47 protein-coding genes (1 of these 47 running past the window's edge) are annotated in these 57,671 nt (G+C 48.8%); 2 read left to right on the top strand and 45 right to left on the bottom strand.

From position 1 onward, the window contains the following. The 14 genes from DW931_RS07750 to DW931_RS07685 all read right to left on the bottom strand — a co-directional run. Positions 1-386, bottom strand: partial view of a DUF5058 family protein gene (locus DW931_RS07750; RefSeq protein ID WP_107000620.1) — the 5' portion only. The gene continues 394 nt to the left of window position 1, outside the view; 386 of the gene's 780 nt are visible here — the first part of the coding sequence; its start codon is at positions 384-386; the stop codon falls past the left edge of the window. Between the two features lie 204 nt (positions 387-590). Beyond that, on the bottom strand, positions 591-794 hold the full coding sequence (locus DW931_RS07745) for a hypothetical protein (protein WP_333563223.1): 204 nt from the start codon (positions 792-794) through the stop codon (positions 591-593). 67 nt (positions 795-861) lie between these two features. Beyond that, positions 862-1,344 carry a hypothetical protein gene (locus DW931_RS07740; protein ID WP_333493403.1) on the bottom strand — a complete coding sequence of 161 codons (483 nt, stop codon included), beginning with the start codon at positions 1,342-1,344 and terminating at the stop codon, positions 862-864. A gap of 55 nt (positions 1,345-1,399) precedes the next feature. Continuing rightward, on the bottom strand, positions 1,400-2,167 hold the full coding sequence (locus DW931_RS07735; RefSeq protein ID WP_242995763.1) for a TraX family protein: 768 nt from the start codon (positions 2,165-2,167) through the stop codon (positions 1,400-1,402). 27 nt (positions 2,168-2,194) lie between these two features. Continuing rightward, positions 2,195-2,695 carry a flavodoxin family protein BilS gene (gene bilS / locus DW931_RS07730; RefSeq protein WP_107000621.1) on the bottom strand — a complete coding sequence of 167 codons (501 nt, stop codon included), beginning with the start codon at positions 2,693-2,695 and terminating at the stop codon, positions 2,195-2,197. 67 nt (positions 2,696-2,762) lie between these two features. Further along, the gene (locus DW931_RS07725; protein WP_243015219.1) at positions 2,763-3,677 is read right to left on the bottom strand and encodes a hypothetical protein; all 915 of its coding nucleotides are present in this window, start codon (positions 3,675-3,677) and stop codon (positions 2,763-2,765) included. Positions 3,678-3,814: 137 nt separating this feature from the next. Next, positions 3,815-4,246 carry an N-acetyltransferase gene (locus tag DW931_RS07720; protein ID WP_117796246.1) on the bottom strand — a complete coding sequence of 144 codons (432 nt, stop codon included), beginning with the start codon at positions 4,244-4,246 and terminating at the stop codon, positions 3,815-3,817. 55 nt (positions 4,247-4,301) lie between these two features. After that, positions 4,302-4,892 (bottom strand): nitroreductase family protein, encoded by a 591-nt coding sequence (locus DW931_RS07715; RefSeq protein WP_117796247.1) that lies wholly within the window; start codon positions 4,890-4,892, stop codon positions 4,302-4,304. A 29-nt stretch (positions 4,893-4,921) separates the two neighbouring features. Continuing rightward, positions 4,922-5,596 carry a DNA/RNA nuclease SfsA gene (sfsA, locus tag DW931_RS07710; protein ID WP_118293955.1) on the bottom strand — a complete coding sequence of 225 codons (675 nt, stop codon included), beginning with the start codon at positions 5,594-5,596 and terminating at the stop codon, positions 4,922-4,924. Between the two features lie 87 nt (positions 5,597-5,683). Then, a complete protein-coding gene (locus tag DW931_RS07705) occupies positions 5,684-6,637 on the bottom strand; it encodes an L-lactate dehydrogenase (RefSeq protein WP_022359991.1) in 954 nt (317 codons plus the stop codon). A gap of 478 nt (positions 6,638-7,115) precedes the next feature. Continuing rightward, positions 7,116-7,760 (bottom strand): cysteine hydrolase, encoded by a 645-nt coding sequence (locus DW931_RS07700; RefSeq protein WP_022359990.1) that lies wholly within the window; start codon positions 7,758-7,760, stop codon positions 7,116-7,118. 17 nt (positions 7,761-7,777) lie between these two features. Beyond that, a complete protein-coding gene (locus tag DW931_RS07695) occupies positions 7,778-9,106 on the bottom strand; it encodes a TRAP transporter large permease (protein WP_022359989.1) in 1,329 nt (442 codons plus the stop codon). Further along, entirely contained in the window at positions 9,103-9,636 is a 534-nt protein-coding gene (locus tag DW931_RS07690; RefSeq protein WP_107000625.1) for a TRAP transporter small permease, read from the bottom strand. Before DW931_RS07690 ends, DW931_RS07695 begins: the two co-directional genes overlap by 4 nt. A gap of 140 nt (positions 9,637-9,776) precedes the next feature. Next, on the bottom strand, positions 9,777-10,892 hold the full coding sequence (locus tag DW931_RS07685; RefSeq protein WP_243015218.1) for a C4-dicarboxylate TRAP transporter substrate-binding protein: 1,116 nt from the start codon (positions 10,890-10,892) through the stop codon (positions 9,777-9,779). Between the two features lie 288 nt (positions 10,893-11,180). On the opposite strand from DW931_RS07685, the gene DW931_RS07680 reads away from it, so the two are divergent. Next, positions 11,181-11,840 (top strand): GntR family transcriptional regulator, encoded by a 660-nt coding sequence (locus DW931_RS07680; RefSeq protein WP_107000626.1) that lies wholly within the window; start codon positions 11,181-11,183, stop codon positions 11,838-11,840. Between the two features lie 104 nt (positions 11,841-11,944). Here the strand turns inward: DW931_RS07680 and DW931_RS07675 are convergent, their stop codons facing one another. From DW931_RS07675 to DW931_RS07665, 3 genes are read right to left on the bottom strand one after another with little or no spacing between them, the layout of a single operon-like run. Then, positions 11,945-12,535: a class II aldolase/adducin family protein gene (locus DW931_RS07675; RefSeq protein WP_107000627.1), complete on the bottom strand. Its 591-nt coding sequence runs from the start codon at positions 12,533-12,535 to the stop codon at positions 11,945-11,947. Next, entirely contained in the window at positions 12,532-13,776 is a 1,245-nt protein-coding gene (locus DW931_RS07670) for a Tm-1-like ATP-binding domain-containing protein (protein ID WP_107000628.1), read from the bottom strand. The genes DW931_RS07675 and DW931_RS07670 overlap by 4 nt, the downstream gene beginning before the upstream one ends. A gap of 44 nt (positions 13,777-13,820) precedes the next feature. Beyond that, entirely contained in the window at positions 13,821-14,624 is an 804-nt protein-coding gene (locus tag DW931_RS07665) for an N-acyl homoserine lactonase family protein (RefSeq protein ID WP_107000629.1), read from the bottom strand. A gap of 202 nt (positions 14,625-14,826) precedes the next feature. Between DW931_RS07665 and DW931_RS07660 the strand changes: the two genes are divergently transcribed. Continuing rightward, a complete protein-coding gene (locus tag DW931_RS07660; protein WP_118293957.1) occupies positions 14,827-15,978 on the top strand; it encodes a glycerate kinase in 1,152 nt (383 codons plus the stop codon). 160 nt (positions 15,979-16,138) lie between these two features. On the opposite strand, the gene DW931_RS07655 is transcribed toward DW931_RS07660, so the two are convergent. The 28 genes from DW931_RS07655 to DW931_RS07520 form a co-directional block, all read right to left on the bottom strand. Next, on the bottom strand, positions 16,139-16,753 hold the full coding sequence (locus tag DW931_RS07655) for a DUF4125 family protein (RefSeq protein ID WP_107000630.1): 615 nt from the start codon (positions 16,751-16,753) through the stop codon (positions 16,139-16,141). 108 nt (positions 16,754-16,861) lie between these two features. Then, on the bottom strand, positions 16,862-17,842 hold the full coding sequence (locus DW931_RS07650) for a DUF4037 domain-containing protein (RefSeq protein WP_107000631.1): 981 nt from the start codon (positions 17,840-17,842) through the stop codon (positions 16,862-16,864). A 218-nt stretch (positions 17,843-18,060) separates the two neighbouring features. Then, positions 18,061-18,951: a tetratricopeptide repeat protein gene (locus DW931_RS07645; protein WP_107000632.1), complete on the bottom strand. Its 891-nt coding sequence runs from the start codon at positions 18,949-18,951 to the stop codon at positions 18,061-18,063. A gap of 329 nt (positions 18,952-19,280) precedes the next feature. Beyond that, the gene (locus tag DW931_RS07640) at positions 19,281-19,922 is read right to left on the bottom strand and encodes a hypothetical protein (protein ID WP_022359975.1); all 642 of its coding nucleotides are present in this window, start codon (positions 19,920-19,922) and stop codon (positions 19,281-19,283) included. Positions 19,923-20,252: 330 nt separating this feature from the next. After that, positions 20,253-21,557, bottom strand: coding sequence for a transposase (locus tag DW931_RS07635; protein ID WP_243015216.1), 1,305 nt, complete (start codon positions 21,555-21,557; stop codon positions 20,253-20,255). A 6-nt stretch (positions 21,558-21,563) separates the two neighbouring features. Further along, a complete protein-coding gene (tnpA, locus tag DW931_RS07630; protein ID WP_107000633.1) occupies positions 21,564-21,980 on the bottom strand; it encodes an IS200/IS605 family transposase in 417 nt (138 codons plus the stop codon). Positions 21,981-22,155: 175 nt separating this feature from the next. Next, positions 22,156-24,024 (bottom strand): DNA helicase RecQ, encoded by a 1,869-nt coding sequence (gene recQ / locus DW931_RS07625; RefSeq protein ID WP_107000634.1) that lies wholly within the window; start codon positions 24,022-24,024, stop codon positions 22,156-22,158. A gap of 192 nt (positions 24,025-24,216) precedes the next feature. Then, the gene (locus DW931_RS07620) at positions 24,217-25,011 is read right to left on the bottom strand and encodes an HAD family hydrolase (protein WP_233430207.1); all 795 of its coding nucleotides are present in this window, start codon (positions 25,009-25,011) and stop codon (positions 24,217-24,219) included. Beyond that, positions 24,998-25,585 (bottom strand): xanthine phosphoribosyltransferase, encoded by a 588-nt coding sequence (locus DW931_RS07615; protein ID WP_022359972.1) that lies wholly within the window; start codon positions 25,583-25,585, stop codon positions 24,998-25,000. The genes DW931_RS07620 and DW931_RS07615 overlap by 14 nt, the downstream gene beginning before the upstream one ends. Positions 25,586-25,623: 38 nt before the next feature. Then, positions 25,624-26,760: a trigger factor gene (gene tig / locus DW931_RS07610; RefSeq protein ID WP_107000635.1), complete on the bottom strand. Its 1,137-nt coding sequence runs from the start codon at positions 26,758-26,760 to the stop codon at positions 25,624-25,626. 276 nt (positions 26,761-27,036) lie between these two features. After that, positions 27,037-28,431, bottom strand: coding sequence for an aminopeptidase (locus DW931_RS07605; protein WP_022359970.1), 1,395 nt, complete (start codon positions 28,429-28,431; stop codon positions 27,037-27,039). 20 nt (positions 28,432-28,451) lie between these two features. Beyond that, the gene (dtd, locus tag DW931_RS07600) at positions 28,452-28,910 is read right to left on the bottom strand and encodes a D-aminoacyl-tRNA deacylase (protein ID WP_022359969.1); all 459 of its coding nucleotides are present in this window, start codon (positions 28,908-28,910) and stop codon (positions 28,452-28,454) included. A 38-nt stretch (positions 28,911-28,948) separates the two neighbouring features. Further along, positions 28,949-30,766: a glycerophosphodiester phosphodiesterase family protein gene (locus tag DW931_RS07595; protein ID WP_107000637.1), complete on the bottom strand. Its 1,818-nt coding sequence runs from the start codon at positions 30,764-30,766 to the stop codon at positions 28,949-28,951. Positions 30,767-30,778: 12 nt separating this feature from the next. Then, entirely contained in the window at positions 30,779-31,510 is a 732-nt protein-coding gene (locus DW931_RS07590; RefSeq protein WP_333489802.1) for a GTP pyrophosphokinase family protein, read from the bottom strand. 71 nt (positions 31,511-31,581) lie between these two features. Continuing rightward, the gene (locus DW931_RS07585; RefSeq protein WP_107000639.1) at positions 31,582-32,496 is read right to left on the bottom strand and encodes a S1 RNA-binding domain-containing protein; all 915 of its coding nucleotides are present in this window, start codon (positions 32,494-32,496) and stop codon (positions 31,582-31,584) included. A gap of 310 nt (positions 32,497-32,806) precedes the next feature. Further along, positions 32,807-34,804, bottom strand: coding sequence for a TRAP transporter permease (locus DW931_RS07580; RefSeq protein ID WP_182429125.1), 1,998 nt, complete (start codon positions 34,802-34,804; stop codon positions 32,807-32,809). Between the two features lie 41 nt (positions 34,805-34,845). Beyond that, positions 34,846-35,994 carry a TAXI family TRAP transporter solute-binding subunit gene (locus DW931_RS07575; protein ID WP_243015215.1) on the bottom strand — a complete coding sequence of 383 codons (1,149 nt, stop codon included), beginning with the start codon at positions 35,992-35,994 and terminating at the stop codon, positions 34,846-34,848. Positions 35,995-36,270: 276 nt separating this feature from the next. Beyond that, a complete protein-coding gene (gene gdhA / locus DW931_RS07570; protein WP_107000640.1) occupies positions 36,271-37,623 on the bottom strand; it encodes an NADP-specific glutamate dehydrogenase in 1,353 nt (450 codons plus the stop codon). Between the two features lie 434 nt (positions 37,624-38,057). Next, complete coding sequence (gltS, locus tag DW931_RS07565) at positions 38,058-39,245, bottom strand: sodium/glutamate symporter (RefSeq protein ID WP_118626942.1); 1,188 nt, start codon at positions 39,243-39,245, stop codon at positions 38,058-38,060. Positions 39,246-39,399: 154 nt separating this feature from the next. Beyond that, a complete protein-coding gene (locus tag DW931_RS07560; protein WP_022359963.1) occupies positions 39,400-40,245 on the bottom strand; it encodes a DNA-binding domain-containing protein in 846 nt (281 codons plus the stop codon). Beyond that, on the bottom strand, positions 40,246-41,526 hold the full coding sequence (locus DW931_RS07555; RefSeq protein WP_118293841.1) for an ATP-binding protein: 1,281 nt from the start codon (positions 41,524-41,526) through the stop codon (positions 40,246-40,248). Positions 41,527-41,833: 307 nt separating this feature from the next. After that, positions 41,834-42,982 (bottom strand): NAD(P)H-dependent oxidoreductase, encoded by a 1,149-nt coding sequence (locus DW931_RS07550; RefSeq protein WP_233430209.1) that lies wholly within the window; start codon positions 42,980-42,982, stop codon positions 41,834-41,836. 36 nt (positions 42,983-43,018) lie between these two features. Then, positions 43,019-44,275 carry a lactate dehydrogenase gene (locus DW931_RS07545; RefSeq protein ID WP_107000643.1) on the bottom strand — a complete coding sequence of 419 codons (1,257 nt, stop codon included), beginning with the start codon at positions 44,273-44,275 and terminating at the stop codon, positions 43,019-43,021. A gap of 85 nt (positions 44,276-44,360) precedes the next feature. Further along, positions 44,361-49,190, bottom strand: coding sequence for a cytidyltransferase-related domain protein (locus DW931_RS07540; RefSeq protein ID WP_107000999.1), 4,830 nt, complete (start codon positions 49,188-49,190; stop codon positions 44,361-44,363). A 259-nt stretch (positions 49,191-49,449) separates the two neighbouring features. Next, the gene (locus DW931_RS07535) at positions 49,450-49,959 is read right to left on the bottom strand and encodes a heme-binding protein (RefSeq protein ID WP_107000644.1); all 510 of its coding nucleotides are present in this window, start codon (positions 49,957-49,959) and stop codon (positions 49,450-49,452) included. 322 nt (positions 49,960-50,281) lie between these two features. Continuing rightward, a complete protein-coding gene (locus DW931_RS07530; RefSeq protein ID WP_118626941.1) occupies positions 50,282-56,563 on the bottom strand; it encodes a YDG domain-containing protein in 6,282 nt (2,093 codons plus the stop codon). Further along, the gene (locus DW931_RS07525; RefSeq protein ID WP_118481891.1) at positions 56,488-56,967 is read right to left on the bottom strand and encodes a hypothetical protein; all 480 of its coding nucleotides are present in this window, start codon (positions 56,965-56,967) and stop codon (positions 56,488-56,490) included. The genes DW931_RS07530 and DW931_RS07525 overlap by 76 nt, the downstream gene beginning before the upstream one ends. 34 nt (positions 56,968-57,001) lie before the next feature. Beyond that, complete coding sequence (locus tag DW931_RS07520) at positions 57,002-57,418, bottom strand: hypothetical protein (protein ID WP_117796264.1); 417 nt, start codon at positions 57,416-57,418, stop codon at positions 57,002-57,004. Positions 57,419-57,671: the final 253 nt, after the last annotated feature.

Genomic DNA, 57,671 nt, shown 5'->3' with positions numbered 1-57,671 from the left:
ATTGCTTCTGCTGCCATTGTTGCTGAAATTAATTCATTATTTGCTGAGCCTATAACAGAAGTCCTAAGCCATGGCAATGCTACACCAAGAACTGGAACCATTACGATTACGCTAAGCACAATCGGGATAGATGGAACCAAACTGATTCCAATGCAATTAATAACAATTTTTTTTAGCTCTTCCTTGCTTACTCCCAACCTTTCTGCTTCTTTCCAACCATTTTTCAAAAAAATGATACAGACAATGGTAACTAAAACCAAAACAACGGCAACAAAGATTGTAAAACTAGCATTGTTTACAAATTTCTGATAATCCATTCCCATTCCTCCTTGCTGTAAATATTTTCTTGTTGCAATTATTTTATAAAACCTTGTCTTATTTTTCATTGTGCTCAGTGTACAAATCTATAATCGCATTTTTGTCTGTATGTTTAATGTATTTGTCGTTTTTAACAAGATTTTCAGTCTTTTCCGGCATCATATGACTAAAATAAGGCGAGAAGTGCTTCTCGTCACTGCACTTCTCGCCTCATTTACAATTGTATATTCAAAAACACCTTAAGCATTTTTCCATTCATTCACCGTTGATTTTTACAGCACCTTCCGTCCATTTACTGTCAGCTTAAAGGTCGTTCCCAGTATCTCCGCCGACTTCCGGCAAAGCATCATTCTTCCCAGGAAAATCTCAAAATAATCATACATGGAACATATCTTTTCATCTACCTGAAGATTCAGGGCAATAACTGAACGATCCTTTTCAATCTTAAGTTTGGACTCTGTTACCGCATAATTCACACGGTCGTGGATATCAAAAGTGGCTCTCTCTTTTTCACGAACACGGCTTCTTCGTACATCCGTCTTATCAGCGATAATCAGAGCTGCGGATATTACATCCTCCGGACTTCCGGTGTGCGGCAGTCTCACCGTAGACACCGGCTCCGTGGAAACAGAAGACCGAGCCGCTTGGGTTTGCCAAATCCGCATCCGGATCATAACCGGCTGCTTCGATGACCTCTTCCTCATTATGGCAGGGTCCATATCCATCCAGGGTACAGACAAGCTGTCCTAAGCCGCTGGTATAAACCGTTACTTCTGTCTGATATCCATCCAAGGATGAAGCCGGTGCACGGCCGGTAAGTATCGCCTGTCCATCCTCCAGAACCGGTCCTTCAAAAACCGCAAACCGGCGTTCCAGATCCGTCATTGCACGTCCTACCATCTTGTCCGGTATCGTCAGATGAAATGCATAAAATGGCTCCAAAAGCATCGAATGTGCCTGCATCAGGCCATGACGGATAGCCCGGTAAACCGACTGACGTAAATCACCGCCATTCAAGGTATTCACAGGCAATTTTACTACCTGTTATGATACCATGAATGGCGGGGATTGTAAAATTTTATCATCGGTTGATGAAATTCAGTACCACCACAAGCAGCAGCATATGAACTGGATAAAATGCATAACAGAGATACTGGAATGGTTTACTGTGGTAGCCCTGTCTGCCGCGGTACAGCCAGATGGGGATCAATGCCAGAAGCGCAAGCCCCTGCTGGCACAGTTCAAATTCCATGCCAAAGAGCTGAACCGGATACATCAGACCGCCCAGCAGTTCCACATTCAGCCAGTATAGGGCAGCCAGCTGTCCCAAGAAGCACCACCATTTCCGCCCATGGAGGAAATAGAACACAAATACCGTCAGAACACCGACTCCGTAGTAATCCACCATGCAAAGAGTTCCCAGTACCAGACCTGCCAGCACAACCAAAACGCACACCAGCAGATACATCCAGGTTTTTCCTTTTTTCCGTACCTGTTCCATAAGCCAGACACCTAAAAGGCCCAACAGGAATGTCCAGAGGACATTCTGGTGAACCGGATAAAACCAGGTACCGCCGTACATCAAATCAAAGGGAATTTCTGAAAGCACTGCAAACAGCAGCATCCGAAGGATGTACTTTTTAAAGCTTCTGGTGTGGAAGTACCCCTCCACCGCCATAAAAGCGAAGATAGGAAATGCCACTCTTCCGGCACAGGTAAGCCACTCCCTAGCAGGAAGAAGCGTCGCCCAAAGGTGATCCATCAGCATAAGCGTCATGGCGATGATATGCAGTGCCGCCGCACTGATATCAAAACGTTTCAAGGTGGATTCATTGATTCTGTTTGTCAACACAAATTTACTCCTTTGGGTCTATTTTTATGATAAAACGATATTTCTAAGCTTATCTAAGTCATCCTTATCCGGATGTGAAAGCGCCCGTTCAAAATTTTCAATCAGAACATCCAGATTCGCCGGATACTCCGGCTGTTCCTTCAGCTTTACATAGTGATCTCTCACTGCCATCGGCATTTTACCCTGGCACATATATTCACCAATTACCGTGTTACTGGAATCTATCGACTGTTTCACATTTGTAAGGATCCTCCGGTAATAGGCCTCATCGACACCAAAACCAGCAGTTCCAAACAGGAAAATCTTTTTATTTCTCAAGGACGCAAGGAGTTTAAGGGAATCTCCGTCTGCATTTCCCTTATCGGTCCAGAAGCCAACATAAAGAACCTCCGAAGATGGTTCCTCCCCCTTCGCTTCTCCAAAATAATCACATGTTTCCGCTGGCAGCACCTCGTGAATCTGATCGGCCAGCTTTCTTGTATTTCCAGTTAAACTGCTGAATATAATTGAATATCTTTTTTCCATATCTTGTCTCCTGCCGTATGTATTTCTATTTCACCACGTTAAGGAGTTACCTTACCCTATCTTTATATCAAAACATGCCCGGCAGTTTCGCCGCCAGGAATAATCCAGCACCAAATGAGATCAGATTGGCCACAAAGGAATACAGGATATAATATGCATCCTCCTTTTTCTTTTCTGATATCCTCTTAAGAATTGTGCAATACAACACTGCCTCCAGAGCAAATACAATCAGCTCAAAAAGTACATAGAAAAATGTAAATGCAAGAGGGCCGGAATTATAATTAATCACATTGAGCAGCACATTTAAGATAATCTGCGTAATAATGTTGACAACAGCCAGAATCAACAGCTGTTTTTTCTGTCTGAAACCAAACAGCAGCGCCACCAGCATTTCGATTAAAATAGTAAGGACGATCCTTGCTCCAAGAGCCAGCATCTCCTGCCGGTAATTATACGAACGGTAGGCCTCAATCCGCTCATTGGTACTCAAATCATCATTGTATTCCACCGAACCGATATCCACACCATCCATATCCACTGTATAATACGTATCAAATGCATAACGAGCATAAATTCCACTGGATACAAAGGTTTCCGTTTCCGGATAATACAGAAGAATCTTAAAATCACCCGGCGGATAATAGGTCCATGCAAGCTCTTTGCTTTCACTTACCTTCCAGCTCCGCTGCAGAAAATAGTATCCATCCGGATCCTTGTAATTCACAAAGATCTTCCAGATACCAGGATCCATGTACTCTTTCTGGGCACTCTCCGTTCTTCCATCCCAGGCACTTGCCGGACCAGTAGATTTCTCCTTCGACAGCAAAGTTCCATAACAGAGCTCATCCCCCATATGCTCAAACTGAATCCGAACAGAGGCCTTTGGTCCCATATCGGCATTGACTGTCATCGGAAATGCTGAAACTGCCATTATCATACACAAAAGCATTATAAAAACAAGACTGTATTTTCTATTTTTCATACCAAAAGTCTCCCTTCAGATATTTTTTTCTGGTGAAGAATCTCATCGGCATTCTTGCTGCAAAATACTACATCCAATGGGAATCATCTTCCATCTTGTAAACAAACAGGCGGTTCATCCCCTCCTGCCATGGGTATTCAAATTCCAGACGATTCCCAATTCATCACATATTCTTTTTCTCTTGTGAATTCGTCCATCTCTTCACTCTGAATAGTAAATCCTTCTCGTTGATAAAAAGACATTGCCCTGACATTCTTCTGGTATACCTTTAACTGTAATCTGTCTTTTTTATCCTTGATGTAATCCAACAACATTTTACCTATGCCACATGACTGCATTTCGTCAGAAACAAAAATACCTTCTATGTATTCATCACTTACTCCTATAAAGCCTTGAATCATTTTATCATCTTCATACACATAAACTTCCGCCTGTGGCAGCATTTCCTTCACGAATTCATAATTACTTATCCAGTATTGTTCAGGAATAAAAAAATGTGCTTTCAGATTAGTTTTCAACCATATATCAGCGACTCTATTTATATCTACCTTCTGCAACTTTCTAATCATAACGATTATTCTCCATCCAACCTGATTATAACACGATTAACTCATTACGATTTACCTATCTGTACTCAACAATTTCTTCGAAAGGTTTCCTTGGTCTTTTAGCCGGAGCTTCATTGGCAAATCCAATCGCAACAATTCCTGTCAATTGGCTGTCTGTTCCGATAAAATCCATCAGCTCATTATAGGCAAAACAAGTATTGGCAATCCATAAGGTGCCCAATCCATATCCCGTTGCTGTCAGAATCATATTTTCAATCGCCGCACCTATGGACAGTGAATCACATATTTCAACAATTCGCTTTTCATTTTCAATGCTTGCAAATGGAGTATGCTGGTTGGTATTAAGCACTGCTATAAGGCATGGGACCTCCTGCATGATTCTAACGGTATTCTCAGCATCCGGTATGGCAAATGCCCATTCCGGCATAAGTTCATGGGTCATTTTTTCTGAATTTATACCATGACGCATGACATCAACCAGTTTATCTTTTTCTTTCCCCTGATATACAATAAATTTCCAAGGCTGTCTGTTTTTAGCAGATGGTGCAAGGGAAGCACTGTATATGATCTCGTCAATTAACTTCCTTTCGATCTCATCTGGCTTATATTTTCTTATACTTCTTCTATTCTCAATTTCACGTATCATAGATTTCTCTCTTCTTTAGAACCTTGCCCTCAAGACTCATCTTCTCCTATGATTTCCAACCTATCCATCCCAACATGACATTTCAGGAAAAGCACCTCAACACCTGCTGCCTTTGCCTCGTGAAGTGCAGCGCCAAATTCGGGATGCGTTTCCGTATTCGGCCTGACTTCACTGATGCCTTCCATTTGAATCACAAATGCTATCAAACATTTATATCCTTGTCCGCACGCAGCTGCAAGTTCCCTTAAATGCTTAACTCCTCTTTCCGTCGGGGCATCTGGAAAATATCCAACTCCGTCTATCTCAAGGGTGCAGCCTTTGACTTCCATTAGATATTTTTGCTTTCCTTTTTCCATATAGAAATCCATCCGGCTATTTCCAAAGGTATACTCTGGTTTAATACAATCATACCCCTGTGTCATCAGCCATTCTTTTACCACTTTATTCGGTGCCTGAGAATCAATGTTAACCCATTTTTTATTCTTCTTAACTGCAATCAAATCATAGCGAGTCTTTCGATTTGGATTCTTTTCTATGCAATCTTCCAAAATCACTTCCGCCCCCCGCAGCAGTAATTCACGACAACGTCCCGTATTCTTTACATGAACCGATTCTACCGCTTCCGAGCCATCAATCTTTACCCGCGCAATAAAACGATTGGGACGTTCTATGAAAATTGCTTTCACTATCTTATCATATTTCATGTGACGTTTCCTATAGAAAAAAATTTTATAGTAAAACCGATTGGTTCAGATGGGCTGCCGTGCCAATGTACGGCAGCCCATCTGGCATCATTCTATCAGCCCTTTCGCTACCTCTTTCAGTTTCTTAGCCGATTCCACCAACTTCTCCGCCTCTTCCTCACTCAATGCAATCGGCACATGCGTCTCCACACCCCCGATTCCCACGATCGCCGGCATACTCAGCGTGATATCCTCGATGCCATATTCCCCATGCATCATCGCGGACACTGGCAGAATCGAGCGCTCATTGCGGACGATACACTCGCAGATGCGTTTTACCGACATTGCAATTCCGTAATACGTCGCCTGTTTTTTCGAAATAATTTCGTACGCACTGTTTTTGACCTTCTCCGCGATCGCGTCCATCGCCGCATCGTGGTTAAAATGTCCGCGCATCTCGCAGAAATCATTCAGAGGAATTCCCGATACATTCGTACTGCTCCATGCCGCGATCTCGCTATCCCCGTGCTCACCGATAATAAATGAATGAACACTCCGGCTGTCCACGCCCAGGTGTTCGCCCAGCGCATATTTAAGCCGTGCCGTGTCAAGCACCGTCCCTGAACCGAGCACCCGGTTCTCCGGCAGCCCGCTCAGTTTCAATGCCACATACGTCAAAATATCTACCGGATTCGATACGATCAGCAGAATCCCGCCAAAATCGCGTTTTACAATCTCCGGGATGATACTCTGATAAATTGCCGTATTCTTCTGCACCAGGTCAAGCCGCGTCTCCCCCGGCTTCTGGTTCGCCCCCGCTGTGATAATGATGATCGCCGCGTCCGCCGCGTCGTCATACGTGCCCGCGTAGATCTTCATCTGCCCTGCAAACGGAATCCCGTGCGCGATATCCTTCGCCTCGCCGTCCGCCTTTTCCATATTCACATCTAACAGAACCAGCTCGGAAAATAACCGGCTCTGCATCAGTGTAAATGCCGTTGCTGAACCCACAAATCCGCACCCGATGACTGCCGCTTTTCTTGGATTTACCTCTCTGCTCATACGCTCATTTCTCCTTTTTTCTCCGGCTTATACTGCATGTCCATATTTCTAGCATCCACTCTCTGCATATGGACAAGCATGCCTCTAGTCTCTCCTGCCATTCATATGTATTGTGCCGCTTACAAGAAGGAGTATACATGCTTTGGGACATTTTTTCAGTTGTTTAAACAACGAAAATAGAAACTACAACACTTTCTGATCATCCGATGACAATGTGATCTACCAACAAAGAGGCGTTTCCATCATGTATTTTTCCGTACAGTCCCGCTGCTTCGATTCTGCCGAAATCTATTTTCACTTTGCATCACAGCAGGCAGAGTTCTTCGTAACTATCTTATTTATGTAAAATTGAATAAAAACATGTAAAATCAACATTTTCATCGATAGACAAAAAAGTCCCACGAAACTGCTACTTCCGGCAATCCCGTGGGATGTTTTCGTTTTTTTATTTCAAAGCTCTGCCACGCTCACATTCTGGCTACTCCAGCGCCTCCAGAAATTCCTCATGGTTCATGACTTTTCCAATCTTCGGGAAAATCCATTTTTCACAGAAATCCTGCTCTTCCTGCGTATCGGTCGCGGTGCAGTCGTTGATGACGATGACACGGTAGCCCTTATCATACGCCGAACGCGCCGATGACTCTACACACCAGTCGGTATGGAAACCAGTAAATGCTACATACTCGATCTCATTTGCCCGCAGATAATAGTCCAAACCAGTCGAATGGAACGCGTCTAGCGTTTTCTTGCCTTCAACCACCACATCACCCGGCTGCGGAGTCAATTCTTTGATAATCTCCGGTCCCGGTGTGCCGCGCAGCCATGCGCCGGTTCCCCAGTCTGCTTCCATATCCATCTCGATTCCACGCAGACCCTCACACGCCGGACCACCCTTTTTCAGCTCTGGAAATCCCGGATCAAACGGATGGAACGGGCAATAAAAGATTTTTGCCACCTGACCTCGCGCCTTCTCCAGTAAATCCTGAAGATTGGCGATGACATGACGCTCGGCGAGCTGCTCCTTGATGTGGGCGTACATCGTTCCGCCCTCGGACAAGAAGTCATTCTGCGGTTCAATCAAAACAATCGCAACTTTCTCTTTCGGAATCTTAATCTGTGCCATACACTTCTCCTTTCCTATTACATCGCATTCGGCAGGAATAATACAATCTGCGGAATGAAAATACAAATCAAATCGACAATAATGATCGCTGCCAAGAACCACATCGAACCGGCGAAAATCTCGTTGACTGTGATCCCCTCCATGCCATCCATTCCGTACAGGGACGATTTAACGGTAAATACGTTCATGCCAAACGGAGGCGTAATCATACCGGTTTCAATCGCAATGATCATAACCAGACCGAACCATACTAAGTCATAGCCTAAATCTGCCATAATCGGGCACATCAGAGGCGTCGTTAAAAGCAGAATCGAAGTAGAATCCAGGATACATCCCAGTACCATCAGAATCAGGATAAATAATAAAACGATTCCGATCGGCGGGATGCTGAAACCTTCTACCAGATCCCGGAGTACATTGATGACACCGCACATGGACAACGTCTTGGAATATGTGGATGCCGATACCAGAAGAATCAGGACGCTGCCGGAGGTTGAACCTGCCGATAAAAGTGTCTCCCAGAACTCCTTGCGGTTGAATCGCTTCCGGAAAATCACAATCAGGAAAGCGCCGAACGCACCGACTCCGCCTGCTTCCGTCGGAGTGAAGAATCCACACCAGATACCTCCGAGGGAGATGATAATCAGAAGAACAATCGGCCACGGACGCAGCACAATTTTCCAGAAATTTTCTTTTTCATACTCAGTCAGCTCCTCTACCTCCGGAATATAATCCGGTTTGATATGTGCGACCGTCAAAATGACGATGATAAATGCGATCGTCATCAGAATACCCGGCATAACCGCCGCCACAAACAACTTGCCGATCGATACGTCCGCCTGCGAGCCGTAGACAATCATCAGAAGACTCGGAGGAATCAACATACCTAAGATCGCAGAGCCAGAGATCGTTCCCAGCGCGATCTTACGGTTATATTTCAGACGAAGCATCTGCGGAAGTGCAATTTTCGTAAAAACAGCCGCTGACGCAACCGTAACACCTGTGATAGCTGCGAAAATCGCATTGGCGATAACCGTCGCGATTCCGACGCCGCCCCGGACTTTCTTTAATAAAAGGCTGGCTGAATCATACAAATCCTGGCTGGCGCCGGATAAGTTCGCCAGAAGTCCCATCAAGACAAACAGCGGAATAACGCCGAACATATACTGCCGGACCGCGCCCCACGCCGACTGGCTTAGCACGTTCATCGCTGTTGAAAAACGTCCCGTGAAAAGGAATACACTGAGCACACTGGTAAACATCAGGGATGTGCTCAGATGAACACCAAAGAAAATCAGCGCCAGCAAAAGAATCAGTGAAAGTGCTGCTACTGCTCCTGTACTCATTCTGCCTTCCCCCCTTCTGCAAAGCTTTTTCCTGTAACTAATTCATACGTATACTTTATAATCTGGTTGATAAATTCCAGAATCATCAGCGCGGAACCGAATATAATGGAAAAACGCCCCGGAACCGTTGTGATACGGACCGATCCGGCTATCTCCGCTTCATGAATCGAAATTGCATTTAACAGATTTCCCCAGCTTGCCCGGATAATAAATGCATACACCAAAACACCAATCAGCGCTGCTACAATATCGATCACATGTTTTCCCTTTACACCGACCTTATCATACAGCATAGTTGTCCGGACATGGGCTCCCTTAACTGCTACATACGGAATCTCCAGAAAACATACGATAATGATAATGCTGCTGACAATTTCCGCCGTTCCCGCGAACGGTTTATTTAATATCAATCGGCTTAGAACGTCCGCTGTAATCAGAATCATGATTCCAAATACTGAGATCGCTGCAATTCCATCCATAATACTCAAAAAACGTTCCAGACACCGATCTAATTTTCTAAGGACTGACATATCATCCCACCTTTTCTCTCTTCTGTCTGTTCTTTCTCTGTCTTTCTGAACACATCGGGACATACCTTCGCTGTATGTCCCGATGCACTTTTCACACGGCTCACACTCTCCTCTGCGACAAGCCGCTCCCTTCAATTTTCTTACTCGCTGATCTTCCAGTCGCGTACTCTCTCTACACCCTGAGATTCCAGAATCTCATAATAATCTTCCACGATCTCGGAACCATTGTACCCAGCGTCGTCAAGGCTCTTTACCAGACCATTGACAACATCCGGAAGACTTGCTGCCCATTTTTCCTGCTCTTCACGGCTCAGAGTTGTAACGGTACAGCCCTGCTCTTCCAGTGCTTTGATATCTTCTTCGTGAATCGTATTGATATACTCAGACTCATAGTCCAGATAGCCCTCGCCAACCTCGGAAATGATGTTCTGTACATCCTCCGGCAGGTCATTCCAGGTATCCATATTGACAGTAATTGCATTGAACGGAACTACGTTGAAGTTTGCGTCCAGATAATACGGCGCTACCTCATATACCTTTAAGTTGACACAGGAATGGGTCGGCTGAATCGTCGCCTGACATACATTCGTCTGTAAGTTCTGATAGGTATCATTTAAGGAAGTCTGGACGCCGACTGCACCAGAGCCCTCGATCCAGGAGAGGTTGATGCCTGCCGCGCCGATCTTCATTCCGTTTACATCTTCCAGAGACTTAACTTCTTTCGTGCTGAAGAATCCATACGGATCCGATACACCGATTCCGACGAACTTCTGGTTGTAGCTGTCTTCATAAATCGAAGTGAATTCCGGATATTTCTCATACATCTGTTTGATCGTCTCTGCCACAATCAGCGGATCGGAGCAGGAGAACGGCATACTGTAAACCATATCCTGTAACGGAAGTCTGGATGCCTCAAATACAAGAATCGTACATCCGATATCGACCAGACCATCCTGCACGCCCTGCAACTCATTTCCCAGGGAGATAACAGAACCGCCGTAGGATTTAACCCAGTCGATCTCATAATTTGTCTCTTCACTGACTCTCTCCGATACATTTTTCACAAAATAATCTTCCAGCGCTGTGATCCATGGGTTGGATTCCGAATGTCCGGATCCAATTCGAAGTGTAATCTTTTCTTTTCCGCTGGTTGCTTCTGCCTGTTTTTTATCGCCGCCTGTTGTACTGTCTGTTTTCGCGGATGAACTTCCACCGCATCCCGTCATTGCCATTATCGCTGCTAAACCTAATGCCACAAATCGTCTTCTCCTCATGTTCCTTCTTCCTTTCTTTTTCTCTTTTTCACGTTCTGCGTTTCTTTTTTGTTTCGCCTCTCCGTTGGACACCGGATATTGGATACAATTTGATACTATTACTCTAACACCACCTGTCTGTTTTGTCAATAAACTTTCTTATATAAACATCATTCTGTACAGTTTAAACAATATTTTAGTTTCAGATTGGATACATTATCCAATTTTATTGCTATTCCTTTTCTTTTCGGTTATAATAATCATAAAGAAATTTAAAAGGAGCCATGGTTTATGGATCAGACACAACCAATTATTCAATATACAACCGTTTCCGACTCAGTCTATCTCTGGGTCAAAAATGCAATTATTCAAGGTGAGTTTAAGCCAGGCGAACATATCGCCCAGGAACGCCTCACCAAAACACTTGGAGTCAGCCGCACCCCGGTCCGCGACGCAATCAAACGTCTGGAAGCAGAGGGACTTTTGATCACGAAACCGCACTGTGGGGCAGTCGTATTCCAGCTCTCCAAGGAACGTCTGACGGAAATCTACGACATCCGTATCCTGATGGAGCAGTACTGCGCCGCCAGAACCTGTATCAGGGCAAGTGATGACGATATCCGCCAATTGGAAGAGATTAGTTTAAAAATGCTCGATTTTTCCAATAATTCGAAGGAATTTATGCAGCTGGACCGCCAGTTTCACACCCGGTTCTGTGAGCTCTCCGGCTGCGACGACACCGTTGAGATCCTGCAGGGACTCTGGAATAAATGTGATTCCTTCAAATCCATCTACTACTCTCTGGAGGGACGCATCAACGATACTCTGTCCGAGCATGCAAAGATCATCCAGGGACTGAAAAACCGCGATATCGACGCCACCAAACAGGCGATCTACGGTCATCTGAAAGATGTTGTCGAATGTGTTGGACGCCAAGCCAATTTTTCTTAAAGACAAAACACCTACCAAGCATCGACAGCCGTATAATTACAAAAGGCGATGATCGCAGTTCCTGTCTCTCTGCGTTCACCGCCTATTACTTTTTTCTGCTTTTCTTATCTACCCGCCAACAGCGAAATCTGCGCCGTCTCCTCGACAAGTTCCGCCAGATAAGCTGCCTCGCGCATCGTCCCAGCCACCGTCACCTGACCGTGACCGCGCAGAAGGAATGCATTCATCTCTTTATTTTTCCGGAACTCTTCCAGAATCATCGGGAAATATTCCTTCGGAACGGCATACGAATGGGTGTCAAACACCGGCACATTTCCGCCCAGCTTCATTTCCGAATGGCGCGTCGAAAAATCAAGCGTCTCATGCTTATCCGCCCATGCAGTCGCATATGGGGAATGGCAGTGCATGATCGCGCACACCTCCGGGAGCTCCCGGTAGATCGCACCGTGCAAAAGAGCTTCTTTGGATGGTTTCCGATTGCCCTCAATCAAGTTTCCGTCAAAATCCGTCACAACAATTGTGTCCGCGCACACCTCGTCAAACGCCACATCCGTCGCCTTCACAAGCATCCAGTCATGCCCTGGCGCACGCATACTCAGATTTCCGCCGTTGCTCATCTGATAGCGGAGCTGATAAAATTTGTGCGCCGCCTGTTCCATCGCATCGCTCAGCTCTTTGTATTCCTGATATTTCATGCGCTCTCCTTTCTGCTGCCCTCTGCTTCATTCAGCAGCACTTCCATCTCCTGTGCGCAGATATCCGCAAATTCAGGATCACAGAAATTCAGATCATACGCTTTAAACACAATCTCCGGCTTCAGATCCGCCTCGAAAATCTGACGCATCTTCTGAATTGTCTCCGGTTTATAGAAAAATTCACCCGGATAACTCATTGTCCGCAGTCCTCCCATCGGGAGAATGACCTCCGTTTTTCCCTTGGAACGATTCAGTCGTTCCACGATCGTGTGTGTAATATCCAGAATTTCGCTCTCATACAGGCGCGTATGTGTTAAATCCTGATTATGCCATACGTACCCCCGATCTTCCTCATCTTTTAAAAGTTCCTCTTTCCTCAGACACGCAAAATCAATGCCACCCGGGCAGATCAGCGCCGGGATCCCCATCTCCGCTGCTGCACACAGGCGGTTATCCGCACCCTTGCTGTATCCGTAATCACCCAAATATTCCGCTGTCATCTCATGCAGTGAGAGATCCATAACGGCTGAAATAACGCCCTCGCGGATCATCGACTCCATCACCCGGCCGCCGATTCCGGTCGAATGGAAGCTGATCATCTTCCTGCCGAGCGCCGTCAGCTCGTCGGATGCCCGCATCACGGTATCATTCGTAATCCCCATAAGCGTTGTCGCGATATATTTTTCCCCATGTGTATCGATCCGTTTTCCCCCATATGTCACCATGCCAATCAGGGCGCTGACTGTATTTCCCAACACAGCCTCATTAACGGGGTTCATACCGGCAAAATCAACGATCGACGGAACCACCATGATATCTTTGTCGCCCACAACCGTGTCAAAATACCGGTATCCGCTGGCGATCGTGGAACAGATAATCTTCGGAAATCCGATCGGAAGCAGGCGCAGCGCCGCAGAACACATAACCGTATTCTGCAGTCCGCCCATTCCCATCACGCCGTCAATCTTTTTCTCCCCGACGAGTTTTAACAGCATCTTGGAAATACTCTCCGTCATCGCTGCGATCGCACCGCTCTTGTCCATCGCGTGCACCTGCTCCCAGGTATAACCACCCATTGCCAGAATCTCCTCCCGGCTGACATCTGCGCGCATCGGAATATGCGGTCCCGTGCTGACATCGAGTATCAGCGGACTGTTTCCGCTCATTTTTATTTTTTTCTGTACAAACTGTACTTCATGATATTTCGTGTCACAGCTTGCAATTACCCCAACCACTGCCATTTTCTCGAAGTCTCACGAACTTCTTCTTTCACCTGCCTTTCGTCTTAAAGACCAAGGATCGGTGTTTTCGAAACCCGATCTAACATCTCGCGGTCATGACAGGTCAGAATCTTATCCAGACTCTCTGCCCGGGCTTTGATAAGCTCGATGCTCTTCCAGGCGGAGACAATATCTGAAAACCGGTTCGGAGGCGTAATATCATAATGAATCTCTTCGATCGGTTTCGTATTATCCATAATGAAAATTGCATCACCGCAGCAAATATATCTGCCCGCTGCCGTGTCGATCTCAACCGACTGATGCCCGATGGAATGTCCCGGCGTCTCAAATACGCGCACTCCCGGCATGACCTCTGCCTCGCCTTCTAGCAGTTCCATCTTGATTCCCTCAAATGGGCGGGTAATGCCAAGCTGCGGCGCCTCGTATGATTTGTAATAGAGCGGGATTGGATCCATCGCAAATTCGTATTCCTTCTTGTTTACATAAAATTTCGCATTCGTGAATTTATCCATATAGAAGCAATGATCCCAGTGCAGATGGGTAAACACTACAATATCAATATCCTCCGGTTTATATCCGATCTTTGCAAGCTGATCCGCGATCGCCATGCCCTCCGGCTGATATGATCCATGATGGTGGTATTTATCGGCGCGCTCTGTGTATGCCATGCCTGTATCCACAAGCAGCAGTTTGTCTCCGCCCTCTACCAGATACGTAAAAACTGGGTATTCTTCCTCCCGATCGGAAGCATCGGGATAATATGCCACCGTAGAATGGTGGTAAAGATACTGTTTCGGAATCATCGTCACGAAACCAGTGTTGATTGGTCTGATTGTTAAGTTACTCATATCGGTACCTCCTGTCGCTCGTCTGGCTATCTCAAACATGAGATAAATGCCAAATTTGTTTCTTAAAATGGAGCATCCAATATTGTATCCAGTGTCCAATAGTATTATAATAAAAAGAAGCATAGCTGTCAAGAAAAGTTTCAATTTCCATCTGAAAGTAACAATGAATCGGATCCAAAACACCAAAAAGGAGGAACCTCATATGAAAATTACGGTTGCAATCGATTCCCTGAAAGGAAGTCTGGCCTCGATGGAAGCCGGAAACGCCGCCAAAGGCGGCATTCTCCGCGTCTATCCCGAGGCAGAGGTCTTCGTGAGCCCTCTGGCAGATGGCGGCGAGGGAACCGTGGATGCCCTGACGGAAGGACTGGGCGGCAGGATCCGCACCATCTCCGTCTCCGATCCGCTCGGACGCCCCCTTCAAGCCGACTACGGGATTCTCACCTCACCGGGACAGGGCGAACCGCTTGCGGTGATCGAGATGGCTGCTGCCTCCGGACTTCCGCTCCTGGCTGCTGCGGAACGCAATCCACTCCGCACTACCACCTACGGTGTCGGAGAACTGATCCTTGACGCCATCCGCCAAGGCTGCCGGCGTTTCCTGATTGGCATCGGCGGCAGCGCCACCAACGATGGCGGACTCGGCATGCTCTCCGCGCTGGGATATCAATTTCTCAAAGAAGACGGAACGCCCGTCTCCCCGGGTGCCGCCGGACTGTCAGAGCTTTCTTCCATCCGTATCGGCTCCGTTCTTCCCGAACTGTCCGCGTGCAGCTTCCGGATCGCCTGCGATGTCACCAATCCGCTCTGCGGTCCAAATGGCTGCAGTGCCGTCTATGGTCCGCAAAAGGGCGCTTCCAGGGAAGATATCGTAAATATGGATCGCTGGATGCAGGCATACGCCGTCCTTACTGCCCGGCAATTTCCACACGCCGATCCAACGGTTCCCGGCACGGGTGCCGCCGGAGGTCTCGGATTTGCCTTTTTAAGCTATATGAACGCTGTCCTGGAACCGGGCGCCTCGATCGTGCTGGAAGAAACTTCTCTGGAATCGTTCATCCAGGACAGCGATATCGTCATCACCGGTGAGGGTCGTCTCGACGGACAGACTGCTATGGGAAAAGCCCCCATCGCCGTCGCCAGACTGGCTAAAAAATACGGCAAGCCCGTCTTCGCCTTCTCCGGCTGCGTCACCCCAGATGCCATCCAGTGTAACGATGCCGGAATCGACGCCTTTTTCCCAATTCTCCGCTCCATCTGCTCGCTGGAAGAAGCAATGGAACCGGCATCCGCCCGGAAGAATCTGAGCGATACGGTGGAACAGGTGATGCGGGTGGTTCGGCGGTTTTCGTAAAAATTGGAAACAAAGAATGTGCTGATATAAGAAAATCGGAGAGGAACTTTGATCATTCATTCTCTCCGATTTTTTTCAACTTACCTTGTATATTAGCTATTATACATTCACTTTTTCGAAATCATTGCCATAAATTTTCGAATATACATCCTTCTAATTTTTATTTAGAGAGCGCCTTCTCCGCCGCATCCAGCCCCTCATATCCATATGCCTTCACTTCCTCCTCCATCGTCAGAAGTGCCAGACTCTTTCCTTCCTTTTTCAGTTCATTGATAAACTGCCAGTACGTATGCAGAGTGCTGTCCGAGTAAGTCCGCAGTTCTCCAAGCAGGTACGTCTGGAAGGAAGTATCATACGGCGTATCTTCAGAACTGTAGAGAAGCCTGTTTCCAGACGCCAGCACCGGATATTTCGCCTGGTACTCTTCCATCCAGGCAAGCTGCTGTTTCACGATCGCATCACTCCACTGTTCGCCCGCCAGCGTCGGATCAATCAGAAAATGATGCAGTTTCTTAAACTGCTCCGGTACGGTGCTCGCCATCATCCACGCATATTTCTCCATCACCAGATTGCGCCCCTGCTCATGGGCGCGGTCCATATCCGCCTGCACGCAGTCGATGAGTTCCTCTGTCCACGGTGCAAAATGGCTTCGTCGCATGATAAAAAATGTCTCCGGATCGTCCTGACAAGAAGCACGTCCGCCCTCGTTATTGACTTTCTGAAAATCTTCCCACTCCATCTGAATCAGTTTCTCTATTTTCTCCTGTTTCGTCATACGCTGTCCTCCCTTTCGCTTGCCAGATCCCTTCCAAATCAATTTCCTGCATCTTTTCTTTCAGTTACAGTCCATGCGCGTTCCCATTTTGATGTGTCTATCCGCGGCTTATCCTTCCATCACATGACATTTTTTCAGCTCCGGATCCTGAATCCGTTTCATGATCTCCCACGTATGCGCTTCCAGAAATGCATCCCGGCTGTCAGTCAGTCCCTGTTTTCGCAGTTCCCCAACCACCGCCTGACAGATTTCCTCGATCCGGCCCACACGCGGATCTAACTGGTTTACATAAGGATTCCATCCCGGGGGAAACGGCGGCTTCCACATCTCGCTCGTATCTCCCATCACCGAAAGCTCCCGGATTTTTTCCGCCACCTCCGGCAGAATCTGAAAGTTTTCCATTCCCCGGAACATCCACTTATAGTAAGGCATATACGTCCGGTTTAGTAAATAGACCATCGAAATCGCCTGCCGCACAAATTCATCGAGCGCCAGCATCGCTGCAACCGTATCCCCCCGCCGCATACAGCGGCCATAATTATACTGTCCCGACTGCGCCATTTTCGCTGCCCGCGCCGCGATCTTCTTGATCCGGACATCCTCTGGATAATACTTCCGAAGCTCCTCGCGGACCGCGGAAAATTCTCCCAGTCCGTCCTCAAAAACTGCCCCGCCTGTAACTGCCGCCAGCTTATCCTCCGGCAGATGCAGCCAGCGCATCAAGCTCCTTGGCGGCTGTTCCATCCCGATAAAACGGCTGTAAAATGCCTCTATCTCAAACACACCGACACGTCCGCCGCCCCGCGCACTTGTAAGCCGTGCCGGAATGCCCGCAAACTCCCCCGGCAAACGGTCGTAAGCATCCTGAAGCGCCTTCCCGTACTGGTTATAATCTTCCGCCGAAAGCCAGAGGTCAAAACCTGCCCCGAAATCGTGATCCTGCGATATCGCATCGTCAAATCCCAGGCATTCCGAACCTTCGCCCACCAGCCCCGCCGCCAGCCGCGGCAGAAGCTCTGGAAATTCCCGCTCCAGCATCGGACGCCCAACTTCTTCATAATATCGTTTTGCCAGTTCCAGTCCCTGCATCTGATCCCCCTACCTGATTTTATGGCTTTTTCTTGTCCTTTCTCCGCTTTCTGAATCTATTTCAGAAAATGTTACTGTTCACGCATACGTGCCCAGTAACGGAATTTGCCGTGGCTTCGCATTTAAATACGGCAAATTCCTGCTGCCACCACGTTTTCTTACGGCACTTTCGGTTCCAAAAGTGCCTACCCATGAACAGTAACCAGAAAATTTCCATCTCAGAATTTCGCATCCTTGAACTGGCAGCTCGCACAGTGGCTCTGTTTTCCGCCTGTGCTTTCCGTTCTGCCCTCGTCACCGGTAATGCCTTTTTCTTCCTTTTCTTTTTTGATCATCTCCAGATTCTGGCGGATCACCGCGCACGCATCGCTCTCGCCAAACCGGGACTGCGTTACCATCAGCGCTTTTTCCAGCAGCCCGATCGCCTGATCATAATTACCGCGCCTCCATGCCAGCTCCCCGGCTGCTGCCAGCGCCGAACCAAAGTGTCCCGACTGCACGCCCTCCGGGGACGCATAAAAGGTCAGGCTTTCCTTTAACTCTTCGTCCGCCTCATCCAGCCGTCCCAGCGCCATCAAGGATAGCGCCCGGTTGACATGGGTCGTTGCCACCTCCGCCTCGCTGTTCTCCATCTTTTTAATCAGTTCCAGCGCCTTATCCAGCGATTCCAGCGCCTTTTCATGTTCCTCCTGTTCCTGATAAATCTGGCTGATATTGTTGTAGAGACTCGCCATCTCATAGCCATCCGTTTTTCCAAGATTCTTAAAAATCGCTTCCGCCTCCCGGTACTGGGAAAGCGCTTTCTCCACATCTCCTGCCATCCGGCGCGCGGTTGCCGCATTTAAAAGTGTCGTTCCATGGTGGATCGAACCATCCAGTCCCATCCCCGCAATCAGGGACAGCGCCATATCCGCCATATCGACTGCCTGTGCAACCCGTCCGGTATTCCGGTAGAGTCCTTCCATCTCATTGCACATCATCAGGCAAAGGCTTTTGTTCCCTGAATCCAGCCCTTCCTTCATCCAGCCCATCATTTTCTCTTCCGCTTCGTCCAGTTTTCCCTGCGCATAAAGGCGATCCAGTTCCTGAAACATCTGCTGTGTATCCATTTTTATCCCTCTTTCTTTCCCTTCTTTATTCTTGTTTCTGTTATTTTTTTCATTAATGTGCCTTGGCACCTTTGACACAAAAAGAGATACCGCAAAACCTTTTTCCCATCCCTCTGCTCCCCATCTTCTTATTTCTGACAGGTCAGTGCACGGATTCTGTGGTTTTGCGGTATCCACTATCTGTTCTCAAACCTTGTAAAATCTATCTCTTTCTCAATAATGCTTTCTATGCCGCCATGCAGCACCCGCATTCGGATCGCGTTTCATTTCAACGATCCGGCTTTTACAAATCCTGTATTCATCAAACGAAGCAGCTTCCGATCGCCGCATCACCCCATCGGCGAATATCCAAACGTATTTACCAGCGCATCAATCTTCTTTCCTGCCTTGCAGAGCGGGCAGTCACGGTAATCTGAATACGTATAATCCGGTAAATCCTTCTTGCCAAAGACTGACTTGATCGGCACACCATCCAGCGAATCCATCGCACTGAAAATCGCCGATGCGCCCTGTAAGATACCACCGTAATACTGGATGCTCTCAACTGCCTTATTTAAGGTACGTCCCGTCGTCACGGATGCCATCAGGATCATCACATGTTTATCGCGGATCATCGGAATCAGGTTGTCACGGAAAATGATCTGGCTGTTGTTGTTAAACTCCGGGCTGATTACATAGATAGATTTGTGCGCGTTCGTCGAGAGAAAACCGCCCTTTGCCAGCTCCTCCGCCAGAAAAGCACCGATAACTTCCGTGCCCTCCATGCAGACAATCGTGTCGATCACGGTGTCATACAGATACATGCCAACCAGCGCCTGTGCAACTTCCTCCGCCTCTTTCGTTCTCGCTTTCAGGGTCGTCACATCAATGTAATAATTGATATGTGCATGGTTTGTTGCGAAATGTCCTGGCCGAATCTTTAACGGTACTGTCGCTCCAGTTGTGTAGATCTTTGTATAACTTTTCTCCATAAAAACGCCCCCTTCTCCATCTAAATAGGTGTTCATAAATGTTTGAAACTGCTTCTAAAAGTTCCATGTTCACAGTCACTTCCATCCATGGATTGATACCCTTATTATACTAGAAAATGTGGCGTTTAACAAGATAAAATCTGTCATCATATGTATATTTTTTTATTTTTCTGTCTTTTCTCCAGGCATTTTTTTCTCACAAACAGAACACACACCCGATACTAAGACTGTGAACTACTCGGTAACTAAGTTACCAGAGCATCTGAAATCTGGCGGGATACCGCCTTTTTTCAGGGTGCGTCCATGACACCACTACTGCTTACCTTTCGGCTATACAGCTACTTTTATTATTTCTGGATTCTTTAGTCCGGTTACGGACAGTTCTTTCTGTTTTCCGGATCCGGAAAGATATTTACGCAGGATATTAAATGCTCCTACTGCATCCGCATTATATCTTACTCCATCCGTTATATACATGCCACGCTCTTTTCTGTTTGATGCTTCTGCATATCTTTTTGATAGTTCTGGTGAAAACGGGCTGCACTGGCTGGTATAGCTTTCTTCCTGTTTTGTCAGTGATATTCCATACAGTTTTAGTTTATATTCCAACATGATATAAAGTTTATTATACGGCAGTCCGTGAAACTTCTGGTTTGTCTTGTGCCCTATATCTTTTCCTTTACGGATATTTCGGATATCTCCTATGATTACACAGCTTATCCTTTCTTTTTTACAGTATTCTGCAAGCCATCTGGTCACCTTATGAAGGTAATCCTTTACTGCGTTCTGTTTTTTCCGATAAATCCTTTTGATGTGTTTCGATGATCGGGGATATTTTATGCCGTTTTCCACCTGCTGTGCATACCATATTGATTGAACCCTGCTGATTTCTTTGTGAAAGTATCTTTCCAGCGAAAGATATTTTCTTCCTAGAATAAAACTCCTTCCATTTCCGGAATCATAACAGGTCATCAGATTATGAATTCCAAGATCAATTGATAAATAATGACCATTCAGGGAAAGCGGTTCTGGCTCTTTGATCTCATAAATAACGATAAGGTCACATTTTCCATCTTCCGGTGGATAGATCCGCAGCTGTTTTATGTGATCCATGTTCCTGAAAATCTTATTTTCAAGATATAGAAATTTTTCATGAATCCCGTAAGTTTCTTCCATATAGCTTTTCAGATCCTTTGACAGAGACAGCCGTAATTGGTCGGAACCTTTCTCGTGCCGGATTCCCATCTGCATGTAAGTGATTGGTATATTGTCCTGTTTAAATCGCGGCGGATTTGGATCTTTGATCCCACCGGTCTTTTTAAGGGCATAAAATGATTTCCAGGCTTTATCCAGCTGCTTGCAGGTCTCCTGCGCTGTCTGGGATGGAAGCTGTCTATACCACAGATCTCCTTTATGCGCTTTCTTCTGATAATACCAGTCAGGATACTTCTCCAGCCCCAATTCTTTATATCGACGACGTTCATAGTTGCAGACATTCCAGAGCTTGGAAGCAGCGTAACACATATGCCCTATAATATTAGAATATTCCGGCCGGATATTAACCGATGTTCTGTGAGACAACAGCATTCTCCTCCCCCCTTCAGACAGCCATGCATATGAATATTTACAATTCACATTGAATTAATACGACTTGCTCTGATGTTCAATATAACGGCGAATATTTTCCTCAGATACGGATCCGATCGTTTCCACATAATAGGAATGGTTCCACAGTTCTCCCTTCCACAACTGGTTTCTTATTTCCGGAAAACGTTCGAATAATTTCCTGCCTGTGATCCCCTTCAGATACTTGATAATGGCTGTTATTGACAGCTTTGGTGGAGCTGATACAAAACAGTGAACATGATCACCTTCACTACATTCAAATAAATGAACGGTAAAACCTTTATCGTCAGCTATCTGCTGCACGAGTTCCTGTAGGTATTTCTCAACTTCTGGGGTTAATATCTTCCGTCTGTATTTCACCGACCAAACCATATGGTAGTTAATATTACACACACAAGTCCTATAATGTATAAGATTTTCTTTCATACATATAGTATATCATATCGAAATGTAATGCGCAACCATTATTCGAACGTATTTTCGTTTTTATTGTATGCCGGTTACGGCATTACTATCAAAGGATGAGAATTATTATACTATTTGCATTGTGCAGATATGCACACTACTGCGCTTTCATCTCGGTAATTGAATTGCCGAGGATTCCCGCTTATTGTCCTAAGAACTTCCGCACGCATTCCAGAAACCGTTCTCCATATTTTTCAAACTTATACGCACCCACGCCGGACACCTCCAGCATCTCCGCTTTCGTGACCGGTTTTAAAATACACATATGCGTCAGCGTCTTATCAGAAAATACGATATACGGCGGCACTTTTTCCTCGGATGCGATCTCGCGGCGCAGCGCGCGGAGTGCCTCGAAGAGCGTCTCTTCCTTCTCCGTAAATTCGTCTGCCCCGGCTGGAAGTTTCGCGCCCCGGCGGCTCTTTTTGCTGCTTCCAGCTGTCTGTTTCTCCCGCTCCTTCGCCATCTTCATCTCGATTGGTTCCGGTGCTTCCAGGAAAGCAGCACCTTTTTCCGTCAATTTGACAATCGAATACTCATCCGTCGTGACAAACAGATACTCCTCCACCTGGAGGAAGTTAAACATCTGGCGCAGATGCACGACGCTCTCCTTCGCCAGCTCCCCATAATGCGGATTCTCATCCATCCGGTAATTGCGGATCTTAACCGTATTCGCCCCGTGCACCGTGTCGAGAATCACCGTTGTTCCATAGCGCTGTCCGCACGACTGCACACAGCCTAAGAGACTCTCTGCCGCCGCCTGAATGTCGATCGTGTCAAATTGCGTCATACAATTCGAACAGTTTCCGCAGTAATTACTTCCATATTCGCCGAAATACCGCAGGATATAATCACGCAGGCACTCATTCGTAAAACAATAAAATGTCATCTTTTTCAGGCGTTCCCGGTCACGTTCCAGCACCACCTGCCGCGTATAGTCGTCAAGCTCCTGATTGTCCTGGTTCCGCTCAATAAAAAGCTGGTTCGTCACCACATCCCGCCCGCTATAATACAGGATGCACTCCGCCGGTTCGCCGTCACGCCCGGCACGTCCTGCCTCCTGATAGTAGGCTTCCAGGTTCTTCGGCATCCCGCAGTGCAGGACAAACCGTACATCCGACCGGTCGATTCCCATGCCGAACGCATTGGTCGCCACCATCACCGGAACCCGGTCATAGATAAAATCATCCTGATTCTTCTGCCGCTCTGCATCGGAAAGTCCCGCATGGTAACGCGTCACTGAAAATCCATCCCGGATCAGCTTCTCACAGATCTCCTCAACATTTCTGCGGGTCAGACAGTAAATAATCCCTCCCTGCCCCGGGTGCGCCTCCAGATATGCCCGGATTGCCGCATAGCGGTCCTTCGGCGTCTCCACTGCAAAATACAAGTTTTTCCGGTCAAATCCCGTCGTCAGCATCACCGGATTCTGTAACTGCAAAATGTCGATGATATCGTCCCGGACCTCCTTGGTCGCGGTCGCCGTAAAAGCACTGACCACCGGACGCCTCGGCAGCTTCTCGATAAAATCAACAATCTTCAAATAACTCGGTCTGAAATCCTGTCCCCACTGGGAAATGCAGTGCGCCTCATCGATCGCCAGCATCGCAATATCCACGTGCATCGCAAAATCAAGAAATGTCTCCGTCATCAGACGCTCCGGCGCCACGTAAATGATTGGATAACGCCCCTCGCGCGCATACCCAAGCGCCTTATAATACTGTGCCGTCGTCAGCGAACTGTTCAGATACGCCGCGTGGACGCCCGCCTGATTGAGTGCCGTGACTTGATCCTTCATCAGAGAAATCAGCGGTGACACCACCAGCGTGATTCCCGGAAGAATCAATGCCGGAACCTGATAACACAGTGATTTTCCGCTGCCCGTCGGCATGATTCCCAGCACATCACGCCCATCAAGAATCCCGTCAATCAGTATTTCCTGTCCTTCGCGGAAGCTGTCATATCCGAAATACCGCTTGAGAACTTCATATTTTTCCGATTTCTCATAATTCATATATCTTTATCCAACGCCCTTTCATTCTAGTTCTGTCTCAACTATCCACAATCTTGAGCATTTCAAGTCTCAGACATCCACCAGGTCAATCTTTCCTTAAACTTCTCTCCACAGGATGTTTCTCTGAACTCCACACATCCACACAAATTTCACTCTTTATACATATATATCAAACACCAAACCATTGCTTCCTTACAAAAGCCCCAGCTCTTCCATCGCCCGGTAAATCCCATCTTCCTCCACGGTCTTCGCCGTAAACGTCGCATACGACTCCAGCCCGGCATCGTGTTTTCCCATGACAACCGCATTCGGCACATACTGGAACATCGACAGATCGTTCATGCTGTCTCCAAAGACCCACGCGTCCTCCAGCGCGATCCCATATTGCTTCAAAATCCACTCGATCGCACTCGCCTTAGAATGCCCCATCGGCACACACTCATAGAAGCCGCCGCCCCGGTCAATCACCTCAAAATCCCGAAGTGTCTCAAAAAATCCCGCCGGATCACTGTCTGCTCCGACTGCCACGCAAAATTTACTGATCGAAAAGGACGGATCCGACCAGTTCTTCGCCGAAACCGAGCCGCTCTGGTCGAGAATCGAGCGGATCGCCCGCATCGTTTCGGTCTGCACCCCATCTGGCCGGAAAAAGCAGGCGTCCACGCCCTCCATCACTGTATCCATCCGGAACCGCAGAATATCCTCTTTCAGTTTCTCCGCCCGTTCCGGCGAAATTCTCTGGTCATAGAGTGTCTTTCCATCCACGGAAATATAGGTACCACAGCCACAGAGCAGCCCGTTTACCGGCGCTTCCTCCCGGATTTTGGACGTCTGGCACCAGGTCCGCCCCGTATTAATAAATGTCAAATTTCCCTTTTCCATTGTTTTTTTTAAGGCAAGCACCGCGCTTTGCGGTACCTGCCTTAATTTTTCACTAAACAATGTTCCATCAATATCAAAAAACAATGCTTTTTTATTTATCTTCATTTCTGAATACGATCTCCCCGGTCTCTGCATTCATGCTGTCTACGATCGCCAGTGACTCAACGCGGATGCCCTTATCACGGATGCGTTTGCCGCCGTCCTGAAAACCTTTTTCAATGACAATGCCCGCACCAACTAATTCTGCTCCCGAATCCTGAATCAAAGTGGTCAGACCGTCTAATGCCTTGCCCTTTGCCAGAAAATCATCGATAACCAGAACCTTATCGCCTTTTCCAAGGAACTCCTTGGACACAATAATATCATATACAGTGCCATGGGTAAACGATTCAACCTTCGTTGTATACACTTCTCCGGCAATATTTTTCGTCTTTGTTTTCTTGGCAAATACAACCGGAACATCAAAATATTCGGCTACGATACAGGCAATACCAATACCCGACGCCTCGATCGTCAGGATCTTGTTGATCTCCTCACCCTCAAAACGGCGTTTAAACTCCTTGCCGATCTCCTGGAACAGATGAATATCCATCTGGTGATTCAGGAAACGATCCACTTTCAATACATTTCCTGCTCTTACGATTCCATCTTTACGGATTCTGTCGTATAAAATCTGCATATGTCTATCCCCTTATCTGTATTTTTATGAGACGCTTTCTACTCCGCCTCGTCCTCGGCTGCTTCTGTATTCAGCGCCGCATTGTTCTCCTCAGTGCTGACGGTGATCTTGGCATTTTCTACCAGAAAATCAAGTGTCTTCTGCATCAGTGCCGTATCGTCCACCATCTTCTGATCGATGTTGTCATTCTGAAGCATCGTCTTCAGGCTCTCGTAGCCGTAGCGTTTCGCCAGTGCTTCCTTGTCCGAATCGTCGATCGTGATATTTTCCTGCTTCGCAATCTCATTTAAAACGAGGGACTGTTTCGCCATTTCCTTGGCTTCCTGGCGGATCTCCTGCTTGAAGCTGTCCTCATCGCTTCCAATCATGCCCGCATAGGTCGCCAGATCGACGCCGTAGGAGGATAACATGTTGGTGTATGCCTTTAACTGTGTATCATATGCCTCGTCGATCGATGCAGTCGAGCATACAACCTCTGAATTGTCCACAACCGCATTCAGAATATCCGTATCTCTCTGATTGTCAATCGAGAGCTGTTTCTGCTCTAAGAGGTTCTCACGGGTGGATTCACGGTATTTCTCCACGGTTCCATCATCCGGTGATACGGAAGCAACAAACTCATCCGTCAGTTCCGGAACGGAGCGCTCCTTGACCGCATTGACCGTTACCTCAAATACAACCTCCTTACCTGCCAGATCCGGGTTGTTCGGATACGAATCCGGGAAGGTCAGGTTTAAGTCTTTCTGATCGCCCTTCACAGCGCCGACCAGCCCATCCTCGAATCCATCGATAAAGCTGCCGGATCCAAGCGTCAAATCATATCCTTCAGCGGTACCACCCTTAAATGCCTCGCCGTCTAAAAGCCCCTTATAGTCAATGTTGACCTGATCGCCCATCTGAGCTGCCCGGTCTACCTCGCGGTACTCGGCCTTTGAATTCAACACCTGCTGAATCTGGTTTTCTACTTCCTCGTCCGTCACGGATGCCTCGGTCACGGTCACAGCGATGCCTTTGTACTCGCCCAGCTTCACGCTGCTCTCTGCGACATACTCCTCTGTCTCTGCTGCCGTGCTCTCTGCTGCGGTCGTCTCAGTCCCTGTCTTTTTTCCGCATCCAGATGCCGCTGCTGCTACCGCAACCGCCAGACAGATGCCTGCTATTTTCCATCTCTTCATTTAGTCGTCCTCTATCTCTCAATTTCCTGCCTGCGCCATCCGGCACCTGGCTTTCAAACGCACATATGATATATCTGCACGTATGTCTTACCAATCATCATACCACAAACCAGCCTGTCGCAAAAGCGATTTTTCAATATTTTATATTTTCAGCAACTCTTTTTTCATAGTTCATCACTTTTCCCAATTTAAGGAAACCGGATATGAATTATTTGATAAAAAATTCCGCCAGAAAAAAACGTTTTGTCTTTCCTGACGGAATTTTCTGGCTATTTTTTAGCTGCAAAATGCTGCAAATGCCAGATATGTGTTATAGATATCCAGTTTCGATGCCAGCTCAAATGGGGCATGCATGGATAAAATCGGAACACCCATATCCACAACATCTACATCCATGCCAGCCACAAACAGGGCAACCGTGCCGCCGCCGCCGACGTCTACTGCGCCCAGCTCGCCGATCTGCCAGTATACGCCTGCCTCATCCATGATCTGGATCACTTTCGCCATCGTCTCCGCGCTCGCGTCGTTACTGCCGGATTTGCCACGCGCACCCGTATATTTCGTCAAAACGACACCCTTATTCAGATAGCAGGAGTTTTTTTCTTCAAATACGCTCGCAAACGTCGGGTCATACGCCGCATTGACATCCGCCGACAGGCACAGAGAATGCTTCAGCACTTTGCGGACATCCACATTTCCTGCCTTGCACAGTCCCTCGATATAATGCAGGGTAAAATCGGAATTTAAGCCGGTATTTCCAACGGAACCGATCTCCTCTTTATCTGCCAGAATCGTAACCGTCGTATATTCCGGGGACTTGGCTTTCATCTCTGCGGTCAGTGCCGTGTACGCGCACACCTTGTCATCCTGTCCGTAAGCGCCGACCAGGCTGCGGTCCAGACCGACATCCGTTGCTTTTACTGCCGGCACAAATTCGATCTCTGCACGCAGGAAATCCTTCTCCGTCATGCCGAAGCGCTCATTTAAGATCGACAGCGCCAGCAGCTTGACCGGCTCCTTGATCGAGTCTTCTTCCTCGCACGGGTACGGCAGGGATCCAACAATGATATTTAATTCTTCGCCCTTGATGCCGTCTTTCAGTTTCCGCTCATTCTGCTGTGCGGCAAGATGCGGAAGCAGATCGGTCACGCAGAAGACTGGATCGCCCTCTTTTTCGCCGATGCAAATATCCATCGAGGTACCGTCCTTTAAAATCACAACGCCGTGCATCGCCAGCGGGATCGTCGCCCACTGGTATTTGCGGATGCCGCCGTAATAATGGGTCTTGAAATATGCCGCCTCTGCCTTCTCATACAGCGGGTTCGGTTTCAGATCCAGGCGCGGGGAATCGATGTGAGCCACGTTAATGCGGACGCCGTCCTCCAGCGGACGTTTTCCGAACGTGCTCATCAGAAGCGCTTTCTTGCGGTTGATCTGGTATACCTTGTCGCCCGGCTGATAGATTTTTCCTTCTTCGAACTCCTCATAACCAGCCTCTTTCAGGCGGAGCACCGCCTCGCGCACAAATTCACGCTCGGTCTTTGCCACATTTAAAAACTCCTTATATCCCTCGCAATATGCAAATGCCTTTTCCTCCTGCTCCGGGGCTTTCTTTCCAATATTAGGAAATTCCCAGATCAGTTTTTCTCTCTGTTCTTTCGCTACTGACATATCCTTCCTCCTTTTGCGAATCATTTCTTTTTCACTATCGTATCACTATCCAGCAGAATCGTAAATGGTCCATCGTTTAAAAGCTCGACCTTCATATCTGCCCCGAAAATACCGTGCTCGACCTTCCGCACCTGTCCGGCGCAGCGCGCCAGCGCGTGTTCGTAGAGATGGTTCGCCAGTTCTGGATTTCCCGCACCCGTAAAGCCCGGGCGGTTTCCGTGGCTGCAGTCCGCGTACAAAGTAAACTGGCTGATCAGCAGGATCTCGCCATCCACATCCGCCAGCGAACAGTTCGTCTTGCCGTTCTCATCCTCAAAAATACGCAGCTTGCACATTTTATCCACCATTTTGTCGGTGATTTCCTCCGTGTCGGTGTCGCTGACGCCCATCAGCACCATATATCCACGGCCGATCGAGCCGATCAGCTCGCCGTCTACCTTTACACTCGCGTGTTTGACTCTCTGTAGTACAAATCTCATGTTTTTCTCCTGATTTTTATTTTTCCTGTAATCTTTCTTTACCGCAGCAGCGCCCTCAGCCGCGCCAGCAGATTCTCCGCATTTTCCTCGCCCAGAATGACCTCCCGCGCCAGGATCGGCCGGTCGGTGATGATGTTATCGACGCCGATCATCTTCATTCGCTCCAGTTCACTCTTTTTATTGACCGTCCAGACATGAACCTCCTTACCACAGGCATGGACGCGCTCGACCAGCTTCCGGTTCGCTGAACTGGAGATCAGGCTGATAAAATCGATCGCATCATCCTCGTAATAGCTTCCATATGCTGCCGACAGGATATAGCCCGTATAAATATCCGAATCCGCCGCCTTCACCCGCTTTAAATAAGAAAGACTCGTCGATGTCACGACGCACTGTTCCACGAAATCATTCTCCCGGATACAGTCCACGACCTTTTCCGGCAGATCGCTGGACGCGCCGGCATATTTGATCTCGATGTTCAGCATCATCCGTCCCCTGACATATTCGATAACGTCCTCCAGCTTCGGAATCCGCGTCCCGCTGTACTGCTCCGAATACCAGCCACCGGCATCTACCTGCTGCAGCTCATCCCAGGAAAGCGATCGGATCGTCCGCCGCGTCCCGTCGATCCGCTCCAGAGTGCTGTCATGGAACAATACCAGCACACCATCCCGCGTCTCCTGCACATCCAGCTCTGCAAAATCCGCCATCTGATCGACCGCTGCCTCCATCGCAGGCATCGTGTTCTCCGGTGCGCTCGTCGATGCGCCCCGATGCGCTGTGAGCTGCACTTCCCTCAGCTGATCCGCCGCCAGCACATTGCCCCGGTAAAAAGCGTCGTACATTGCTCCGGCGCTCAATGCCGTCAGAAGTGCCAGCGCCGCCATCCGATTGCGGCGGCTCATCCACGGAAGACCCGCATGTTCGCCAGCTTCAAACTTCCAGCGCTCTTTGTTCTGACGTTTCCGGTCCAGCTGCACATATAACACCGTCAATGCGCCATAATTGACCGACATCAGCGCGATGCTCATGAGCGGCATCAAAACCATCTCGATCCGGTCGCGCGCCTCTAAAACCAGAATCAATTCCAGACGCCGGTCCGCAAACCAGACAGCAAACACCGCCACAATCACAACCGCAATCAGATAGAGCACCACCGTTACCGCCGTAACTGCCAGATTGCACAAAACAAGCGTCCCAACTACCTGTACCCGATTACCGCGCAGCAGCTCCCTGCTTCGCAGAAATCCGCCCCGAAACGACCGCTGCTCCAGCATACAGCCAAAACAGATAAAAATCGTCGGAAGTGAAATCACAACCGCGCCAACAATCACGCCAACCAGTAAAAGCCGCCCCCAGTTCTCCGCCAGAAGCGCTGGAAGGATAAATTTGACCGCCTTCACATGACATAACATCCGGTAAATCAAAAATGAATGAAGCACCAGGCCGTGAACCGCCAGCACCAGAAACAACCTCAGATTCCGCTTTCGGATCTCTGATACCGTCAGACGGATGCCTGCCGCAAACATCGAAAAAGCGCTCATTTTCCGCGAGAGTGCCGCCGCCTGATATGCCGCCAGAAGTCCCGCCGCCTCGATGGAAACTCCCACCAGTAGGATCGCTGCCATCAAAACCAGAATCGCGATCGTAACCGGCCGCAGCAGGTAGGAAACCAGATTGCTGACCGTCACATAACTGTAGCCAGACGCGCGCACCGACAGCCGGAACAGCGCCGCCACTGCCTGCAAAAGAAGCGGCAGCGTGAGCAAACGGAAAGCCAGCTCAAACAGCAGAATATTCCCCCCATTTACCTGAACAATCTGCTTTGTCTCACCCATCCGCCTGCGTATCTTCATTTTCTTCGTCTCTTACTCTCCGGCTTCTTTCCGGTTCCCGGACGCAGATTCCCCGCTCCGTTTCCCGTCTTTCGGCTCCTGCTCGTTCCCCGCGGGCACATCCTCCCGCTCTGCTTTCTTCATTTCCTCCGCCACTTTCGCAGCTTCCTTCTCCTTCGCCTGTTCCTCCGCAATCTTCGTGATCGCCTGATTCAGGGAAAACATCTTATTATCCAGCATATCCGCCATATCCGCGCAGGCTTTCAGTTCCTGCTCCAGATAATCCGGCGCATTTCCTTCAAATTTATAATAAATCTTGTGTTCCAGACTTGCCCAGAAATCCATCGCTATCGTCCGTATCTGGATCTCCACCTTCGTATCCACCGGACCATCGCTTAGATAAATCGGGATCGTCACAACCATATGGTAACTCTTGTAGCCGTTCGGCTTCGGATTCTTGATATAATCCTTCACCACCAGCACTGTCACATCCGACTGACGCGCGATCATCTCCGCGATTCGGTAAATATCCGGGCTGAACGAGCAGATAATACGGATGCCCGCAATATCGCTCAGATGCTCAATCATGTTCGGGATCGTCACCTCATGTCCACCGCGTTTAAGCTTCTTGACGATACTCTCCGGTGTTTTCAGGCGCGATTTGATGTGCTCAATCGGATTGTAATTATATAAATGAATAAACTCGTTATTTAGAATTTCAATTTTCGTGTTAATCGCTTTCAGGGCAGAATTGTACAGAAACATGACTGTCGTCCACTGGTCAAGCTGATTATACGTCTCAGGGATATTCAATTTTCCCTCTCCTTTACTGCTATTTAGTCAAATTTAAAGCCCTTTAACAGCTCAGCAAACCCGGTTGTCGCCTCGCCTGACTCATGATAATTAAATACTTCCTCTTCCGGCGCTTCGTCCGGCTCTACCTCTTTCATGCTAAGGCTTAGTTTGCCATTTGCGGTAGACAGGATTTTCACCGTCACTTTCTGTCCCACCTTTACGACTGCACCCGGATTCTCCACGCGCTTTTTACTCATCTGGGAAACGTGTACCAGTCCGCTTAAGCCATTTTCCAGCAGAACAAACGCGCCGTATGGCTTGATTGTCTCGACCGTTCCTTCCATGATCGCGCCGGTCTCACAACGCGCAATCCGGCTCTTCTTCTCCGCATCCTGTTTTTCTCTCGCCAACTCTCTGCCGGACAGGACGAGACGTTTCTTCTCCTCATCCGCCTCAATCACCAGCACCGGAATCTTCTTTCCATTCCAGCTGTCCAGATCCTCGACATACGCTGCATCCAGTCTCGACGCCGGTATAAAGCCGCGCACGCCTTCCACCATCGCAACCGCACCGCCGTTTACGACCTCGGAAATAGTAACCTCAAGCGGTGTGCGCTCATCGAGCAGCTGACGGAAATGTTCCCACGTCATCCTGTCATTCGCCTCCTTGCGGGATAAAACGACATTGCCCTCGCCGTCGTCGGTCTGAATTACCGTTGCCGTGAGCAGGTCGCCCGGCTGAATCTCTTCTTTCATATTAAAATCCGGATCATTGCTCAGATTCTCACGGTCAATCACGCCCTGAGCAAAATATTTCAAATCCACCAGCACCTGGTCGTCCGTCACTGCAACAACCGTGCCAGTCACAATATCGCCCTCATGCAGACGCTTGAAAGACGCCTCCAGCTCCTCGGCATAGTCCTCCATTGTCTCTACCAACTCTTTATTCTCATCCATCCTGGTATTTCTCCTTTCCGTTCCTTCTACACTCTTTTGGGTGGCAAAACTCTATTGACTATTTAACCATATTCCACCCGATATTTCCAGAGTGAATTTGTGAAAATTATCTTAAAATCGATTCGCTACCGCCCGATTCACAGCCTCTGGTTTGCAAACATCCCACCGGAAACAAAAAACATACCTTGCTGAAACCGCCCGAAGTTTCCTATGCCACAAAAGACCGCACATGCCTGCGCCTGTGCGGTCTACGTTTACACACACTTCACATCACAGTTTACACGTTATGTAAACTGCAATGCAAATTCATTCATCCAACACCCGTCTCCGCATCTTTCTCCAATCCATGGTTCTTCTGCCAGAATGTCACACCGCCAACCAACACAAGTCCCAGAAGATCCGTCCATGCGCCCGGATCCATCATGCACAGACCGCCCACGATCAAAACCAGCCGCTCTACAACGGACAGCCATCCAAACAGAAAACCGTTAAGCGCCGCCGCAATCCCGAAGATACCGAGCAGCGAGGTGATGCAGATCTGCACAACCTGCAGTGCATTCGTGTCGATGAATACCATCGCCGGGTTAAATGCCAGAATATACGGCACGATAAAAGCGGCAACCGCCAGCCGCGTCGCATTGAGCGCCGTTTTCATCGGAGGCGCTTTCGCGATCGCGGAACCCGCATAAGCTGCCAATGCCACCGGCGGTGTGATATCCGCCACGATTCCGAAATAGAAAACAAAGAAATGCGCGCAGACCAGATTGATCCCGATCTCCGGTGCAATCAGAATCGGCGCACAGGTCGCCGCCATAATACAGTAATTTGCCGTCGTCGGAACGCCCATGCCAAGCACGATACAGCATAACATCGTCAGGAACAGCGCGATCAGCGGTTTTCCCTGGGAAACTGCCACAATTGCCGTGATCAGCTTCGATGCCAGACCGGTCGATGTGATACATCCAGCCACCAGCCCCGCCATCGCACAGGCAACCGCCACCGTGATCGTGCCGCGTCCGCCTGCCTCCAGCGCATCCACAATCTTTTTCAGCGTGATCCGGTTATTCCGGTTCAGAGCACCGACCGCAATCGCGGCAAAGATCGCTACCGACGCAGAAAACTGCATCGTAAATGTATTTGTCGATACCAGCACCACCAGCACAATCAACGGTACCAGCAGATAGATCTGTTTCATCAGCACCCGCATCTGCGGCAGTTCCTCCCGCGGAATTCCACGAAGTCCCAGTTTCTGTGCCTCCAGATGCACTGCGATATAAATACCCGCAAAATACAGCACTGCCGGAAGAATCGCTTTCAGCGCCACCGTCGCATACGGCACGCCCATATATTCTGCCATCAGGAATGCTGCCGCGCCCATGATTGGCGGCATGATCTGCCCGCCGGTCGAAGCAGCCGCCTCCACTGCTCCGGCAAATTCCGGGCGGTAACCACATTTTTTCATCATCGGGATCGTGACCGAACCCGTTGTGACAGTATTTCCAACCGAAGATCCCGATACCATCCCGCAGAGCGCCGAGGAGATAACCGCCACCTTCGCCGGACCGCCCGCCGAGGAACCGCAGAGACAGTTCGCCAGGTCGATAAAGAAATTCGAGATCCCCGTCCGTTCCAGAAACGCCCCGAAAATGATGAAGACCACAATATATTTTGCACAGACATTGATCGGCGTATTCATAACGCCGCTCGTCGTGTAAAATAAATCATAAATAACCTTTCCAAAACGCACCGTCGCAAATGTATATACAAGCAGTGCACCGACCACACAGAGAATCGGGATTCCCACACAACGCCTGCAAAGTTCCATCAGCGAGAGCACCGCCAGAATCGCCATCAGCACCATAACCGGATTCTTCGTGACCCGCGTCGCCAGCTTAATGATCGCATGCGCGTTCGCCGCAAAATAGAAAAATGGAACCGCCCCCACTGCCATCAGAACCCAGTCGTACCACGGCATATGGTTGATGCGTCCGTCTCCCTTCTGAATCGGATAATGCAGATACCCGAGAATCAGAATCATTCCCAGAAACATCGACAACCGGATTTCCGGCAAGGCGGTACTGAAAAGCGTCACATAAATGCTGTAAACGGAAAATAATACCGACAGCCACCGGATGATCGATGCTGGTTTCCCCTGCCAGACGCGCGTGTTGGACTCGCGGTCATATTTTTTCATGACTAACTCAACATCCGCAGCTGTCCCTGTGTCCGAATCGCCCTTTTTCAGGCTTTCACGTTCCAGGTATTTTAGATCTGGTGCCCTGTTTTTCTTTTCCTTCCATTCACCCATTCGTATAACCCCCTTTCATACTTCATTTCTGGGTTTCCCCCTTATTTCACCGGCACCTCCATCCCTTTCTCTGCGAAATAATCCGCTGCTCCCGGATGATACGGAACCGCTGTGACCGAAGTGGCAAATTCAAGGTTCAGCTCCGCTCCCTTCGCATGCGCCGCCTTGATGGAATCCATATTTTCAAAGACGCCATAGCAGAAGTTATAGATATCCTCTGCCGGAACGTCATCGCGCGCCACTACTACCGCACCGACAGCCACCGTCCTGATATCCTCATCCGTTCCATACGCGGACGCTGGGATCGTGTTTTTGCTGTAATATGGCGATTCTTTAATCAGCTGATCCATATGCTCATCGTCCAGGCTGACGAGATACACATCCTTCGTCGCTGCCAGGGAGGTGATTGCGGTCGTCGGTGCACCCGCTACGACAAATGCCGCATCAATCTTGCCATCCTGCAGCGCCTCTGCGCTGTCCCCAAAGGATTGATACGTCGGATTTATATCTTTTTCGATATCCAATCCATATGCTCCCAGCACATCCACCGCATTATAATAGACTCCTGACCCCGCCGCGCCGACCGAAACATTTTTGCCTTCCAGATCGGCTACCGACTGAATCGACGGATCCAGCGTAACAATCTGCACCTGCTCCATATAGAGCGCCGCCACGGTCGAGAAATCAGCAACTTTTCCATATTCTTCAAAGAGATTCGTACCATTGTAGGCATATGCCATGACATCCGACTGCACAAATCCCAAATCCGCATCATGTGCATCCAGCGCCTCGATATTTGCCTGCGAACCGCCCGATGTGATCGCCGTCACCGAAGTGCTGGTCGATTCCCCTATCTTTCCTGCAAGCACGCCGCCAAATCCATAATATGTACCCTGATCGCCTCCCGTCGTGAAAATGAGGCTGGTTCCGCCATCCTTTCCGCCCTTTTTCGTGTCTGTCACCTGCGCAGCGCCAGCCCCACTCTGACTTTCTTCCTGTCCGCCTGCTGTGTTACCGGCAGTATTCCTCCCGGCTTCATTTTTACCTCCCGCAGATGTCTCTGCCGATACTCCTGTCGTTCCGGTACTGCCGCATCCCGTCAGCGCCAGCCCTGCCGTCATCGCCATGGAAATTGCTACTGCCATGTGTCCCTGCATTCTCGTTTTTTTCGTCTTTTTTGTTCTTCTCATTCTCTCATTCTCCTCCCTGCTTGAACATTTACGTCTTAGATAGACTGTCAAAAATTACCATTACTATTTTATGTGTGGGAGGGAAGAATTATTCCTTGGCACGTTAGTGCCTTTTTGCGTAATAGGGAATTCCAAGGAATTTCCTATTACGCAAAAAAGACCGCTGAGCCGGACTTCCTGTCGCCAGGTTGTCCGAATCAGCAGTCTCTTTATGTAACTGCGTTATGCAATTATATTACTTATACATTCACTCCATATGGTATGGGGAACTACTGACTACCAGCAGATACCCTGAGCCATCATAGCATCAGCAACTTTCTGGAAACCAACGATGTTAGCACCAGCTACCAGATTGTAGCCTAAGCCGTATTTCTCAGCTGCTGCTGCGGAACCATCATGGATACCAGTCATGATCTGATGAAGTTTGGAATCAACTTCCTCTGCTGTCCAGCTGTATCTCTCGCTGTTCTGGCTCATCTCAAGACCAGATACAAGAACGCCACCTGCGTTAACAGCCTTGGACGGAGCTACTACCATGTTCTTCTGCTCCATTAAGAACTTAAGAGCTTCGTTGGTAGTTGGCATGTTAGCAACCTCGATGTAGTACTTAAGGCCGTTAGCAACCATCTTCTGAGCCTCTTCCATACGAACGTCGTTCTGAGTAGCAGCCGGCATAACGATGTCAGCCTTAACGCCGAACGGTTTCTCACCTGGGAAGAACTGTACGCCGAACTTGTCTGCGTAATCCTGAACTTTGTTACGTCCAGATGCTCTCATCTCCAGCATGTAGTTGATCTTCTCTTCAGTTACAACACCTTCCGGATCGTAGATGTATCCGTCCGGACCAGACAGGGTAACAGCCTTAGCACCCAGCTCAGCCAGTTTCTTGCAGATACCCCAAGCAACGTTACCGAAACCAGATACAACAACGCTCTTGCCTTTGATGTCATCGTTCTCATGTTTCATAACTGCTTCTACATAGTAAACAGCGCCGAAACCAGTTGCTTCCGGACGTACCAGAGAACCACCGAAGGACATTCCCTTACCAGTGATAGTACCGTTCTCGAATGCACCACGGATCTTTCTGTACTGGCCATACAGGTAACCGATCTCACGAGCACCTACACCAAGGTCACCAGCCGGGATATCTACGTCCGGTCCGATGTGACGATATAACTCAGTCATGAAGGACTGGCAGAATCTCATAACCTCTGCATCGCTCTTGCCGTTCGGGTCGAAGTCAGAACCACCCTTAGCACCGCCCATCGGCAGGGTTGTTAAGCTGTTTTTGAAAGTCTGCTCGAAGCCTAAGAATTTCATGATAGACAGGTTTACAGAAGGAGCGAAACGTAAGCCTCCTTTGTACGGTCCAATAGCGCCGTTGAACTGTACACGATAGCCACGGTTTACATGAACAGCACCGTTGTCATCAACCCACGGTACACGGAACTCGATAGTTCTCTCCGGCTCAACCATTCTCTCAAGAAGAGCAACCTTCTCGTACTCCGGATGTGCATCTACAACCGGACCCAGAGTGGATAATACTTCCTCTGCTGTCTGAAGGAATTCGGCTTCATGTGCGTTTTTCTCTTTGAGTTCTGCAAGAACTCTGTCAACATACTTGCTCATTGGATAATACCTCCTGATATGTATATAAGTTTGAATAGTTCACTGAACTATGGTTACCACAAATACTTGACGATGGTTTCATCAATCTTGTACATAATTCCCTCTGGTTCCAAATTGTTTTTGTGAACTTTTCTGTTTCTATAATGTATTATATATCATTTCTTCGTCAGAATCAAATAAAAATAGTGTTATAGATGTTATTATTATTTGCTTATGGAGTTATATTGTTCCTGATTATAACTCGGGGATGGACAACGGATGTGCCAAAGCACATTCGGGCGCCTCGCGCGGTCGCTTGCGACATATTTCTGCTTCGTGTGAGTGCGCATCATTGGCACGTTAGCGCCTTTTTGTGTAATAGGGAATTCCAAGGAATTTCCTATTACACAAAAAAGAGGCCTGCCGAAAAGCAGACCTCTTGAAATTCGCATCTATTAGCCCAGGAAGCTGATGAATCCTGTCAGGATAGTTGCGTTAAAAAAGTCGATGAATAAGGAACCTACCAGCGGAACAACCATGAATGCAGTCGGAGCCGGACCATATGCGCCGGTGATTGCCTGCATGTTTGCCATAGCGTTCGGGGTAGCACCCATACCGAATCCACAGAAACCACTGGTCATAACAGCAGCATCGTAGGATTTGCCAAGTACGTTGAATACAACAAAGTTTGCATAGAAGAACATAAGTACTGTCTGTGCAAGAAGCATAACTACCATCGGTACAGCCAGCTCAGCTAACTGCCACAGCTTCATATCGATCATAGCCAGACCCAGGAATACGGAAAGGGAAGCACCGCCCAGTGTGCTGATCTCTTCCATCGGGATCTCTTTGTTCTGAACATCCATGATGTTACGGATGATAGCACCAACTAACATTGCGCCGATGTAGAACGGGAATGTCATAAGCTTGCCAAGGAACATGGATACGACAGTACCAGCACCGATAGCAACAATTAAGTACAGAAGACCGTCAAGGATTCTAGCGGAATCGATTGCACCAGTCTCATCTGTCTCTACAGTCTCAGTCTTAGTAGCTGCCTCAGCAACTGAGGAGAGTTTGTACTTACGGATCTTGGCAGTTGCAATAGGACCACCGATTACGCAGCCTGCAACCAGACCATAAGTAGCGGAAGCGATAGCTACAACGCTCGCATTTGCTACGCCTAATTCCTCAAGTAACGGTCCGAAGGAACCAGCAGTACCGTGACCACCTACCATCGGGATGGAACCGGTTGCCAGACCCAGACGAGGATCCAGACCAAATACGCTTGCCAGACCAGCACCCAGGATGTTCTGAAGAACTACCATAACGACTGACAGAGCCAGGAATATAACGGTCTGAACGCCGCCCTTCTTCAGCATACGGAAAGATGCTGTGAAACCAACGCTACAGAAGAACGCTACCATGAATACGTTTTTAAGTGTCATGTCGCAGGAAATTTCCAGAATGCCCATGCCTCTTACGATGGTATGAACGATTGCATAAAGGAAACCACCAACTACAGGTGCCGGAATACAATACCGACGAAGAATAGAAATTTTAGCTACCAGAATACGTCCCAGTAACAGTACAAGTGCCGCAACTGCGGTTGCCTGATACATATCAAGCTCGATTGTCTTCATACAACTACCTCCAACCTATTTTTTTTCTTGCTCGCAGGTGTATAATACTGTAGCCCCGACAAAAAACTACAAGATCCATCATAAAAACATAAAATTTTTATAACATTTTTTTAACTTATGATAAACAGATTGGAAATTTTTGTAAATCTACCCGTTATACCTCACGATCTACCGCCAGCATCAGGCTGTCGATGAACTTTTTGATGCTGACTTTGCCGCCGTAACGGCGTTTACCGCGGATGTGATCCATCTCTGCCCGGATTTCCTCGAATGGGAACAGGGTGCTGGAGTATGCAGTAAAGGTTTCATTCATGAAATCCTCAATACCCAAATGTGCCAGGTTCGACATGCCGACCGCGATCGCACGGCGGACACGCTGCTCCATGTTCTTCGGCGCATCGCTCAAAAGCTCGCAGAGCTGACCGATGCTGACCTGGGAGATCGGGCGTCCGTTGTTGTGCAGATACTCGCAGATCCGAAGGATATCGTCGCCGCCCTTCTCGCCGGACATGCCGAGACGGTTTAAAATGTAAAGCACCTTTCTGCCGTAACCGTCATCTTTTTTCTTCTCCTTCGGCATATCCGCGATCTCTGCCATGAACATTTTCTTAATATTCGTCAGTGTTTTCTCATTCTTGATCTGCTCATCCACATTACGGATGACCGATTTTACCTCAATGATATTGATTGGCTTGCTGATGAAGAACTCAATGCCCGCATCGTATGCCTTGCCGATCAATTCTTTTGCCGCCACCTGGGAAATCATGATGCATTTTGCCTTGCAGCCTCTTTCCCGCAGTTCGCGCATGACCTGAACACCGTCCTTTTCCGGCATCAGGAAATCAATCAGAACCATATCCGGATTCTTTGCCAGGATATCATCCACATCCGCCGGCTGTCCCTCTGAAGTTCCGCAGACAATTCCCAGATCATTATCTTCAATAATATCCTGCAGGACGCTGATCACTGACATATCATCTTCAACAATATAAATCTCCATTTACTCTATTTCCTCCAATTTCGCTATCGGTATCTCAATATGGAATTTCGTTCCTCTTCCCTCTTCCGAATCCACTGAAATACTACCTTCAAACTGCTCCTCTACCGCGTTTTTCACACCGCAGAGCCCGACGCCTCTATATATATTGCCGGTTTTTTCATCAAACTTCGTTGAATATCCCATATTGAAAATCCGTGGGAGATGTTTTTCTGAAATTCCCGGTCCGTCGTCCGCTACTTCAAACACATAATTGCCATCTTTTTTGTACTCCCGAATCCAGATCATCCCACTTTTTTTCGTCGATTCGATCGCTTCCACCGCATTTCCTACCAAATTTTTGAGAATCGTCATAAGCTGGTAGTGTTCCTGCGTCATAAAATTGTCCCGGCAGTCAAACATCAGACGGATATCCAGCTTTTTCTCCGCCATGGTCCGGTAGGTGGATGATTCCAGAATCCGAAGAAGATCCTGCAGGCTCATCGTTTCCTCGTTCGACTCTTCCTCGATCGCCTCTTCAATGCCCTGAATGATGCGGATGTAATCTTTCTTGATCTCATGGACATCCCGCGCTATCTCAAGTCCCATCTGCTGCATTTCCCGTGGAAGATCCTTTTCCAGAATCTGCTCATAGAGCTTGTATGCATTGCTCATGACGCGCTCGATCTCCTCGGTGTTCTTATGCATCAGGTAAATCTCAGTCTTGAGTCCCGTCGTCATAAGAAATAACCGTTGATAACGGCTCTCATGATCCGCTTTCGTAAGAAGTAGCCGGTACTGCTGTTCTCCGATCAGTGCCAGTGCCACAAAAAGCGTGCGGACTGCAGCGATCATAAAAAGCTTTTGAATCATATCCGGTCCCGGCATCGCATTGTTTTTCAGAAGCGCTGCCAGAAAATTTTCGAATATATTCGAGCATAAGTCACAGAAAAATGCCGCCGCAATCACATTTTCCAGATTCGCGATATGTTTATTCCGGATCTGCAGCTTGAACATCATGCCGTACACGATATAAAAGAATGCTCCGGGCATCGCAAGCTGTACCAGCATCTCGGATGGCATTCCCTGCAGATAATATATCACAATTCGGAATAAAAAAACAATGATCGACGTCACCGTACAGATCGTCATCGTGTGAATCTGACTTCCGACTGTCATAATCAGCACCGGAAGCAGGATAACCGACGCTGACACACGGAAATTGTTGACAAATACGTTCCAATAAAGCTGCGAAGTTATCGCTATGATAAAGCCTATCGCTAATGTTCGTCTCCAGGATTTCATTTCTGCCTTTCTCCCTCTTTAAATAGTACAATTTCACATAGCTTTTAGCCTGAGTAAAACAGTTTTTGCATATTTATATAGTATACTTAGTTTCATGAAATCTGTAAAGAATTTTATAGCAGATGTGAAACTCTCGTTACTGTTCACACACGTGTGCCCAGCAACGGGATTTTGCCGATGCTACGCATTCCAAATCGGCAAAATCTGCTGCCGGAACTGTATCGTACGGAATTTTCAGTTCAAAAAATTCCTACCTGTGAACAGTTACAAACTCTCCCAGTGACGCTGCCCTGCTTATAACGCCTCTTTACCTATATAATAGCGTCTCCCGGATTCTCTCCGCAAACGCATTCATCCGTTCCTCAATCCCCGGCAGCTGCATCGCTGCCCCGGCATTGTTTGCCGTCTCCATCATCGCAAAGTGCCCCGGCAGATAGAAGGTTTTGTTCATATTTAACGCCGCGATAAGCTGTTCCGCCACGATATCGCTTCCGGAATAGCCCGACACAACCACCGCAAACAGCGCTTTGTCATAAAACCGCGTCGTCCGGAACAGCGAAGTCAGGCGGTTGATGAACGCAGTCAGGTTTGCCGACAGCGCATCGTTGTAGTTTGGACAGAGCATCACGATGGCATCCGCCTCGCGGACTGCCGGATAGACGTCCTCGACCATCACTCCACCGTAGAAGCAGCTTCCCTGCTCGCCAAAATGCAGGCACATCTTGTACGGGCATCCGGCGCAGTCGGAAAGCGTACCGTTTCGAAGCCCTATCTCCCGGATCTCCATCTCCGGGAGCTGTTCTTTCACCCGGTCCCAGATCGCGTAGGTGTTGGAGGTCTTGTGGCTTGACGCGTGCAATACCAATACTTTCGGACATTTTTTCCTGACGCAATCCGTTCCCAGTACTTCTTTGACCAGCCCCGCTGCGCTCTCGCGGTATGCCCCCATCAGATCGGTTCCAAGATTATTGGAAACGATCGTGTAATTGGAAAGTGTCCGCGTGCCCTCGACGAGCGGGCGTCCCACGAACGCGCAGCCCGCACAGTTAGCGGCAAATACCAGATCCTTCGCCGCCGATTTGGAATAGAGGTCATTTTCACTGTCCACCAAAAGTCCGCCGACAAAACCGTTCAGAAAATCCGGATGTTCCCGCAGGAAACGAATCAGACGGTAAAGCTCCAGGTTGATGCCAGATGTGCCAAGGGGCACGGCAAACAGGATACGTCCCTGGACTGGATTTTTTCGATTCTGTGTCTTCTCCAGGCGCCTCCATCGGTTTACATAATCTTCAAAAGCACTGATTTCCATCGCTGTCTCGTAGGCGTAGCCGTCCAGCGCATAGGATAACACCTCCGAAAGGCGCGCATCCGCGCCTTTTTCCTCCTCGCGCAGATGGACGAGGAGGAGAGGCATTTCTTCTATATAGATATCTCCTTCTGAATTTGAATGAATCATTTATTTTCGCTTCCTTCCTGCGATAAGACTCATCGATCAGACAATCCTTTTCAGATTTTCCTCCGCCGTCACAATCCGCTCATACAGCGCATCCGGCAGTGGAAGAATTTCTGTTTCCAGACCATATTCGGTATAACGGTTTTTCACTCCCATGAAGATACCGCCCATGAAGACGGAACCGCAGTGCCATTCGCCGCGCATCATCAGAATCAGGGAGATTGCGCCGGAGGAATATGCCGGTGCGATAAACGGCTTGAAACCGATCGCGCGCATATGCAGGTTTGCCGTTACCGTCAGCTGGGTCAGTTCTTTTGAAAGCGCATCGTTGTAATTTGCAATGGAATCTGCGATGACGAGATCCTGTCCATGCGGTCCGAAGGAACGTCCCTCGGTCAAAAACTGTGAAAATCGTCCGTCGCGCTTCGCATAATAAGCCGCGCGCGCATTCATAACGCCCAGTCCGAAGCCCTGTACCTGTTCCGGACGGAGTCCCTTTAAATCAAGGATGCCGTTTTCGTCCTTGTTGCTCTCCAGCCATGCCGTCTTTGCCAGTGGGTCAACCGGATCGGAGACAACGGCAAATAAGCCCTTGAAATGCTCGGTTCTCGCCTGTCTTGCATACTGGGCAACGATCTTGGAGTTATTTTCAAACTGGTACATCCGCACATCCTTGACACCGGAACCAACCGGCGGGATTCCCTTGGAAGCAACAAATACAAACACATCGCATTTGAAGAGGTCTTCCGGTTTTACCACATCGACCTCCGGCAGCGCGTCATATGCCCACGGGTACGCGATCTGGTTTTCCTCAAATTCCCAGCGTGCGGTCACTTTATCAGAAATATCACAGATGCCGATCGAACTGATGCAGTCGCCGCCCAGAAGATGAAGCCCGGTCAACAGCGTACTTCCGACGTCGCCGATCGCCAGCACATGGACTCTTTTCTTCGTTTTCTGCGGTTTTTCTGCCAAAATAGCCTCAAAATCCGGATGCAGGCGGTTGACTGCACGCATCACGTCCTGAGTGATCGCGGCTTCGACTGCCTCGTCAAGCTCACAATTTTTCTTTGCCGCCTGCGCTTCCAGCTTCCGGCTGCTCAGCCAGGAAACATTCTCTGCCTCCTGGAATAAAAGCAGCGGCGAGTTTACCTTAAAAGAATCTCTTCCGGTTCCCAGCTCGCGCTCGAATAAGAATGTGAGCGGCGTGCCCGGGTGCGGCATTTCTGCCTTTTCGTATGATAAATTTCCATTGAAGGAACAACAGATTTTATCTCCAATTTTATAATAGTACATATTGCATACCCCCTGCTCTTTTTTGATATCTTATATGATATTATTTTTCTGTTCCAGTAATTATCCTTGTGCTTCCACAAATTTCTCACTTCCGCGTCCGATACAGCATCTCTAAATCATTTTCCAGATACACCGACGCTGCCAGATTCGGATCGTAGCTGACGCACTCGCCTTTATCCGGGCAGAGCGGCAGGATGACCGCTTCAGACAGGCGGCTGAGCGTTAAGTTTCTCGCAAACAGCGCCCGGTACTCGGATTCGAGCACCAGAAGGATGTTGCGCGCGTTGCGGATGCAGCACGCGGAGAACTCAAACGCGGCTTCCGGCGTACTTCCCTGTACCGGCGGTGCGGCATACGGCAGGATCATATTGATCGACGGCGTCAGTCCCGCCACCTTCACGGTATCGCGGCGCACCGTATCGCCTCCGATGAACGGGTACAGTGTGGACTCGACAAACCAGTTCCGCAGATTCGGAATATAATAAATACTGTCTACCGGCACGCCCTTCGTCGCCATCGTGTCGCGCCCGTAGCCTGAAATCATACCTAACACCAATTTTTTGATTTCCACGCCCTCTTCGCGCAGCATCGGTTCCAATGCCTCGAAACGTCCGCCGTGATGCAGCAGATCATCAACCAGAATCACCGGGCGGTCAAAGGACTTGATAGCCTTGATCTGGCTTCGCAGCGGCGAATAGTACGGGAACGCTTCGATCGACTTCTCTTTCAGCTCCGGATCGTACACTTTATCTGTATGCAGCGTCTTCGTCACCGTATTCGGAATAACTTTTCCACGCAGGATCTTGCCGAACGGCACGCACATCGCCCCGCCGAGGTGCCTCGGCGTCACTGGGTCACGCGGCACACCATTCAACGCCGTGATCCGTTCCACCAGACGATGGTAAATCACGCTCGCAGACATCGAAAGAACCAGCTGTCCCGGATAGAAGCGCGTCATCGCCATCTGCAATTCCCGATGCGCCTTGTAGATCGCATCCAGAACGCGCGGATTGCTGGAAAATGGTTCTTTTAACGTTGTTTCCAGATTCTGCACTAACACAAGCGGCGCATGCATATCGACCAGATAGAGCGGCGCGTCTTCCGGGGATTCCGGCGCCTTCACAAAGCCCTGGCGGACCACCGCCGACAGCACGCGCTCCGGGCAGTAACCGTCTGCCGGGAAGAAAAGTGCATAGCCGCATTTATACTCAAAGGACCGTGCGATCGCCTCGGTTAAAAGCAGCTGTTCCGCGTCGTAGATCATCGGATCGCGCTCGACATAGATACCCGAAATCAGAAGAATCTCACCGTAGGTATGGCGGCGCACCTGATCTGCCAGACTGACCTGTCCCAGGACGGCAAACAGCTCATCCGGCGCCAGATAGCGAAGCCGTGCCACGCCGACCAGCCGGTTTTCCTGCACGGTATTCCTAAGAAGCAGCAGCCGGTCGCCCGACTCCTTCATCGAATTTAACAGGTCCTCCCGATCTTCTTCGTCCCGCAGAACGAAATTCGAAATTTCCGCCAGAAGCATTTCATCCGGCATCTCCACCTCCTCATAGGAGATCGCACGCGCGCGGATATATGGTTTATATTCCGGCTCCCGCAGATACAGACCGTTGTAATAGATATATTCCTGCACAGACGGGTCAATCAGGTTCGAAATATCGCGGTTCAGATCGATATTTTCACGGATTCTCGTCGAACTGATGTCCTCCAGATGCTCCGGAAGCTCCAGCTCCACAACCTTGCCGCTGATCTGATCCATCATCTGACGGTTGTATTTATTGTCCGCCTTGACATCACCCACGCGGCGGAACGCGATGTGGTTCATCGAATGAATCGAATTTTTGACCGGTTTCTTCTTATAAGAAGAGGCATTGGCAATGACATCGCTGCCGACCACGATATACAGCTCTTTTCCGGAAAACACCTCTCTCAGGCGTTTCAGATCCGCCGGATTGGCGATATTGACCGGAATATCATCCGGGAACAGGTTCACATGGAACTCATCCGCCACCGACATGCTCACGATCTGACGGCGGATCAGATGCGGCTGCGCCTTTTTCGACCAGGAAAATTCATCGACCGCCAGAAATACCTCATAGCCGAGGTCGCGGATCTCGCGGACAATCTCTTTGTGCGACAGCGTAAACGGATCAAATGTGCCCGGGAAGAATGCCACCTGGTTCCGCTCTTTGATCTCTAAATTGCCCTCGGTCATATGGTACTGCGTGATGAACCGGTAAATATTAGAAAGGGACGCCGCACGATAAAATGCCGTCAGCTCATTTCCCTTATTTTCATTGAATAAGAACAGCATCTTGCGGAAGGACAGGGCGAACAGCTCTTTTTTCTCCCGGCACTCCATCCAGGATGAGCCGAAGACGGTCTGCCCCAGCACCAGCATCGCCTCCTGGCGCACCGACTCGCGATAATTCGCCAGACCGCTGAGCAGGATGCCAAGCAGACGTCCGCGCCGTTCCTCGCATACCTCTTTTTCCTCCGCAAAGCGCTCTGGGTAGCACGAATACCGTTCCAGCAGCACGCCGACCGTATCAAGCGCAACCGAGACTATCTGGTCGTTTGCATTTGCCATCATGCCATGCAGGTAGGAAACGATCTCCTCCAGCTGTTCCGGCGGCAGCCACAGCGCCGCCTGCCCCAGATACTGCGGAATATATTTGGAAAATTCGTACTCACCGACTTCCAGCCCCTTCATCAGCTCGACCACGATCTCATTTCTCTGATCCGGTGTCAGAAGCCCGATGATGCGAAGCAGGGCGGTTCCGGCATCATGGCGCACGATCACGTGCTCGCTGACTTTTACAAGGTTTGAGAGATGCGCTGCGATATGCAGCATATGTTCCTGTTTGCCATGGGCGATCTGATCGACGAGCAGCTTGATATTGGCCGACTTGATGACCCACGGCGTCGCTGTTTTGAGGTTATCCAGGAAAATATCAGAGACAACATCGCGGTCATACAAAAGTTCCTGTTCTCTCGCCGTGTCCTCTCCGAGGTTACTTAACACGCGGTATTTGAGGAAGGTCATCGTGATATTGTCCTCAACCTGCGCCGCCCTCACGCACACGCCGATCTCGGCACAGCACGGATGATCCGGCTGGTACGCCGTCAGAAGCTTGAACGCGCGCCACGATGCGATCCGCACATCCGGTTCCCCGCTCTGCGACTCAATCAGGGCAAATTTTGCGATTTTCCCCAGTTCCTCTTCGCTCAGTTTATCAAACGGCATGAAATGCACCGTATCCAGCAGGGAAAATGCCTCGCCCGGATCCAGCTCCTCCGCCCGGTCATACCAAACCAGAAATGCCTCCAGAAATTCCCGCAGATCACCCGGCGTCGCATGATCAACCACCGATGCCAGCACATTTTTCAGGTGATAACGGATGCGCCTTTTCTGCTGCAGCATCAGCTTATGATCCGGTCGGATGATCATTTCCAGATATTGCTTCCAGATCTCCATCACGCGCTCCTCGGCAATATCCGGCATGCCCGCCGGGCGCTCCTTGCGGTAACCGGCGTTGAACTGCGCGATCACGTGTCCGATCAGCCTCGCCGCCTGCGCGCGGATGTCGCCCTCACGGTGCATCAGAAGCTCATATAAAAAGCCCAGCGTCTGCTCTTTCTGTTTGTCGTTTGTGTATGTAAAATATTCACGGAAAATGTTTAAGTACGCGCGGACACTCTTCCAATCCTTCTCGCTGCGCGCCGCCTCGAGGAGATTGCCAAACTGGCGTTCCGCCCCCATCTGATGCATAACGCGGATATTATGCTCGATACCCATGAAAACGAGGGACTGCACCGTCTGCTCTGCATTCCGAAGGGAAATATCCGGCAGCACCTCCGGCTTTTTCGGGTGTCCATTCAAATCCACATCCACGCCGAGAGACCGCATATAATCCTCAAAATCATGCAGCTTGGAATAAACAAAGCGGTAACGGTTTAATTTCACCTCATCCACGTTGTCGAGTTTCGAGAGAATGACATTGAACGCCTCGTCCAGATTAGAAATATAGGTAATCTCACGCCCATCATCGCCGCGGCTCTGTTTTACACGGAAATCGGAATAGATCAGCACCAGGGATTCAACCGACAGGTTTTCCGGTTCCAGATCCCAGGTCGAATGGTTCGCCGCAATATGGCCGATGTATTCCATCGAATGGTTGTTGAACCACTGGTTTGTATAATAGTAATGAAGATACGGAACTCGCTCATTCGGCTTGCAGCCGAATTTGCCGAGATCATGACCTGCAGCCGCCCCCGAGGTCAGCGTCAGATCGATCGGAACACCCGCCTCGTAAAGCCCCCGTGCCACCGTCATCGCGACATAATGCACGCCCGCGATGTGCTCCAGCGTCCGAAACGGCGTCACCTCCGCATTGAGGCGCATCATCTCATAGATGTATTCCTGTGCGAAAAACTTCTTGAAACGGCTGTATTCTGCCGCGCACTCAAAGCTTGAAGCTTCCTCATCATCCAAAAATGCAAAGTCCTCCATCGGTTTGTACGGAAGCACCGCCCGCTCGCGGTCAAATACGAACTGAAGCACTGCCAGATAGAACTCCGCACCGGCGGAAAAAGCGGCATTTTTCTTCTTAAACTCCGCATCCGGGTAGAGAATATGGCACACATACTGGTAGGTAAACTTCATCCAGCCCTCTTCCGGCTCATGCCCTAAAAGGCTTAAAGGTTCCTCGCAGATTTCGTAAACCGCACTGCAGGAAATCCGCTTTTTAATCGGGAAAATGTGGGCGAACTGCTCCTCCCAGTGATCCTTGTTCATGAGCATCATCACATTTTTCCGGCTCAGCCCCGACCGGTCTAAAAAGTCTTTTTCGCAAAGGCGCTCGGCCAGTTCCGCCGCCGCCTGACGTACCTCTTTTTTACTCATCCACATTCCTCGCATTCTCTGGCTGCCTCAGACGGTTCCCGGCTATGCAGAAAACATCTGAATCATTGCAAATGTTCTTTGAATCTAAAATTTTATAATACTAGAATTATACCACCTGGTGGGGAAGTGCGCTATACAAAATAACGGATAATTCATCGCCATACGGCACAGTAAAACAACAAAAGACGCCTGCAAAAATGCAGATAGCTCATCTACCTTCCATTTCTGCAAACGTCTTTATTTTTACAAGTCAATCATTTTATGGCTGCTCTTTTTGAACCTCCGGAATCTCAACCCCCAGCTGTTTCGCCATCGCATCCGCGATCACCTGATGATCGTCCCAGTGTTCCATGCCGGATACCATCACATAGGCAAACGGACGGCTTCCATCTCTCATGAAAACCGGAATGCAGCCGCCGCACACGAAGAAGTTCTCCTCGCGCACTTTCCAGGATGCTTCCAGTTCTCCGGCTCTCGATGCCGTCAGTGCCCGCAGCGAGCTCATCCCCGTGAGCCGCGATGCTGCCAGCTTATTGGTCATCCACCAGTCTGCTTCCAGCGTCGCGCCCTCCATCTTGTAGGCAAAGACGGTCGTCTCGTCCTCCACGATGCGGACAGCGACCGAACCGTGATATTTTTCCCCCGTAATCTCTGCAATCAAAAGCCCCAGCTCAAGCGCCTGTTTCCGGGTAAATGTGTCGTAGCGAAGTACGGATTCCTGCTGTTTCAGAATTTCATTCCATTGTTCTTCCGTGTAGAAATTCTTCATGTGTTCCCCTCCTGTGTCGGTTTGTTTTCCCCTTGTGAATCAGGTTATGATCCCCCGGGGTTCATTATATCATACGTATTCTCACCCGTCCACTCACGAACCCGCGCTATCGCGCTCTACCGCCCTGCTTCGCATGGCTGTTCGTTCGTTAATGGCGCAAGAAAAGAATATGTCTGCTTCGCAGCCGCATTCTTTTCTCCTGCGCTCATTATATTTTTTCATGAATACAGCTGTAAACACATTGGAATTTCATTTTGACTCGGCTTCATAAGGGATTTAGATAGAAGCCGCAATCAGTCAAACTTCGACCTAAATGTTCTTTTTACTGTCTGTCTTTCCCATCCCACACACCATTTTCATCTACATAGTAGCCGTCCGGTGTCAGACGTCCGACATACAGGATGCCTTTTCTTCCGTCTGAGGTCGGGTGGAAATAGTGCCATTTGCCGTCAATCAGGACCCAGCCGGTCTGCATGCCGTGTTCCGGATCGAGGTAGAACCAGCCGCCATAGTCTTCGTCGCGCATCCAGCCGGTCTTGATATAGCCGCTTTCATCGAACGCCCACCAGTTGCCGTTTACCTGCTCCCATGCATATGCAATGCCATTTGTACCGCGTTTTTCTGCCTTCGGGTAGCTGCTGTCTGCGAAGCGGAGCCACCAGCCGTGTTCATCCTGCATCCAGTGACTCTTTCCGTCATTGGCAGTGCTGTTGGCAGTTCCTGTGAGAATACCTGTGATGCTGTTGGTTCTTCCCCTCACCGGATCCCGCCTGGTCGCTCCGCTGCCGGAAGACTTGTCACGTCCGGAGGAAGAGCTCTGGCTGCCTGATTGGTCTGGCTTGTCGGAGTTATCTGGCTTGTCGGAGTCTTCTGGCTTATCCTCTGCCGGTGGAGCTGCCTTACTGATTTCAAATGTAAGGGATGCCGGAGCTGGTGTGTTGTATCTGGATTCCCACGTATTAAATTCGCCACAATCAAACTCGGCTTTGATTGTGTGGGTGCCTACAAATGATTCTCCCGGCTTCGTCCACTTAAGTACAGCGGTTCCATCTTCCCCTACCGAAACTATATCTGCATCCGGGTTTTCATTATCATAGAAATGAACATAACCCTGCAGCTTGTCCTGGTAAACTCCCTGTACTCTGGCAATGATATCAAAATCCTCTTCCTCTGTTCCCAGAATTCCTTTCGAAAGCTGGACTCCGGTCGTCCGGTTCACAGCCGTTAAAGTTAGGGCGAGTGTTCCTTTTTTTATGGTTATCGTTCCATCTGCCGGTGTGTTTGTGCCAATATAATTCTTTCCATCTTCCATGGTGATGCTTACCTTTGCAGAACCGGTACCTTTAATGGTCACCTGTCCCTGTGCGTCCACGGTGAGAACCTTTTCATCCGAGCTTGTATAGTTCAGAGCTCCATCTCCCTCTACATTCACACCTGTCAAGGAAAAGCTGTCGTCTCCATAGGTTTTTTCTCCGGTCCATGCTTGCGAATCGATTGAAACCGAACCCTGTATCTGATGGATGGTTCCGGTCTGGGCTGGATATATGATACGGTAATTCTGCAGATTCACTGCACTCTCGCCTGTCTCAACCTTTGCCTCTGAGGAATCAATGGTTACCGTCTTATCGATTCCGGCATTGGCATCTTCAAAGCGTCCTTTGAGACCGCTTATGGTATAGTTCTGACCCGGAGTTCCTATCGCTACCGTCGCCGCTAATGCGATGTCGGTATTTTCGTCATAAGGCTTTTCAATAGGTGTCGTAACAACTGCGGTTAACTCTTTCGGAGATATCTCCGGAATCACACTTCTTTTCAAACTATTTCCATACTGCCCTTCCGATGCTCCCTCCGGGCTAAATTCTACCTGATATGCAGTGGTTCCCTTTACCTCCGGATAAATGGAGGAAGCTTGCGTTCCTTTCTGCTCCTTACTGAAGCTCCATTCTCCAGAAACCTCCGTTCCTCTAGAATTAACAACCCGAAATCCCTCTGCCAGCTGTACCGGAATCTCTGAAAGTGTCTGTCCATAGGTTCCATTCGCTTCAAAGGATACGTCGCCAGCGGGACCTTGGAACCGTAAGATATCCGGCGTTGTCACAGATAAGCGATCAGCCGACTTCGATGCAAAACTGTTGTCTGTTGCTTTCACACGAAGGGTTATATAATAGGTGTTAGCCGGCTTCCGATTCTTAAACCAAGTCCCTGACTGCCACTGAAGCTCGCCATCCACGGATTCTGAAATTCCGTACTCACAACCGGAAACGGCCGTCCCAGCCTTAATAAGGTAGCTGTCTTTCGTTACATTTGTTATCTGTATCGGATCCGGTTTTGCCGGTCTTACCGGAATCGTTATTGCGGCTGCTTCGCCTGCTGTGGAACCTGCGGCTGCCTTTCGCACATACAGGGTAATCTCTCTCGCATTCTCCGGCTGATTGTCCAGAATTTTCGTCAGAGAAGCTTCGCCTCCTGCCCGGATCTTTGTCCAAGATTCAGAATTCTCGGATTCCGCATATTCCAGATCATACAGAGCCGTATTTTTCAGGACTTCCCTTTGATAATCAATAGAGGTCTGTTTACGCTCCAATACATTTTCATCCGTGTCTGCCTTTACTGTTCCGGTAAATTCCACACCGCCAAAGGAGGCTTTCACTGCCTCCGATTCTGGAAGATACATATAGATCTTTCCGTTGGAATCTGTCCGGACATCCTGAAAGCCGTAGGAGCTTCCTTCACCTTCAATACCTGCTTTTTTAACCAGTGTATTATTCTCATAGATACCGGTCAGATCCGCTGTGGTATAATAAACTGGGTTATCTTTCCCGTCTTTTGCTGTATTCTTCTGCCAATTTCCATCTACCTGTTCCCAACCATAAATCATAGGGATTTTTATATATGCACCCGCATTGATCAGATGGATCGTTCCTCCCGCAATCGTCACATCAGTTTGTGCCCGTGTAGAATTCGCAGCCCCCTTTCCAATATGGGCAGCGTCCCTACTCCATGCTTCTTTATTATTTAAGCATATAGTGCCGCCGTCAATCAGCACCTCCGATGAACTGTCTTTACCACTTCCGATGCAGGCTCCCTGTCCAGAATAGGCTGTAATCATTCCGCCATGAATCTCAATCTTAGCAGTTATCGCTGGGTCTCCAGGGGCATATCCATAACCGCTTCCAATTCCGGCACCACTCAACGAGCTTGCATTCACCGTTCCGCCTGCTATCACGATTTTGCCGGTTCTTTTCTTGCCAAAAGCACTTCCTGTTCCGATTCCGGCACCATTCGATTTTGTTTCTGCAGTTATCGTTCCTCCGCTAATCCGTATTTCTTTTACACTATTTCTTGCCGAAGCACCGATAGCCGCTCCGTTAGAATCGGAAGTTGCAATTACAGTTCCCCCCTTGATGTGAATGGTTCCTGCATCCTCTCCTCCATTTCCTCCAATTGCTGCACCAGTCCCCTTTACACCTGTATTATTGAGCACCTCGATGGAGCCCTGCTGTTCCGGCTCACTGTCAATCGTAAGCTTTGCATCTTTCGCCACGCTGATACCGGCAGGTGAAACTTTTTCCCCTGATTGATTAATCGAAATCTTGTTTTCCCCTTCCAGATAGGTGGTCACATGGGATTCTCCGTTTATCTGAATCGGTGCAGTAGCCTCTGCCGGTGTAATCGTAAGGCTCTTTAATACGAGCTTTAATTCCTCGGAAGCTGGGGTATCCACAGAGAGATGATAATTCTCTACCAGCTTAGATGAAGTGATCCGATAGCTTTTATCATAGGACTGGTCTATTAACTTTGCTGTAACCACCTTGCCGGAATCATCTGTTTTAGAATATAAAATTGTCAGCTTACCATCTGCCCCGGAAAAAGATATATTTCCAAGGGAAAGATCCAGCTCTCCCTCCAGCGCCTCTGCCTCATTTAATACGGTAATATCCGTTCCGGCAACCTCTGCCTTTACCGTTTCACTGTCCAGAGTAAAGCTTCCGCTGGATCCGCCTAATTCTGCAATACCTGTATTTATCACAAACCGGTAATTTCCGACCGGAAGATATGCCAGAGCATATGCATGATTACCTGCTTCTGCATCAATTGTCAGCTTCCCGTCAAAGGCAAACTGGCCTTCGTCCTGCTTTAATTCCACCGGAGCTTCTAAGGCTCCAGCCAGCCGTCCGGCTGTCAGGGATACATTCTCTGCCTCCTGCACCTTGGATGAGTAGAAGTGGAACCGGACAGGATACAGGTGTTCTCCGATGGTAAGGGAAAGATTCTTTTCCTCCTTTGACTCCATCGAGAGGGATCCTGTTACTGTAAAGCTATTCGTATTTTCTCCTTCCCCTCCTTCTTCCTGTACCTGAACCGATACCGGAACCTCTCCGGACAGGGGCGTATACCAGCTGACTTTATCAGTCTTTAGCTGATAACCGGAAGCTTTTTGAGATAAATAGGTTACTACATCTGGTGCAGTGCCGCCTTCGCTTGCTTCTTCCCCGATTTGAACTGTCAGGGTATATTTCTTACCATCCCTCAAACGGCCATCATGGATGGTCAGATCCATTGCCTTCTGGTAAGCGGCTTTTCCCAGCGTGACGGAGATGGTTTCATCCTTTCCTTTGTTTAGAACAACGCTTCCCTCCATCGTCTTAACTGTCCCGCCACCGGAAGGCTCCAGCGCTACAACCATCTGCATATTTCCGGAATAGCCCATCCACTGGGTTATATCCGGTATCGTTCCCCTGAATCCTGAGACGGTCATCTGAGTGCTTTTTTCATAAACCGGATTTTTTCTCTCTGTATCATTTTTCCAATACAGGGCTATGTCAGCCTGATAGGTTTCATTTTGTAGCTGGTTATCATAAGCGGTGATCTGGAATGTTTTTTTCCCGTAGGTACATTCTTCTCCTCGGGGCGCAATCTTGCTTTCAAGCGGCAGCTCCAGCTGCACCTCCTCGGAAATAGTGACACTGCCGCCTTCCATTCCATTTCCATCAAGAGGCCATAACTCTCCATAACCAATATTTCCACCCGTTACCTTCACAGATCCACTTAATATCTGGATATCGCCACAGGATAATTTTAAATCAGTCACTCCATTCCATCCGCTGCCGATGGCAGCTCCCAGATATTCTGATTTTTCATTCTTATAAAAAGATACGGCTATATTGGGAGCTTCGTCTTTCCTCCCGTCGATCACGATCGTGTCTACACTTCCACCCATTCCGCCTCCGATTCCAGCTCCTGTCTGCCTTCCTCCTTTTGCGGTTATCGTTCCACCCAGTATTTTAATGGTTCCGCCGATTCCATAGCGACCGGTTCCGATTCCGGCTCCTCCATGATAATCCCTCGAATAGGAAACCCAATAAGCTCCACCTTCAGCTTCGATAGTTCCGCCCTTGATTATAATCGTTCCTGTCCTACAGTTATTATCTGCACCTTCGTCACTTGCTGTTCCTTTTCCTCCGATACCGGCGGCCCCATAGGCACCTCCCACTGCCTTCAGGCTTCCGGTACTATTCTCCGTAATAACCAGTGTTGCTCCTTTTCCCACCTCAATTCCGGCTCCCTCATCCAGTCCCACAAGTGTATTGGTTCCTTCTAAGGTCAGATTCAGCTGGGCATTGCCTTTCAAGTAAATACCGGCCAGATTCCATCCTCTGGCTCCACCAGATTGGATCGTTACATTTTTAATCGTCAGATCGACCGTAACATTATCAATTATGATGCCGCCCTTGATGTCTGTATAAGTGGCCTCCGGTCGATTGGTAGGGCAATATCTGCCGGTTATGGTTTTTCCGTTAAACTCATTTTTGTTAGCACTATTAATGAGTAGCGGCTCATTATTCAGATCATACTCCTCGCCTGCCAGAGTCATCAGCTGCATCTCTCCTACGAGAACGCAGATTTCCGGAAGCTCTGCTTCCTCTCCCATCGGATATTCCTCCGGCAGAACCGGTGTGTAGACATAGGCACAGCCGTTGTAGTCCTGATTTGCCTCCTCATAGCCCGCCCAGGTCTTCGTCGAAGTCTCGACCGGCTCTCCGTCCTCGTCAAATTCTTCGAAATAGTCTTTTTCGGAAATGCCGCCGTGAAACTCCGGAAGATCACTCTGCTCTTCGTCCAGTTTCCAGGTTATGCCTGAAATCTGCCAGACTGCCGTTTCCGCATCTGTATCTTTCTCTGTGCCCTTATCCACTGCTTTCACCAGATGCACATTCTGGCTGTCTTCCGCCAGCGTTTCATCCGCCTCTTCCACCTCAACCTCCAGTATATCCGGCAGGATGATATCGCTTTCTTTGGCACCCAGAGGAAGCTTCTGCACCGCAACTGTCTCATCTAACTCCGAAAATCCGATGATTGCCGGACCTTTTTCTTCTGGCAGCACCGTCACCTCGATGCTTGGCAAAAAGCCGGTATCCAGTTCATAGCGGCTGCTTTTCAATTCCGCATCAAACACATAGGTACCCGGTGTTTCTCCGTCGTATGTATCTTTCTCACTGAAGGTCTCATCCAGAACCCAGCGGACCTTTACTTCCTTCCAGTTTTTATCGGTTTTCGTCCCGTCCGCATCGGATGGGGATGCTTTCTGCTCAGTGTCATCCACCCCCCTATTTCCGATTTTTCTGTAGCATCTGCCTCAGATGGGGATGCTTTCCGAACTGTACCATCTGTTTCAGATGAAGAAAGCGTCTGAGACTTTTTTTCTGTTTCCACTTTACCGTCTCCGCTTTGAAGCTCCGACGGCGTAGCAATCTTTTCTGCACCGTCTTCTTCATCCGATGCTTCTTCTGCCAAAACCCGCACCTTCAGCTTGTCCGGCAGCTCCAGATCCTTATATTTCGTTCCATACGGAACCTCCTGATGCAGGATTTCATCCGAAAGCTCCTTCACTTCCTCGATATACTGCACCGAACTGCCTGCCAGCACCTGCGGGTGCCAGTCACAGGTATTCCATATCATCACCGCCGCCAGCGCCGCTGCCAGGGCACGCTTATATTTCTTTTTCATGCTGTTTTCCTCCATTTATTCTGAGCGAATTTTTCTATTTCAGTCTGTTTCCCACTTGAACAAAATACTTTTTCTTCCGAGCCAGCAGGCTTTCGCTGCACGCCGCCAGAAGTTCTTCTAATTCTTCTTTTTTCGTCGGAAATACCCCGAATGCAGTCACATGGATCCGCCAGGATTCAAGGGCATTGTCCCGGTCGGAAAGCCAGATCAAGGACGCCGCCGGGTTGTTTTCCCGGATTTTTTCTACGATTTCCGCTCCCTGTCTGCCCTGGACGGATGCCAGCATAATGAGGTAGGGATTCCCCTTTACAAAGTGCAGATATGCGTCCAGATCGCTGATATACGTGTGAATCATCGGCCATCTGCGGTTTTCAGTCAATATTTCACGCAGCATTTTTTCCAGTCCTTCAATGTCGGTCGGTTTTTCTCCATATATCACTACCCGTACCATATCCCACCTGCCTTTTTTGATTTATCTGTAACAACATTTCATTTACATTTCGGGTCATAACTTTTATACTATAAGCATACCAAATGAGCGATTTAATGAAAACCACATCGACGCAAACGGTCAAACCTCGACCTAAATGGTCACGGTTTTGAATAAAGGAGAATATATTAAGTAATCGAATTTATTGACCAATGTGATTAAATGTGTTTAAATATACTCAAAGGAGTAAATTATTATGAACACATCAAATATC

The sequence above is a fragment of the Clostridium sp. AM43-3BH genome (assembly GCF_003479985.1).
GTDB lineage: Bacteria > Bacillota > Clostridia > Lachnospirales > Lachnospiraceae > Otoolea > Otoolea fessa.
This window is presented reverse-complemented; position numbering and strand designations above follow the sequence as displayed.

Excerpts from the sequence above, each read along its gene's own strand:
- DW931_RS07700 (WP_022359990.1), bottom strand. The coding sequence starts at position 7,760 with ATGGCACAGATTAAGATTCCGAAAGAGAAAGTTGCGATTGTTTTGATT.
- DW931_RS07605 (WP_022359970.1), bottom strand. The coding sequence starts at position 28,431 with ATGTCAGTAGCGAAAGAACAGAGAGAAAAACTGATCTGGGAATTTCCT.
- DW931_RS07715 (WP_117796247.1), bottom strand. The coding sequence starts at position 4,892 with ATGATACGTGAAATTGAGAATAGAAGAAGTATAAGAAAATATAAGCCA.
- gltS (WP_118626942.1), bottom strand. The coding sequence starts at position 39,245 with ATGAAGACAATCGAGCTTGATATGTATCAGGCAACCGCAGTTGCGGCA.
- DW931_RS07680 (WP_107000626.1), top strand. The coding sequence starts at position 11,181 with ATGGATCAGACACAACCAATTATTCAATATACAACCGTTTCCGACTCA.
- DW931_RS07620 (WP_233430207.1), bottom strand. The coding sequence starts at position 25,011 with ATGAAGATAAATAAAAAAGCATTGTTTTTTGATATTGATGGAACATTG.
- bilS (WP_107000621.1), bottom strand. The coding sequence starts at position 2,695 with ATGGAAAAAAGATATTCAATTATATTCAGCAGTTTAACTGGAAATACA.
- DW931_RS07555 (WP_118293841.1), bottom strand. The coding sequence starts at position 41,526 with ATGAAATCCTGGAGACGAACATTAGCGATAGGCTTTATCATAGCGATA.
- DW931_RS07550 (WP_233430209.1), bottom strand. The coding sequence starts at position 42,982 with ATGATTCATTCAAATTCAGAAGGAGATATCTATATAGAAGAAATGCCT.
- DW931_RS07580 (WP_182429125.1), bottom strand. The coding sequence starts at position 34,804 with ATGGGTGAATGGAAGGAAAAGAAAAACAGGGCACCAGATCTAAAATAC.
- DW931_RS07705 (WP_022359991.1), bottom strand. The coding sequence starts at position 6,637 with ATGAGCAGAGAGGTAAATCCAAGAAAAGCGGCAGTCATCGGGTGCGGA.
- DW931_RS07560 (WP_022359963.1), bottom strand. The coding sequence starts at position 40,245 with ATGGAGATTTATATTGTTGAAGATGATATGTCAGTGATCAGCGTCCTG.
- DW931_RS07675 (WP_107000627.1), bottom strand. The coding sequence starts at position 12,535 with ATGAAATATCAGGAATACAAAGAGCTGAGCGATGCGATGGAACAGGCG.
- DW931_RS07520 (WP_117796264.1), bottom strand. The coding sequence starts at position 57,418 with ATGGTACGGGTAGTGATATATGGAGAAAAACCGACCGACATTGAAGGA.
- DW931_RS07720 (WP_117796246.1), bottom strand. The coding sequence starts at position 4,246 with ATGATTAGAAAGTTGCAGAAGGTAGATATAAATAGAGTCGCTGATATA.
- DW931_RS07665 (WP_107000629.1), bottom strand. The coding sequence starts at position 14,624 with ATGAGTAACTTAACAATCAGACCAATCAACACTGGTTTCGTGACGATG.
- DW931_RS07650 (WP_107000631.1), bottom strand. The coding sequence starts at position 17,842 with ATGCAGGGACTGGAACTGGCAAAACGATATTATGAAGAAGTTGGGCGT.
- DW931_RS07585 (WP_107000639.1), bottom strand. The coding sequence starts at position 32,496 with ATGGATGAGAATAAAGAGTTGGTAGAGACAATGGAGGACTATGCCGAG.
- DW931_RS07695 (WP_022359989.1), bottom strand. The coding sequence starts at position 9,106 with ATGAGTACAGGAGCAGTAGCAGCACTTTCACTGATTCTTTTGCTGGCG.
- DW931_RS07655 (WP_107000630.1), bottom strand. The coding sequence starts at position 16,753 with ATGACGAAACAGGAGAAAATAGAGAAACTGATTCAGATGGAGTGGGAA.
- tig (WP_107000635.1), bottom strand. The coding sequence starts at position 26,760 with ATGAAGAGATGGAAAATAGCAGGCATCTGTCTGGCGGTTGCGGTAGCA.
- DW931_RS07640 (WP_022359975.1), bottom strand. The coding sequence starts at position 19,922 with ATGGAGAAAAGTTATACAAAGATCTACACAACTGGAGCGACAGTACCG.
- DW931_RS07660 (WP_118293957.1), top strand. The coding sequence starts at position 14,827 with ATGAAAATTACGGTTGCAATCGATTCCCTGAAAGGAAGTCTGGCCTCG.
- DW931_RS07615 (WP_022359972.1), bottom strand. The coding sequence starts at position 25,585 with ATGCAGATTTTATACGACAGAATCCGTAAAGATGGAATCGTAAGAGCA.
- DW931_RS07545 (WP_107000643.1), bottom strand. The coding sequence starts at position 44,275 with ATGTACTATTATAAAATTGGAGATAAAATCTGTTGTTCCTTCAATGGA.
- DW931_RS07645 (WP_107000632.1), bottom strand. The coding sequence starts at position 18,951 with ATGGATACACAGCAGATGTTTCAGGAACTGGATCGCCTTTATGCGCAG.
- DW931_RS07590 (WP_333489802.1), bottom strand. The coding sequence starts at position 31,510 with ATGTTTCTGTACAATTCTGCCCTGAAAGCGATTAACACGAAAATTGAA.
- DW931_RS07575 (WP_243015215.1), bottom strand. The coding sequence starts at position 35,994 with ATGAGAAGAACAAAAAAGACGAAAAAAACGAGAATGCAGGGACACATG.
- DW931_RS07595 (WP_107000637.1), bottom strand. The coding sequence starts at position 30,766 with ATGAAGATACGCAGGCGGATGGGTGAGACAAAGCAGATTGTTCAGGTA.
- DW931_RS07725 (WP_243015219.1), bottom strand. The coding sequence starts at position 3,677 with ATGAAAAATAGAAAATACAGTCTTGTTTTTATAATGCTTTTGTGTATG.
- sfsA (WP_118293955.1), bottom strand. The coding sequence starts at position 5,596 with ATGAAATATGATAAGATAGTGAAAGCAATTTTCATAGAACGTCCCAAT.
- gdhA (WP_107000640.1), bottom strand. The coding sequence starts at position 37,623 with ATGAGCAAGTATGTTGACAGAGTTCTTGCAGAACTCAAAGAGAAAAAC.
- DW931_RS07690 (WP_107000625.1), bottom strand. The coding sequence starts at position 9,636 with ATGTCAGTCCTTAGAAAATTAGATCGGTGTCTGGAACGTTTTTTGAGT.
- DW931_RS07670 (WP_107000628.1), bottom strand. The coding sequence starts at position 13,776 with ATGGCAGTGGTTGGGGTAATTGCAAGCTGTGACACGAAATATCATGAA.
- DW931_RS07535 (WP_107000644.1), bottom strand. The coding sequence starts at position 49,959 with ATGAAGAATTTCTACACGGAAGAACAATGGAATGAAATTCTGAAACAG.
- DW931_RS07525 (WP_118481891.1), bottom strand. The coding sequence starts at position 56,967 with ATGAAAAAGAAATATAAGCGTGCCCTGGCAGCGGCGCTGGCGGCGGTG.
- recQ (WP_107000634.1), bottom strand. The coding sequence starts at position 24,024 with ATGAATTATGAGAAATCGGAAAAATATGAAGTTCTCAAGCGGTATTTC.
- DW931_RS07540 (WP_107000999.1), bottom strand. The coding sequence starts at position 49,190 with ATGAGTAAAAAAGAGGTACGTCAGGCGGCGGCGGAACTGGCCGAGCGC.
- dtd (WP_022359969.1), bottom strand. The coding sequence starts at position 28,910 with ATGAGATTTGTACTACAGAGAGTCAAACACGCGAGTGTAAAGGTAGAC.